The following is a 57,314-nucleotide window of genomic DNA, read 5'->3' as shown; positions in this document are numbered from 1 at the left end:
GGACCACCAGGCCTGCCTCCCTGGTGGTTAATTCCAGATCGGTCGTTGGCCTGATCCCGGCAGGCAATTTAACTCCCGGCAAATATGCTTTATTTTCTCGCAGTTCTTCCAGTTCAGCCACAAGTTCCCGGCGCCTGGCCCAGAGGTTAACCTGCAAGCCCTTCCGGGCCAGTAAAACGGCCAGGGCCGTCCCCCAGCTGCCGGCACCAATAACGGCAATAGTTCCGGTCAATTAACTTCGCTCCCCCAGTTTATGTTCGGTCCCAGCCAGCAGGCGTTTGATATTGGGCCGGTGGCGGTATATAACCAGTGTTGCCCCGGCAAAGGTAAAAAGGATATAGGGCCAGGGCCGGTGAAAAAAGAGCATTAGAAAAGGGGCTAAGGCAGCAGCCAAAATTGACCCCAGGGAGACATAGCGAGTAAAAACTACGATTACCAGCCAGAGCAATGCGGCCCAGAAGATGACAGGCGGCGCCATGGCCAGCACTGCACCAGCAGTCGTAGCTACCCCCCTTCCTCCTTGAAAATCCAGGAAAATAGACCAGTTATGGCCAATAATGGCCACCAGAGCCGTTATGGCTGCCAGCCAGGGACCACCCATAGCCTGGCCCAACCAGACAGCCAGGATGCCTTTCAGGGCATCAACTGCCAGTACTAGCAGGCCTGGAAAAGTACCCATGGTTCTTAAAGCGTTGGTGGCGCCGACATTACCACTGCCCCGTCGCCGGATATCAAAACCGTACACATAACGTCCCACCACGTAAGCCGTGGGAATAGAACCGATAAGATAAGCCAGTACCAGGGCCAGCAGCCACATATTTTCCCCTCCATTTTTAATTATTGCCCTTTACTGCGCCGGAATAATAAACGCAGCGGCGTGCCCTCAAAACCAAAGGCCTGCCGGAGCTGGTTCTCCAAATAACGCTGGTAGGAAAAATGGACATCTTCTGGACGGTTGCAGAAGAAGATAAAGGTCGGCGGTTTGACCTTGACCTGGGTGGCGTAAAAGATTTTAACCGCCTGGCCCTTTACCGCCGGCGGTGGCGTGAGTATAACCGCTTCTCGCACTATGGAATTTAATGTTCCTGTAGCAACACGACGGCTGGCCTCTGCTCCTACAGCATCAATGGCGGGTAAAATCCGGGCAACCCGTTGCCCTGTCAGGGCAGAAATAAAAAGGATAGGAGCATAGGACATAAAACTTAACTCCTGGCGGATCATCTCCTCATAACGGGCCATTGTTTTATCATCCCTGGGCACTAAATCCCACTTGTTTACTATTATTATAGAGGCTTTGCCGTGTTCGTGGCCATAGCCAGCAATTTTTTTATCTTGTTCGGTTACGCCTTCGGTACCGTCCAGGACTACCAGGACTACGTCGGCCCGTTCCACCGCCTTCAGGGCCCGCAAAACGCTGTAATGCTCGGTGGAATCGGCGATGCGGCTCTTGCGGCGCATGCCGGCGGTATCAATAAGGATGTACTCCCTTTCGCCCTGGCGAATATATGTATCTATGGCATCCCTGGTAGTGCCCGGCAGGTCGCTGACGATGACCCGTTCTTCGCCCAGGAGGCGGTTGACGATAGAAGACTTACCCACATTGGGCCGCCCCACCACGGCTACTTTTAAGGCCATCCCGTCCTCTTCTACGGCAGCCTCCGGTAAGAGGTCAACTACCCTGTCCAGGAGATCGCCGACATTTAAACCGTGAATGGCGGAAACAGGAAAAGGATCTCCAAGGCCCAGGCGATAAAATTCGTGGGTCAAGGTAGGATCGCTGAAGTCTTCGACCTTGTTGGCCACCAGGATTACCGGCCGCCCGGAGCGGCGTAATATCTCTGCCACCTCTTCATCGTCGGCGGTCAGGCCGGTCCTGGTATCAACTACAAAGAGGATAACATCAGCTTCCTCCAGGGCCTGTTCTGCCTGACGCCTTACCTGGGCCACCAGGGGATCATCCGGCCTGGCAGCAATGCCCCCCGTATCTACCAGGGTAAACTGGCGCCCTCGCCATTCGGCGTCGCGGTAAAGGCGGTCCCGGGTTACCCCGGGGGTGTCTTCAACGATAGCCACCCGGGCGCCGGTGAGGCGATTGAAAAGGGTTGACTTGCCGACATTGGGCCGGCCGACAATGGCTACTACCGGTTTAGGCAAAAAGGATTCCTCCGTAATATACTGTAAATCTTCATTTCCCTCTCGTTAGCATTCCCTCTACCAGCCCTTTTCCCGTAGCTGGAACTACCTCTACCTCTACTCCCAGTTCAGCGGCAAGCATTTTCGGCGTCAGGTCATCCAGGAAAACCGGGGCATCCCTTTTTAGCATGACGCCGGGGATGAGAATAACTCCTTCTTTTTCCCGGATCCAGGGGGCGGCTTCTTTTAAGCCACTTAACAGGTCCTGGCCGGTGAGGAGGCCGGCCACCGTCACCTGCGGGCCAAAAAAAAGGTTGGTTACCGGGACTACCCTGGCCTCCAGGTTGCCGGCCTTTGCCGTAGCCTCCTGGACGAGTCCTGCCAGGAGGGGAGCCGCCAGGGTACCGGTGGCTATTACTACCCGCCGGGTCCGGATTTCATGCCGGTTGAGGTTAGCCAGGGCAGCTGCAAAATCATCCAGGAAAAGGCGCGTGAGGCCAACACCGTTTTCCGTCTGGGGAAAGTCGTCATAGTAAGGAGCCGGGGGTAGCTGGAGATTGGCCAGCAGGTAGAGTTCATCGGCCCCGTAGACCAGGCCGCACCCAAAGCGGTGGCGAAACCCAGCCTGCCAGGCTGCAATCCGGTTTACTATTGCTGCGGCCTCCTCCGGTGTCACCCGACGCAAGGGGAATAAATTTTCCCGCCGGGAAGTCAAACCCACCGGTACTACAGCAATAGATTGTACCGCGGGATAAAGGCTGCTGAGGTCCTTTACCGTCCGCTCTAACTCCGGGCCGTCATTGAGCCCCGGGCAGAGGACAATCTGGGTATGCATCTGGATGCCGGCAGCGGCCAGCTTCTTCAGCTGTACCATGATTTCCCCGCCCCGTTGATTGCCTAAAAGCCTGCGTCTTAATCGCGGATTGGTGGTATGGACGGAAATATAGAGGGGGCTGAGGTGCCAGCGGAAGATATATTCCCAGTCCCGGGGTTTTAAGTTGGTCAGGGTAATAAAATTGCCGTGGAGAAAGGAATAACGGTAATCGTCATCTTTGATATAAAGACCGGGCCGGAGGCCCCGGGGCATCTGGTCGACAAAGCAAAAAAGGCATTTATTGCTACAATGGCGCAGGCCATCAAAGGTCGGTGCGGCAAATTCCAGCCCCAGGTCCTCGTCGTAATCCTTTTCAATTTCCATGAGCCATCGTTCGCCGCCGGGTTTTTCAATCTCTACCTCCAGGTTTTCACCGGCGCAAAGGTAACGGTAGACAATCAGGTCGGGCACTGGTTCCCCGTTGATGGCCACCAGCACATCGCCGGGGTTGATTCCCAGCTCGGCGGCTATACTGTCCGGCCGGACGGCAGTTATTACTGCCTTTTGTTCAGGCAAGCAGATGTCATCTCCTGACTTCACTGCGCAGGCCTCGCTTAGGGCACCCCCGGCCTGCGATTTTTTCGCCTTAATTATCCAATATTTTACCCCGGCCGTCAAGTTTTTACCTGGGGCCGGGGTTTTACGCCTGGCTGCTGGTTAGGGTTGCCGTGTTTAACGACGTTAAGCTCTTGCTGGAGAGCCTCCTTAACCAGGTTAACCAGGACGGGGTAATCTCTCCCCACGCTCCATTGCAGCAGCAGCCGTCCCAACCAGGCCAGGCGGGAATAACGCCGGCAAAAAGCGCCCGCCCACCATAAAAAGGAAACTTGGTGGGAAACGTCTATCCATAGCACCTCACCCTGGTTCCGGCCCAGGGCCACCAGGAAAGTCTCTACGGCCCGCCGGGCTGTCGCGCCGTCATGGCCGACGGCAGCAGTATAGACGGCATGGCCTGCTTGCGTGTGGCCCATATAGCGCAGGCCACCCTCCCCTTCGGGGACATCAAAATGGGGTAATTTTTTTACTTGTTGCCAGGCCGGTAGTTGTTCCGGGTTGAGCCAGTTTAAATGGAGGGCAGCGGCAATTACGGCAGCATGGGTACCGCTAAAACAGGCGTAAATGATAATCACTCTAATGGCCTTCCCATAAATGGCGGTTCCGGGAGACAAAATCGACCAGCTGGAAAAAGGCGCTCCTGGTGCCCCAGATTACCACCGGACGTCCTGGAGCAGTCAGGCCGATACGGCGCGAAGTAAAACCGCCCAGCCGCATTAATAGATTTACCAGCGGGGACGTATTGAGAAGCAAAATTTCTTGCCGCGGTACCCCCAGGGCGGCGGCCAGGTCATAAAGTAGAGTTTCGAACCTGCTGCCCAGGTTTTTTTTACCGGCGGCGTATACCTTATTACCATAAACATCGGTACCCATAAATTTCAGTTCACCCTCTTCCCCCCGGCTGCGGCCATCAAAATACGGCAGGGCCAGGAGTTCCGCTGCCGTAGGTAACCTGTTGCGGGGCAATAGCCCCAGGTGAATGGCTGCTGCCGTAACCGAAGAATGGGAGCCACCAAAACAATGGTAGATAACTAACATTTTAGTCCTTTTGCCAGTCGGCCCGTTCATCATTGGGCGTTGACTCCGCAGCAGGTTTCTTGTCCAGCTTCACCATTTCCTTCTGGTTGCCGGGTCCCTGTCCGGCTTTCCTGGTCAGCAAAGGCCGCCTTGACCGCCGCCAGCCCAGTAAATTGACCCACTCTATCGAAGTAAACTGCTTAAGTCGGGCCACCGCTTTTTCCCAACTGCCGCTAGAAATAATCAGGAAGGCGCCGCCGCCAAGGGCGAAAGCCAGGATGACAAAAAGGACACCCTTCCAGTCGGCGGCAGTGCTGGGAGTCCGGGCGGCCGTGGGCCGGGCCGCAACCCCCAGGACAGGCGGCACGACGTCGGCAAAGAGAGTTGCCCCCTGTTCGGCTTCAGGCAGGGTGTTGGTATGGGTACCGACTTCCAGGAGCATGGCCCGGGGTGAAAGGTCCTGGTTATAGCTGCCGGTACCGATGAAAATCCCCCTGATCAAGCCCGGGTATCTGGCATCTGCTGCAGCCTTAAGCCGCTTGGCAAAATCCAGGTTGGCACTCATATTCTGATTCTCCCGGCCGACGACCATACGGATCATACTTACATCCTGGCCATTAATGGTGCGGCGGTAAAAGGTGGGGTCAGGTACGCCGTCCCGGTGTATATCAAAGATGGCTGCCGCTCCCTTTTGCAGTAAACCCATGGCTGTACGGCGGGAGCGCCGGTAGGACGCGTCATCATGGGGAGCATGGGAAGTCTGGTCTTCTATTACAGTTAAGCCCAGGCTGCGCAGGCGGTTGGCAAAGGCCGTACCAACCTGCAGGATACCGCCGCGGCCGGGTACACTCTCTGTACCCTGGCTGGGTACATAGGATTCATCATCATGGGAATGGTAAATGCCAATTACCTGGCTGCCTCCGGCCTGAACCGGGACAGTTGCCCCGGCCACAACATCAACCTCTCCTTCCCCCTGGGAAAGTTGCTCAATGCCTATTTCCCGGCAGATAGCTTTGTTGCCTTCCACGCGAATTACCTTATAACGGCGGTTGTCGGCGGCAATAAACTCATCGTTAAGGTAAACCCGGCGGGCCATCATATCCAGGACCCGGCCCTGTTCGTCAACTAAAATAGAATACTGGCCTTCGGTATGAGTTTTACTTATTAAGTTGGCCAGGCTAAAGACCCTGGTGACAGCTCCCAGCCGGTTTTCCTGGAAGGTAAGGGCACCCACCAGGGCTAAGGCAAAGACCAGTAGGATTAATCCACTCCGCAAACTATGGGACCGGCTTAATTTATTCACCCTGTTCACCACCGTTATCCTTTGTATCAGGTTTGTTAGCTGTTAAAGGTTTTAATGATGGTCCCTGTAAGCTGGACAGTAAGGAACGGGAATGGCCGGTCGTTTCCGGGCCACCCTGGACCCTTTCCCGCACTTCACCGATTAACTCGGCCAGGAGCACGGCCACAACGGCGGCCATAAAGGTAACATCAATAATGCCAGCCCCACCGAAGGCTACCGTACCCCTTAACCCCCGGCTCAGGTAGAAAAAAAGGTCGACGACATCCAGCAGTAGCACTCCCAGAATGGCACCAACAAAGGCTGCCCGGCGGGAGCGGCCCACCAGGTAGGCGACTACACCGGCGATGAGGGGATAATAGTAAAGGGGGTCCAGGAGGCTAAGGCCGGAAACATTCCAGGCTTCCCGGCCCCGGGTAACGAGGCTGATGCCAAAAAGTACGGCAGCGGTAATTACTGCCCCCAGCAAAGCTCGCCCTACTTCCCGTGCGGTTCCGGCCCGGTACAAGACGTAGATGGCCAGGCCAAAGGGTATCAGGCCACCCCCGACATTAACAGAAGTAACTACTCGCCCGCTAGTTATAGGGATATTGATAAAGCTCCCGACAATCATAGCGACAATGAGGGCCAGAGCAGCCCGGTCGCTTAAATAAAGGCGGTCCAGGACCCGGTGGGCCAGGCCAAAATAGACCAGGCCAAAGACAATGACTAAAAGTAAAACACCAATGGTATATCCCGTCATGATTAATCACCTTCCAGGGTTAGATTTCCCCGTCAGGTAAGAAATATACCGCGACCGGCCGGGAGATAAAAAATCCACCGTCAATAATGGACGGTGGATCTGGTTGTTGAATAGGCCCCGCACTGCTCAGAAGGTCCACAGAGTGTTTAGTACCCAGAGATAATGCCTGCTCCCTACCGGCGCTGGATACCTTCCAGCCAGGCTTTTGTCCGCCCCGTAATGACCAGTGGTTTAGATGCCAGTTCCGCTGGGGTGGCGCAACCAGTTAAAAGGCAAATGCGTTTTAAATCTTCCTGCCAGCTGAAAATCTCCTGCGCCACGGCCTCTTCGCCCTGGTCCAGGAGAATTTTTAAGAAATGCCCGGCTGCGCCTACAATTTTCGCCCCCAGGGCCAGGGCCCGGGCCGCATCCAGGGCACTCCGGATACCGCCGGTGGCCACAATCTCCACCGGCAGGCCCAGTTCCTTAACTTCCAGGATACTTACCGCCGTGGGCAGGCCCCACTGGGCCAGGGCCGTAACCTGGCGGGCCCGGCGTTTGTTTTCAATAGCGGCAAAATCAGTCCCGCCGCGGCCGCCGACATCCAGGATACGGACGCCAGCATGATATAGCTGTAAAGCTGCTTCCCTGGACAGGCCAAAGCCTACTTCTTTAGCAATAACGGGTACGTCCAGGGAGTTTACCATGGCCTGGATATTCTCCAACCAGCCCCGGAAGGAACGGTCGCCCTCCGGCATGACCAGTTCCTGGGCTGCATTGAGGTGTACCTGTAAACCGTCGGCAGCGATCATGGCTACCGCTTCCCGGGCAGCGTCCGGGGAATTACCAGCTCCTAGATTGGCCAGGATTAAGCCTTCCGGATTTTCCCAGCGGGTAATGGCGAAACTTTCCACCCAGGCTTTATTTTCTATGGCTGCCTTCTGGGAACCAACGGCCAGGGCAATACCAGTTCGCCGGGCCACCCTGGCCAGGGCGGCGTTAATGGCCTTTGTTTCGGGAGGGCCGCCCGTAAGGGCGTTAATAATAAAAGGGGCGGCCAGGGTTTTCCCCAGCCACCGGCAGCTAAGATCAATATCCGTCCAGTCGAGTTCCGGCAGGGCCTGGTGGATTAAATGGACATCCTCCAGGCCGCTGGTGCCGTAACCCTCTTGCTGGAAGAAACGCAGGTGCTCCAGCTTGCGCTGGCCCCTCCCCGGGATAATCTCTGGCATCCCCTTACGCCTCGCGTTTCATTTTGCCTCTTCAAAAAGCTCTCCAAACAGGTCACCCAGTTTAACACCAATTTCTTCCTGGTTTTCCTGGGGTTTTTCTACTTGTTTGGGCTGCTTTTTAGCCTTGTCCCGGAGAGCCTGGCGGAGACTCAGGCTCATGCGATGGGCTTCCTGGTCTACCCCTAGGACTTTAACCGGGATGACCTCCCCTGCGTTCACCACATCCTCGGGTTTTTCCACGTGACGGTCGGCCAGCTGGGAGATATGCACCAGGCCCTCAATACCCGGTTCGACTTCCACAAAGGCGCCAAAGGGGGCCAGGCGCAAAACTTTACCTTCTACAACCGTCCCCACCGGGTAACGCTCGGCAGCCGTATCCCACGGATTGGGCAGGAGTTGTTTGCGACCCAGGGAAACTTTGCCTTCTTCCCTATCGATACCCAGGATTTTTACTTCGATTTCCTGGCCTTCCGCCAGGGCATCCCTGGGATGTTCCACCCGGCCCCAGGAAATTTCTGAGACATGGAGGAGGCCATCAACACCGCCCAAGTCGACAAAGGCGCCAAAGTTGGTCAGCCGCCGGACTACGCCTTTACGGACCTGGCCTACCTCCAGGCTGTCCCAGGTAGCCTGGCGTTGTTTTTCATACTCTTCTTCCAGGATGGCCTTCTGGGAAAGGACAACTTTATTCTTGCTGCGGTCCAGTTCGATAACCCGCAGGCGTAAAGTTTTACCCAAGTAGGCGTTTAAATCTTCAACGTAACCCCTTTCTATGAGGGAAGCGGGGACGAAACCCCTCACGCCCACATCAACCAGCAGGCCGCCTTTAACTACTTCGATAACTTCGCCCTGGAGTTCAGCGCCGCTGGCCAGGTATTCCTCCAGCTTCTCCCAGGCAGCCCGGCGGTCGGCGCGGCGCTTGGATAAAACGGGATGGCCTTCCTCGTTTTCGGGCTTTAAAACCATGACATTGATGGTATCGCCTACGGCTACTACTTCACGGGGGTCGCTTATATTACGGTGCGAGAGTTCATTTAAAGGAATAATCCCCTCGCACTTACCCCCTACATCCACCAGGACCTCATTATCGTTGACCTGGACTACTGTACCCGTGACAATACTGCCCCGGCGCAGTTCAGGCATTTTAGCTTCCATTTGTTGCATTTCATTTTTCTGTTCTTCTTGCTGTTCTCCGGGAGCGGCAGTTTCCTCAATTGCCGGTTCTGCCGGGCCGGCTACGGCTCCTGCTGCTACCGCGGTATCCTCTGCCTCTGCAGTTGTAACGTCAGGACAGGCTTCCGGTTTCACCTCAACTTCGTTATTTTCCCCGGCCGGTGCAAGATTAGCCCCTTCCGGTGCCTTTACCGGTTCCTTTTCGTCTTCTGGAACCATTACCTTTTCCTGTTCAGCCAGCATTACTACTACCTCCTCAATAATCCACGCTGGGGTCGAAGCGCCACCTGTGACCCCGACCCTCCGGGCATTTATAAACCACTGGCGACACAACTCCCCGGCCCTTTCCACGTGGTAGGTCGGCGTCCCCGTAGCCCGGCAGAGTTCTGCCAGGTGGCGGGTATTGGCACTCTCCTTACCGCCGACTACCACCATTACGTCTACCTGGCGCGCAAGGTTAACTGCTGCTTCCTGGCGCTGGCGGGTAGCCTGGCAAACGGTATTGTGTACTACCAGAGTATCCGTATTGGAACGCAAAACAGCGGCAACTTCCTCCAGCCTCTCCACCGGCTGGGTGGTCTGGGCTAAAACCGCCCTCCGGGGGTGAAATGGCAGGTTTGCTGCTGCTTCTTTATGGGGAACTACTACTGCCCCTGGACCGGCCCAGCCGAGCAACCCTTTAACCTCGGGGTGTCCAGGATCACCTACAATTATTACCTGGTAACCCTCACCAGCCAGTTTCCTGGCCAAACGCTGGGCCCGGGCTACGTAGGGGCAGGTAGCGTCGATAATCTCCAGGCCCTTTTCCCGGGCCGCGGCTAAAATTTCCGGCGTCACGCCGTGGGAACGAATTAATACCCGGCCGCTATCTACTTCTTCCAAGGAATTTACGGGGTGGACACCTTCCCTGGCCAGCTGTTCCACTACCTGCCGGTTGTGGACCAGTGCACCCAGCGAGGCGACCGGTTTGGGAGCCTCCTTGGCTTGTTTTACGGCCCGCGCGACGCCAAAACAAAAGCCTGCATAATCAGCCACAATCACATCCACTAAAGCTCTTCTCCTGGATCAGGGCTAAAATTTAGTTTGCTAATTCCAGCCAAACATTATTTACATTTCGCGAAAAAGGCGCAAAATCCTGCCTGCCATTAAAAAAAGCTGGCCTTAAGCCAGCATTTTGGCTATTGCCTGGTAAGCGGCAGCCGTCAGGTCCTGGACCTGCTGGGGTGTACTTGGACCTGTAGTCTTAAATTTTAAAGGCTGGCCGATAATCACTTTAATCCTGCCGCCACGAAAGACTCTATTGGTATTTTTTATAGCCACCGGCAGTAAGGGGGCACCGGTTTTCAAGGCCAGCAGGGCGGCGCCATGCTGGAAAGGGAGCAGCCGGCCGTCCTTGCTGCGGGTGCCTTCGGGAAACATGCCGAGGACCTGGCCGTCATGGAGGACCTCCAGGGCTGCTTTTAAGGCCGCCCGGTCGGAACGCCCCCGGCGGACGGGGAAGGCGTGCAGCCCCTTGATAATCCAGTTAACTACGGGAATATGGAAAAGTTCTTCCTTGGCCATAAAGCGCACCATCCGGGGGGCAGCTACGCCGACTGCCACCGGGTCCAGGTAGGAAATATGATTAGCAATGACAATAACCGGTCCCTCAAGGGGGAAGTTTTCCCGTCCCTGAACTTCCCAACGGCAGAAGAAACGCAAGAAGAGATAACAGGCAAACTTAGCGAACTGGTAAAACACCTGGAGGACTCCTCCGAAAATAGGGTACTGCCAATGGTACCTTCTGGGGATTATATGTCCCTGCGCCGCGACCGGCAGGACTACGAAGCGGTTCGGACCGCTGCTCGTCGCCTGCCGCTTGCCCATGAACAGGCTCCAGGTTCCGCAGGCAAATTTTCATGATGGTTCGCCGGCGGGGGTATTAACCCCATGATGGGCCTGAATTAGTTCCAGCAATTTAGCCACTACTTCTTCCACTTTCATATTGGTGGTATCAATGATGACGGCGTCGGGCGCCGGCTGCAAGGGGTCAACTTCACGCTGGCTATCCTGGGCATCCCGCCGGCGGATTTCTTCCTTTATAGTTTCCAGGTCTACCGGCCGGCCAGAAGCTATGAGTTCCTGGTAACGCCGCCGCGCCCTTTCTTCCAGGGAAGCCGTCAGGAAAAACTTGTAGGGCGCTTCCGGCAGAACATTGGTCCCGATATCGCGGCCGTCCATTACCACCCGGTTGGAGGCAGCCATCTGCCGCTGTAGCTCCACCAGCCGCCGCCGCACCCCAGGGACCCGGGCGACGGTAGACACATGGTGGGAAACAGTTTCCTGCCGGATGGCCGCAGTAATTTCCTCGTTATCGCAATAAACCTTTACCGTGCCGGCAGCCGTATTTTCCAGCCTAATAGTAGTTGCCTCTGCCAGGGCAACCAGTTGCCGTTCGTCGGCCAGGTCTATTCCCTGGTGTAAGGCCTTCCAGGTCAGGGCCCGGTACATAGCCCCGCTGTCAATGTATAGATAACCCAGTTTTTGTGCCAGGAGCCTGGCTGCTGTACTTTTACCCGCCCCGGCCGGGCCGTCGATGGCTATGTTGCCGTGCAATTTATTCATCACTCTTCTACCCTGACTTCTACCCCCAGCCGGGCCAGGTCGTCGGCAAAACGGGGGTAAGAAATGGCCATACATTCAGCACCCTTGATTACCGTTGGCCCTTCGGCCACCAGGGCGGCTACCGCCAGGGCCATTCCCAGGCGGTGGTCGCCGTGGCTGTCCACTACCGTTCCCTGGAGGCGGCCACCTTTAACCCCTCTAATCAGGAATCCGTCGGGGCGTGCCTGGATACTGGCGCCCATTCTTTCCAGCTCGCGGGCCACCATGGTGATGCGGTCGCTCTCCTTCACCCGCAGTTCGGCCGCGTCGCGGATTACCGTTTCCCCTGCGGCCAGGGCGGCCGCCACTGCCAGGACCGGTATTTCATCAATGAGGCGGGGAATGAGTTCGCCGCCCATCTCCACCCCCCGGAGGCTGCTGGAAGTTACCTGGATATCACCGGCCGGCTCGCCGCCGCTCTCGCCCCGGGGCGTTACCGTTATTTGCCCCCCCATGGCCGCCAGTATGTCCAGGATGCCGGTGCGGGTAGGGTTTAAGTTTACATTTTTCAGGGTGATTGTGGCCCGGGGATGGATACAACCGGCAACCAGGAAAAAAGCCGCTGCCGAAATATCCCCCGGGATGCTGACGTTTAATGGCCGCAAGGGGGTCTGGCCGGCGATCCTGACAGCCAGCCCTTCGACCTTGATAGCAGCCCCGGCTGCTTTGAGCAGGCGCTCGCTGTGATCCCGTGAACGGCACGGCTCAATAATAACCGTTTCCCCCGGGGCATAAAGACCGGCCAGGAGCAGGGCCGATTTTACCTGGGCACTTGCCACCGGCATGGTGTAGGTAAGGGGCTGCAGGTTGCCGCCCCGGATACTTAAGGGAGCCAGTTCCCCGCCCTGGCGTCCCCAGATTCTGGCCCCCATGGCGGCGAGGGGCCGGGTCACCCGGCCCATGGGCCGCCGGCGCAGGGAGGCGTCGCCGGTAATGACGCTGTAAAAGGGCTGCCCGGCCAGCACCCCCAGGAGGAGGCGCATGGTGGTACCCGAATTACCAGCATCGAGGATCGCTTCCGGTTCTTGCAAGGAACCCATCCCTTTACCGCGGACAACTACCCGGCCTTCGTGGGGGCCCTCGATATCTACTCCCAATTCCTTAAGACATCTTAAAGTGCTGAGGCAGTCGGCTCCTTCCAGGAATCCCTCGATGACCGTTGTCCCTTCGGCGAGAGCCCCGATGATGGCCGCCCGGTGGGAAATCGATTTATCCCCCGGCGGTCTTAAACTCCCTGCCAGAAACGGTGGCGGCTTCACAATAAGATGCATGCTTTGCCTCCTGTTTCCCCTTCCAAACTACCAGGAATATCTACCGGTGTCAAGCCGTTTTACAACACCCGGGCATTAATCCCTTTGCTTTGTAATATTTCCAGGGCTTTTGAGGCAGCGGCGGCTGTGGTAAAGCCAAGGCGGATGCTGCCCCCTTCACCTTCCCGTACCCGGAGGATTTCGATGTCGATAATATTAATACCGGCATTACCCAGGGCCGTAGCCATGGCACCAATGACCCCTGGCCGGTCGGGGACGGTCACCACCAGCTCATGGAGGGCGGGCAGCAGGCCCTTTTGCCGCGCCGGCACCTGGGCCCTTAAAGAGCGGGCCTGCTGTAAAGCGGCCTGCAGGTCCTCTACATCACCCCGGGCAATCATCCCCTCCAGGGCTTCCACCTGGCCGCGCCAGCATTTTAACAAAGTAAGAATTGCCGTGCGGTTGTGGAGAAAAATATCCCGCCACATGACCGGGTCGCCCGCAGCGATGCGGGTTGTATCCCGGAAACCGCCGGCAGCCAGCATCAAAGCTAGAGGATGTTCCCGGGCCAGTTCGCCGGCAGTTTGCATTAGGCTGACAGCTAAGAGATGGGGTAAATGGCTGATCCCGGCCACTACCAGGTCGTGCTCCTCCGGGTCCATGGTTATAACCCTTGCTCCCATCACCCGGAACAGCTCTTCCAGGCGTTGCAAGGCCCCGGCATCGGTGGCCGGTGTTGGCGTCAAAACATAGACCGCATTTTCCAGGAGATAACGGTCGGCGGCCTTGATCCCGGCCCGCTCGGAACCGGCCATGGGATGGCCGCCGACATAATTGGCCCGGGGCTGGAAGATACCTTCCAGTTCCCGGACAACGGCTCCTTTAACGCTGCCGGTATCGGTAACAATGGTCCCCGGCGCCAGGGCCGGGGCGATGGCCCCGGCCACCTGGCTTAAGGTCCCTACCGGTACGGCCAGAATTACTACCTCAGCCCCGGCGACCGCTTCCTCCGGGCAGGAAGCCGGGCTGTTGATGGCACCAATTTGCATGGCCGCCTGGATGGCCTTCTCCTCCCGGTCATAGCCCGCCACTTCCCGGGCCAGCCCTCCCTGCAGCAGGGCCAGGCCCAGGGAACCGCCAATCAGACCCAGGCCGATAATGGCCATCCTTTCAACCAGGGGACCGGCCCCTTTATTGCCGCTTATTTTCCCGGCCGGAGGTGCTACCGGAACCGGATCCCGGTCTAGCTGCAAGCGGTTTCCCCCCTGTCCTGGGAATAAGAACCCAGGATTTTTAATAAACCCGTCCTGGCTTTCAGGCCTGCCAGCACTTCTTTTAGCGGTGAACCCGTCGCCTCACCCTCGCAGTCAATAAAGAAAAGGTATTCCCCCAGCTCCTTCTTGGTCGGGCGGGATTCAATGCGGGTCAAATTAATGCCGGCTTCCGCAAAGTCCTTTAAAATGGCATAAAGGCTCCCCGGCCGGTTGGCCAGGGCCGCCACCACCAGGGAGGTCTTGTAAGGTCCGGGGAGGGACGGTGCCTCCCGGCCCAGGACCCAGAAACGCGTCTTGTTATCCTGGTAGTCCTGGATGCAGCTGGCCAGTACCGGTAGCTGGTAAAGCCTGGCGGCAAAGGCCGAAGCGATGGCCGCCAGTTCCGGCCTCTGGCGGGCCTCCCTGGCGGCCTCGGCCGTACTGGTAACCGCTTTAAGTTTAGCTCCGGGGAGGTAAGCGGCCAGGTAATGGCGGCACTGGGCCAGGGCCTGGGGGTGGGACCAGACTTCCCGGATGGCCGTCATTTCTTTTGCCCGGCTCAATAGGCAGTGGCAGACCGGCAATACTACTTCGCCGATTACCTTAAGGCCTTCTTCCTCCAGGATCAGGTCCAGGGTGAGGTTCACCGCGCCTTCGATGGAGTTTTCCACCGGTAAAATCCCTGCTCCTGCCTGGTGGTTTTGGACTGCGGCCAGGACTTCCGGGAGGCTCAGGCAGGCCAGAAAAGGATCTACCCCTGCCTGCCAGTTACAATCTACCCGGCGCGCCCAGGCAACTGCCGCCTCATGGGAAAAAGTCCCGGGGGGCCCCAGGTAAGCTATTGCCTTCATGATACCAGGCGCCCCAGTTCCCGCTCGCCGGCAGCGATAATGGGCCGGATTTCCTGTACCAGGCGGGCAAATTGCTCCGGTATCAGGGACTGGGGACCGTCGGAGAGGGCTTCCTGGGGGTTGGGGTGCACCTCGATCATTAAGCCGTCGGCGCCGGCAGCCAGGGCGGCCCTGGCCATGGGCGCGACCATAAACTTGCGCCCGGTCCCGTGGCTGGGATCGACGATGACCGGCAGGTGGGATAAATGCTTTACTGCCGGTACGGCGCTCAAGTCCAGGGTATTGCGGGTGTAGGTCTCAAAAGTACGGATACCGCGCTCGCATAAGATAACCCGGTCATTACCTTCGGCCAGGATGTATTCGGCGGCCAGGAGCCATTCCTCAATCGTCGCCGAGAGGCCGCGTTTCAAAAGCACCGGCTTTTGGGTGCGGCCCACGGCCTGGAGCAGGGCGAAGTTTTGCATGTTCCGGGAACCGATTTGCAGTACATCGGCAACCTGCGCAATTTCAGTGACCAAGGCCGGGTCCATGATCTCCGTCACCACGGGCAAACCGGTAACTTCCCGGGCTTCGGCCAGGAACTCCAGGCCTTTGGCGGCCAGGCCCTGGAAGGAGTAAGGTGAGCTGCGGGGTTTATAAGCGCCCCCCCGCAGCATGGTCGCCCCGGCTTCCCGGACGGCCATGGCGGTTTCCAGGAGCTGCTCCCGGCTCTCCACCGCGCAGGGTCCGGCGATAATCTGCACATGGCGGCCGCCGACGGTCAAATCCCCTACAGGTACCACGGTGTCCTCGGGGTGAAAGTCCCGGCCGGCCAGCTTGTATGGCTGTAAAATGGGCACCACCTTTTCCACCCCGGGCAGGGCGGCCAGGGTTTCAGACTTCAGACGTGTCTTATCACCAATAGCACCGATTATTGTCCGTTCTACTCCCCGGGAAAGGTGCACCTTAAAACCCTCCCGTTCCAGGCGCGCTATCACCGCCTGCTGTTCCTCTAAAGTTGCTCCGGGCTCCATGATAATGATCATTTTTAACCCCCCTGCAAAAGCAAAACGTCACCCCCGCCAGGAGTGACGTTTTTAGGCTTCCATCTCTCCTGCCGTCCTGCCGCACTACCATTTTAAGTAAGCCTTGAGGGTGCCCTACCATACTACAATTTAGAATATAGCACAACGCCCCCCTCCTGGCAAGGGGCCTTTTATCATTTTTATATAGCCTGGCGTAGATTTTGAACGAGTTTGACGGCTGCCGGCAGGCCTCCCTCATGGAGTTCCCGCACGATGGCGCTGCCGACGATGATGCCGTCGCAGAGGGGAGCCAGGAGCCTGGCTTGCTCAGGATGGCTGATGCCGAATCCTACCCCCAGGGGGAGGTCCGTTGTCTCCCGCACCCTGGCGAGATACGCCGCAATCCCGGGGGGCAGGCTTTCCCTGGCCCCGGTTACCCCGGTCAGGGAAACGCAGTAGATAAAGCCCTGCGCTGCCGCGGCAATTTGCTGCAGGCGTTCTGCCGGCGTCGTCGGCGCCACCAAGGGAATGGCCGCTAGTTTCACCGCTGCTAATTTTTCCCGCAAAGGGGCGCTTTCTTCCAAGGGCAGGTCGGGAACGATCAGGCCGTCTACCCCGGCCGCGGCCAGGTCGGCAGCTAGCGCTGCCAGGCCGTACTGGAGGAGGGGGTTGTAGTAGCTCATGAGGACCAGGGGCAGGCTCACCCGGGAGCGCAAATCCTTTACCAGGTCCAGGATCTTCCTTAAATTCGTCCCCCCGGCCAGGGCGCGGGTGCTGGCGGCCTGGATGACCGGGCCATCGGCCACGGGATCGGAGAAGGGTACCCCCAGTTCAATGATATCAACCCCGGCTGCCGCCAGTTCCTCAACGGCCGCCGCGGTCACCTCCAGGGAAGGATCCCCGGCACAGAGGTAGACGATTAAGGCCTTGCGCCCTTCCTTTTCCCGGGCGGCAAAGGTCGCGCCGATCCTTTCAACACCCATGGTTTTTTCCTCCCTCCTGGAGCACAGCCTCCACCTGCTGGACGTCCTTATCGCCGCGGCCGGAAAGATTAACAACGATAATTTCCTCCTGTGATAACCCGGGGGCCACTTTCATGGCCAGGGCCACGGCATGGGCACTCTCCAGGGCCGGGATGATGCCTTCGGTACGGCTCAGCAGTTGAAAGGCCTCCAGTGCCTCGGCGTCAGTAATGGCCACATAGGTGGCCCGGCCGCTGTCTTTAAGGTAGCTATGCTCCGGTCCTACGCCGGGATAATCGAGGCCGGCTGAGAGCGAGTATACCGGCTTGATCTGGCCGTTTTCGTCCTGGACGATATAGCTGTAAGCTCCCTGGAAGACGCCTGGCTTACCGGCAGTTAACGAGGCTGCATGCCGGCCGGTATTTAACCCACGGCCAGCCGCCTCGGCGCCCCACAGCTTGACACCGGTGTCCTGGATAAAGGGATAAAAGATGCCCATGGCGTTGCTGCCCCCACCAACACAGGCAATGAGGTGGTCTGGCAGGCGGCCTGAAGCCTCCAGGACCTGCTGCCGCGTTTCTTCACCGATGACGGCCTGGAAGTCCCGGACCATCATGGGGTAGGGGTGGGGACCAACAACTGAACCGATTAGATAATAGGTGGTCCTGACATTGGTAACCCAGTCCCGCAGGGCTTCATTAACGGCATCCTTTAAAGTTCGGCTGCCGGCTGCCACGGGGATTACCCTGGCCCCCAGGAGTTCCATGCGGAAGACATTCAAGGCCTGGCGGCGGGTATCTTCTTCCCCCATGTAAATTTCGCATTCCATTCCCAGGAGGGCGGCCACGGTGGCTGTGGCCACCCCGTGCTGGCCGGCACCGGTTTCGGCAATAAGGCGTTTTTTGCCCATGCGCCGGGCGAGCAAAGCCTGGCCCAGGGCGTTATTCAGCTTGTGGGAACCGGTATGGTTGAGATCCTCGCGCTTCAGGTAAATCCGGGCCCCGCCCAGGTGCCTGGTGAGATTGGCTGCGAAATATAGAGGTGTCGGCCGGCCGGCGTACTGCTCAAGGTAATATTTTAATTCCCTTTGAAAGGAGGGATCCTCCCTGGCCTCCCGGTATGCCTTTTCGATTTCGCTCAGGGCCGGCATGAGGGTTTCGGGTACGAAGCGCCCGCCGTAGGGACCAAAATGCCCCCGGCTGTCTGGTAATGCCATATTGCTTTTACCTCCGTATCAGTATTTTCACCTCTTCGCTAGGGGTGATGCGGTGGCTGGACGGCTGACCTGCTCTTCAGCTTCCCTCACAGCCCGGAGAAAAGAAACTATTTTGACCGGATCCTTGCGGCCGTTTGTTTCCACGCCGCTGGCCACATCGACGGCATAGGGCCGCACGGTACGGATGGCGGTGCTAACGTTCTCGGGTGTCAGGCCCCCGGCCAGGATGATAGGCCGGCCCCGGGCCACAGCATCTTTGGCCAGTTCCCAGTTAAAGGTCCGGCCGCTGCCGCCGGCAACCCCCGGGACGTAAGCATCCAGGAGGAAGCCCTGTACCTCCGGGTAAGAGTCCATGGCCTGGATAAAGCTGGCATCCCGTACCCGGAAGGCTTTAATGACCCGCTGGGAAAGCCCGTGGCAGTATTCCGGCGGCTCATCACCATGGAGCTGGAGGACATCCAGGCGGCAGAAGGAGGCTATTTCCATAAGGCTGTAGCGGGGCTCATTCACGAAAACGCCTACCGTCGTGGTAAAGGGTGGCAGCTTCATTATTATCTCCCGGGCGGTTTCCGGGTTTACTTGCCGGGGACTCCTGGCAAAGACAAAACCCAGGGTATCGACGCCGGCGTCCAGGACCAGCCGGGCTTCTTCATAGCTCCGGATGCCGCAAATTTTTACCCTGACCATTAACGCCACTCCTGTTATGCTTTAGGATACCTCAACTCGGCGATTTTTGCACTTACATCTCTTGCTGTCATCAGGGCTTCCCCCACCAGGATGGCATCAACGCCGGCCCCGGCTACCAGGGCCGCATCGGCCCGGCTCATGATCCCGCTTTCGCTGACCACTACGGGCCCCGGGGGAATCAGCGGTCGCAAAGCAAGGGTGGTATGCAGGTCGACTTTAAAGGTCCGTAAATCCCGGTTATTGATGCCGATAATCCCGGCGCCGGCCTGGAGGGCCACTTCAACTTCTGCCTCCGTATGGACTTCTACCAGGGCTCCCAGCTTAAGCTTATCCGCCAGGGCCAGGTATTCCTGCAGTTCTGCCGGCTCCAGGGCGGCGACAATTAGCAGCACAGCATCGGCACCTAAAGCCCGGGCTTCATAAATCTGGTAGGGGTCAACAATAAAATCCTTGCGGAGTAGAGGCAGGGAGGTTACCTGCCGCACCCGGGACAGGTACTCCGGCTTACCCTTGAAGAAACGCCAGTCTGTTAATACGGAAATGGCTGCCGCCCCGGCAGCTGTATAAAGCCGGGCTTGCTCCTCCGGGTCAAAGGCGGCCCGGATCAGGCCCCGGGAAGGCGAAGCCTGCTTTAATTCGGCAATTAGGTTCAGGCCGGCCCCCCGGCGCCGCAGGGCGGCGCTAAAATCCCTGGTCAAGGGTAAATTTTTTACCTCCCTTTCCAGTTGGGCCAGGGGCCTTTGCTCCCTGGCAACCGCCACTTCCCGGCGTTTATGGGTCAGAATCTCCGCCAGCATCAGGCAGCCCAGCTTTCTATCCAGGCCGTCATATCCTGTAGTTTGGCCATGGCGGCGCCGGAATCGATACTCGTTGCAGCTGTAGCCAGGGCTGCCGTGAGGGAATTTTCTACACCCGCGGCCAGGAGGCCAAAGGCGGCATTGAGGAGAACTACGTCCCGGGCCGGGCCCTTTTCGCCCTTCAGTACGGAGCGGGTAATGGCAGCATTATCGGCTGCCGTCCCCCCGGCCAGGTCTTCTAAGCCGGCCCGGGGCAGGCCGGCATCCTCAGGATAAAAGGTATAAGTGCTGAGGCTACCGTGATCCAGGCAGGTTATTTTCGTAGGTCCGGTGGTGGTGACTTCGTCCAGGCCGTCGCTGCCGTGGACCACGTAGGCCCGGCGGCTCCCCAGCCGCCCCAGGACAGCGGCTACTGTTTCCGTTAAAGAAGGATCATAGACGCCTACCAGCTGGCAGGGGGCACCGGCCGGGTTGGTCAGGGGACCAAGGAGGTTAAAAACGGTTCGGATGCCGATTTCCCGGCGCGGGCCGGCGGCATACTTCATGGCACCGTGGAATACCGGGGCAAAAAGGAAGGCCATGCCCACCTCATCCAGGCAGCGGGCTACGGCTGCCGGCGGCAGGTCAACCTTGATTCCCAGGGCTTCCAGCACATCGGCGCTGCCGCAGCGGCTGGATACGGAACGATTGCCGTGTTTGGCTACGGCCACCCCGGCGCCGGCAATAACGAAGGCAGCCGTGGTGGAAATGTTAAAAGTATGGCGGCCGTCACCGCCGGTCCCGCAGGTGTCAATAAATACCTGGTGGCGGGTGGTGAGGCCGGCCGCCCGGCGGCGCATGCTCCGGGCAAAGCCGGTGATTTCTTCTACCGTTTCGCCCTTCAGGCGCAGGGCGGTAAGGAAGGCAGCTATCTGGGCCGGGGTGGCCTCGCCTGTCATGATGATATCCATTGCTTGCTCAGCTTCGGTCTCACTTAAATCCTGGCCAGCTACAACCTGGCCAATTAGGGACTTTAACACTCTGCTCCTCTCCCCTCGCAAAAGATAGTTTAGCTGGCTTTATATTCGTTTGTTTCACTTACACTTAAGCCTTTAGGCGGAAGGGTGCCAGCTTCCATGAAGGCTTGCTTAGCATATACTTCTAAAAAATTTTGCAGCAATTCCTTGCCCACCGCTGTCAGGATGGATTCCGGGTGGAACTGGACCCCTTCTACCGCCAGGTGGCGGTGGCGCAAGCCCATCAATTCACCGGTCTCGCTGCGCGCCGTGACTTCCAGGCAGCCCGGCAGGGTCTCTTCTTCAACTATCAGGGAATGATAACGGGTGGCAGTGAAAGGATTGGGCAGGTTGCGATAAATAGTTTTACCGTCGTGGGTAATAGTTGAGGTCTTGCCGTGCATCAGCCTCCCGGCCCGTACCACCCGGCCGCCGAAAGCCTGGGCTATGCTCTGGTGCCCCAGGCAAACCCCCAGGATGGGGATTTTCCCGGCAAAAGCGGTTACGGCCGCCAGGGAGATACCCGCTTCATTGGGCGTGCAGGGACCGGGAGAAAGGACCAGGTAATCAGGCTGCAGGGCGGCAATTTCTTCCAGGGTAATGGCGTCATTACGCCGGACCACCACCTCCTGTCCCAGTTCCAGGAAATACTGGACCAGGTTATAGGTAAAGGAGTCGTAGTTATCGATCATTAGCAGCATAATTCTCTTCCCCCCTGGTATTAAGAACCTGGAGCAAAGCCCGGGCTTTATTCAAGGTTTCTTCATATTCACCCGCCGGGTCGGAATCGGCAACTATACCGGCACCGGCCTGGACAAAGGCCTGCCCCCGGGTAAAAGTAATGGTCCGGATGGCGATGCAGGTATCAAGGTTGCCGTGGAGGCCGAGATACCCCACGGCACCGGCATAAGGTCCCCGCGCCGTCGGCTCCAGTTCGGCAATGATCTCCATGGCCCGCACCTTCGGGGCCCCGGTTACCGTACCCGCCGGGAAACAGGCGAGTAAAGCGTCCAGGGCGTCCTTGCCCGGCGCCAGGCGGGCGGTAATACTGGATACCAGGTGCATGACGTGGGAATAATATTCAACTACCATCTGCCGGGGTACCTGGATGCTTCCGGGAGCTGCCACCCGGCCGATGTCATTGCGCCCCAGGTCCAGGAGCATTAGATGCTCGGCCCGCTCCTTTTCACTGGCCAGGAGCTCCCGGGTTAACTCCTGGTCCTCCCGGGGAGTGCGGCCCCGGGGCCGGGTACCGGCAATGGGACTGTAGTCAATCTTCCCACCTTCTACCCTGACCAGCATTTCCGGGGAGGCCCCCACCAGTTTTACTTCCGGCAAGTTCAGGTAAAACATATAGGGGGAAGGATTAAGGGCGCGCAGGCGCCGGTAAACTGCCAGGGTATCGCCGGCAAAGGGCAGGCTCAAGCGCTGGGAGAGGACGACCTGGAAGATATCCCCAGCAGCGATATATTCTTTGGCTTTTTCTACTCCCTGGATAAATTCCCGCCGGGTTACATTGGCCTGCCAGGGTCCGGCAGTAAAGGGGGGGATACCGTCCTGCCGGCACGTTCTTGCAGGCCTATCAAAAGCCTGCAAGAGGCGCCGGACTGCGGTTACGGCTTCTTCATAACCTGCTGCCGCCTCTTCCCCGCCCCGGCCCAGGCAGGCCACCCGTACTGTTCGCAGGACGTGGTCATAGATGAGAAACACCCGGTGGAGGGTTAGATAAGTATCCGGCAGTTGCAGGTCATCCACGGCGTGGCCGGGTAAGCTCTCTATTTCCCGGGCCAGGTCGTAACCCAGGTAACCTACCAATCCCCCGCAGAAACGGGGCCCAACAACCGGCGGCAGGGATAATTGCGCCATTAACCGGCGTAAAGCCGCCACCGGCTTTTCTAGGAGGAGCTCAGTTTGTCCCCGGGCAGTTAAATATGCCTTCCCGGCCCGGATTGTAAAAGTTAGAATGGGATCAAAGCCGATCAGGGAGTAGCGGCCCAGCCTCTCCCCGCCCTCAACACTTTCCAGCAAAAAGCTGTCCGGTTTGTTGGCCAATCTTAAGTACAGGGATATGGGAGTTTCGGTATCGGCCAGGACTTCGGCCCAGACGGGAACATAGGGGACCCTCCGGGCCAGTTCCAGGTAGGTTTGCCGGTCAGGCTGGATCACCAGTCTCTCCTCCCCTTTTAGACAAAATAAAAACCAGCGCTCAAGCGAGCCCTGGTCTGGTATACTCTCCTTCATTATACTCCAGGCTCAACTCCAACTCCACTCAGCTCAACTCAGCTATATTCATTTTGTTGCTAACAGCATACCATGGATAGTAAATAGCTGTCAATAGTTTTGTTTTCGCTTCAACGTAAATCCGGGCGTAATTGTGCTGCCCGGCCCAGATAAACGTGGACCGGTTCCCGGTCGCTGTAAGCATGGATTAAAACGCGGACAACCCCCGGCAGGCTCCCCGGTACTGGTATTTCGGTAGCACACATTAAGGCTACTTCCTGCCAGCCCAGGCGCCGGGCGGCCTCGGCCGGGAAGGCCGCGTTGAGATCCGGCGTCACCGTAAAAATGGCGCTGATAATATCTTCTACTGCCAGCCTGTTCCGGGCCAATATTTCGCGGAGCAAACCTTCTGTAGCCGTAAGAATGGCAGCAGCCGTATTCTCCGGCACGTCAACGGCCCCGCGTAAGCCCCGTACTTTTGTTCCCCCGGAACCCTGTTTACCTCCGCCTCCGGGTAAACCCTGAATTTTTTCTTCCATAATTCTCCCCTACCATCCTGCAATTTTTTACCAGATGCCTGCCATCCTGCCCCTCAGACGGCCCGGTGACCCAGACCGATACCTACTTCGTCCAGGTGCAGCAAGCCGATGCCAAAGAATATGGCCACACTAAGGTGATCATGCCAGCGGGCGATGCCAATTTTACCACCTACATTTAAACCCAGGGCCTTGGGCATGATCTGGGACAGAGCTTCCCGGGTAGCCCCGGCAACGGCCCCTTCCTCGGGGTGGGTTTCTTTAATGACCCCTTCCCTTTTGGCCGCCACTACTGCTCTTTCAACGATTTTTTGCACGGAATTGATAAATTCACCGCCGTAATCAACGGCTGCCGCCCGGATACCATCGCCAGCAAATTCTTTCTTTAGCCGAGCTTCTTCTTCCCGGTTTTCAGCAAGGGCCATCTTTATGGCCACCGCCGCCACCTTTTTACTTCCGTATTCCATTTTTTCACCACCTGATTTTCCCATATACCGATTATAATACATCCCCTTGGACCCTGCAAGAAGATGAAACGGGCCGGAGCAACCCGGGTTTTAGACTTTCTCTCCGGGTAACATAGCAGGAAACTTGAGGTTCGTTATCGAATATTGAGGTACGTTATCGAATATATAGGCTCATTCTTGCCAACGGGTCCCTTTTAACACTTTTCAAAAGAGGTGCCAATCTTGCGCATAACTATAATCGGTGCTGGCAAAGTGGGTTTTAAGCTGGCTGAAATGCTATCATATAGCAACCATGATGTTTTAGTTATTGAGCAAGATGCAGAGAGAATCAGGGCTATTGAAGAAAGACTGGATGTCCAAACTGTGTGCGCCAATGGTGCTAACCCTACCGTTCTTAAAGAAAACGGTATAGCAGATACGGATTTATTAGTGGCAGTGACTGAAAATGATGAGGTCAATATTGTTGCCAGCCTGTTTGGCAAAAAGCTAGGAGCAAAGAAAACTGTAGCCAGGATACGTAATCCTGAATACCTGTTAAATAATCAAATTGGTTTTGATAAAGACCTGGGTATTGATTTTGTTATCAATCCCGATTATGTAACAGCTAACGCTATTGCTGAATTAGTTGAAGCTCCTGAGGCCATCGAATCTGAATATTATGCGGGTGGTAAAATTCAAATGCTAGAACTCATTCTACCACCTGGTGCCCAGGCAGTAAATAAAATGTTGAAGGATTTACCTTCGCCTAACCCTTATTTGATTGTAGCCATTCAGCGAGGTGAAAAGATGTTAATTCCCAGGGGTGAAGATCGCCTCCTTAGTGGTGATAAAGTATTTGTCCTGGCTCCGGCCAAGCAAATGGAACCCGTTGAGGACCTCCTGGGACAGAAACGTACCCGCGCCCAGCGGCTCGTCATTTTAGGCGGTACCAGGACGGCTTACTATTTGGCCCAAAAGCTGTTGGGTAAAAAGATTGAAATCAAGATTATTGAAAAGGACCGCCATATTTGTGAAAGTTTAAGCCACAAGCTACCCCATGTTACCATCATCCATGGCGATGGCAGCGACTTGGGTCTTCTGCAAGAAGAAGATATTGGCCAGGCGGACCTTTTTGTTGCCGTTACCGGTGACGATAAAGTAAATTTGCTTGTATCCCTGTTAGCTAAACATCTTGGCGCCAAAAAAACTGTTGTTAAAGTCGGGCGTTCTGATTATGCCAGCCTGATGGAAAAGGTTGGTATTGATGTGGTAATTAGCCCGCGTCTCCTTACGGCAGCGACCATCTTAAAATTTGTCCGCCGCGGTCAAATTGTATCGATCAGCTTATTGGGCCAGGATAAAGCAGAGATGATCGAATTTATCGTTCCCCAGAATTGCCGTCAGGCCAATAAGCCGATACAGCAAATCAACTTTCCCCGTCATGCTATCATCGGCGCCATTGCCAGGGGAGACGAGATAATAATTCCCGGGGGTAACGATTATATAGCACCAGGTGATCATGTAATTGTTTTTGCCCTTCCTAAGGCTGTAACTGCCGTCCAAAATTTTTTTGGCACTAACAGGTGAAGTGAAAAATGCGCTGCAGAGTGGTCCTCCAGCTTTTGGGGAAAGTTATAATTTTGATTGGGCTGGCTTTGCTGATTCCCCTGGTATTAGCCCTTTATTTCCGGGAAAAGGATTGGTTGGCCTTTACTTACAGTGCCGCGATAACCCTGGCCGTAGGCCTCCCTTTAAGTTACTGGCCCTGTCATAATGGCGAGATTCGTCGCCGTGAGGGTTATGCGGTAGTTGCCTTAAGTTGGGTGGCAGCTGCAATCTTTGGTAGTTTGCCTTACATTTTTGCCGGTACCTTTCCTAATTTTGCCGATGCCATCTTTGAAACAATTTCCGGGTTTACCACTACCGGCGCTAGTGTGATGACCGACATTGAAGCCCATTCCCGCTCTATTCTTTTCTGGCGTAGTCTTACCCACTGGCTCGGTGGCATGGGAATAATCGTCCTTTTTGTTGCCCTTCTTTCCCAGTTAGGTTCCGGAGGCGTACAAATGCTCCAGGCCGAAGCTCCCGGTCCGGTTACAGAGAAAATAAAGCCACGTATTCAGGAAACGGCGATAATCCTCTGGCTGACCTATATTATCCTTTCCGCCCTGGAAATTTTACTCCTCTTATTCTCAGGTATGCCTTTATACGAAGCCGTTGTCCATACATTCGGGACCATGGCTACAGGGGGCTTTTCCACCAAAAATGCCAGTATTGGCTATTATAACAGTCCCCTTATACAGTGGATTATTATTATCTTTATGTTTTTGGCCGGTGTTAATTTTGCCCTTTATTACCAGGCCGTGAAGCTCAGGAATCCCTTTTATTTCTGGCTTAACCCGGAGTTTAAATTATATAGTGCTATAATTTTGGCAGCCTTTATCATTATTGTTGTTGATCTATCCCTGGCAGGTTTTAAACCGGGAGAAAATCTCTTGCGCATGGCTGCCTTCCAGGTAGTTTCTATCGTTACTACCACGGGTTATGCTACGGTGGACTTTGATCAATGGCCTAACCTATCACGTACCTTGCTCTTGTTGTTAATGTTTGTGGGAGGCTGCACCGGTTCAACAGGCGGTTCAATTAAAGTAGGGCGTCTGATGGTGTTATTAAAAAATGGTATCGCAGAACTATCTCGTGCCGTTCATCCCCACGCCGTAGTCCCAGTTCGTTTTAGCAATGTAGGCATAGTAAAGGAGCCTTTAGTGTTAAATATCCTCCAATTTATAGGGTTCTATCTGCTGTTGTTTGCCCTGGGTACCTTACTCATGTCTTTAACACCTCTTAAATTAGAAGAAGCAGCCAGTGCAGTGGCAGCTACTTTGGGGAACGTGGGCCCCGGCCTGGGCGCTGTCGGCCCGGCCCAGAACTATGCCCATTTACCTGCAGCAGCCAAGTATTTACTATCATGGTTGATGCTTGTTGGCCGTTTAGAAATATATACGATCCTGGTTCTATTTTTACGAACAACGTGGCGGGGGTAAGGGGTTTGGGAGAATGGTGCTTGGTAATTTTTCCCTAGAAAAAAAGCCCTTGTCCCACGTGGGATAAGGGCTTTTAAGCGCTGATGTCGCTTACGATTCTTACCGGTTAGCACAACCCTTATAGTTGCATAAACAAAGGCGCAAACACCAGGGAAACAATGGTCATAAGCTTAATTAAAATGTTCATGGCCGGCCCGGATGTATCCTTAAAGGGATCGCCTACAGTATCCCCATTGACGGCCGCTGCATGGGCCGGCGAACCTTTACCGCCGAAGTTCCCGCCTTCAATATACTTCTTAGCGTTATCCCAGGCCCCGCCGGCATTGGCCATCATTACTGCCAGTAAAAAGCCTGTTACCGTAGCTCCGGCAAGCAGGCCGCCCAGGGCTTCTTTACCAAGGCCCGGGATCAATCCTACTGCCAGGGGAACCACAACGGCCAGTAGTCCAGGGACAATCATTTCTTTCAACGCTGCTCCGGTACTGATGGCTACACAGCGGGCATAATCCGGCCGGGCTTTACCTTCCATTAAACCCGGAATGGATTTAAACTGCCGGCGCACTTCTTCAATCATATGGAAGGCAGCCCGCCCCACTGCCTTCATTGTCAAGGCACCAAAGAGAAAAGGCAGCATGCCGCCGATAAAGAGGCCGCTCACCACTTTAGGATCAGTAAGGTCAATAGTCGTAATCCTAGCAGCAGCCGTGTAGGCAGAAAACAGGGCCAGGGCTGTTAACGCTGCCGAGCCAATGGCAAAACCTTTACCAATGGCAGCAGTAGTATTGCCAACAGAATCCAGGGCATCGGTAATCTTACGTACTTTAGGATCCAGCTCTGCCATTTCGGCAATGCCACCAGCATTATCGGCAATTGGTCCATAGGCATCCACGGCTACCGTGGTTCCGGTGGTTGACAGCATCCCGACTGCCGCCAGGGCAATACCGTAAAGGCCGGCAAAATGATAGGCAGCAAGGATAGCAATGATAATTACCAGGATGGGTAAAACAGTACTCAACATACCGGTACTTAAGCCTTCAATAATGTTGGTGGCGGTACCCGTCTGGGAAGCTTTGGCAATTTCTTTCACCGGTTCATAGTCGCCGGAAGTATAATATTCGGTAATGCGGCCAATGAGAACTCCGGCAATAAGGCCGGCTATGGTGGCTATAAATACCCCCAGGGAAGTATAGGTAGCAGAACCGACAACAAATTGAGAAGGTAACAGGCGGGTAGCCAGGAATGTACCTATAATCGCCAGGATACTCGCTACCATGGTGCCGGTATTCAAAGCCTTCTGGGCATTGGCCCCCTCGCTGGTGCGGACAAAGAAGGCGCCGATAATGGAGGATACAATGCCGGCAGCGGCAATCATCAGGGGTACCAGGGTACCATTGGGGATATTTAAAGTTGCCGCCAGGGCAATACCGGAGATAACTGAACCAACGTAGGATTCAAAAAGATCCGCTCCCATACCGGCTACGTCGCCAACATTATCGCCGACGTTATCGGCAATCACAGCAGGGTTACGAGGGTCATCTTCCGGTATACCAGCTTCAACCTTACCTACCAGGTCTGCGCCAACGTCAGCCGCCTTGGTATAAATACCGCCTCCCACCCTGGCAAAAAGGGCGATGGAGCTGGCTCCCAGGGCAAAGCCATTGACAATACTGGGATTTTTAAAAATGAGATTAACAATGCCGAGGCCTAAAAGGCCAAGTCCCACTACAGCCATACCCATAACCGAGCCGCCGGAAAAGGCTATCTCCAGGGCAGCGTTGGAACTGTGGCGGGCAGCATTGGCCGTCCGGACGTTGGCCCTGGTAGCAACTTGCATACCAATATAGCCGGCCCCAATAGAGCAGAGGGTTCCAGCCACATAAGCAACGGCCGTTACCGGCTGCATGCTTTCAGCGCCCTGGGTAACAAGGCCGGTAATTACGATTAGAGCCGCCATACCCAGAACAAAAAAGATCAGGGTGCGGTATTCCCGCATTAAAAAAGCCATGGCCCCTTCGTGGATGGCTGCCGCTATTTCCTGCATGCGCGCGTTCCCTGGATCGGCCCTGTTAATCTTGTTGGTGAGGTAAAAAGCAAACACAAGTGCCAATATCCCTGCTACAGGTGCTATGAGTTCCACAAAACTTCCTCCCCTTCGAAAAATTTTACTTTAGCCGCTTTTATTATCACCAAATTATTCCTTAGTCACTCCTTTCACCAAGGAAAATTAATGATTAAAGCCCCGGGAAATTCCCAGGGCTTCCCTAACCCCGTTTTGATTCCCTGACTGCTTTACTTCTTCAGCCAGGGCATCATTTCCCGTAAGGTATCGCCGACCTGTTCGATGAGGTGTTCCCGTTCCTTTTTTCTTAAAGCATTAAAGCTTGGCCTGCCGGCCTGGTTTTCCAGGATCCACTCCCGGGCAAAGACGCCGTCCTGGATCTCTTTGAGAATGGTCTTCATGGTGGCCCGGACATGGTCGTCAATAATCCTGGGTCCCCTGGTGACATCGCCGTACTCAGCCGTGTCGCTGATGGAATAGCGCATATACTTGATGCCGCCTTCATACATGAGGTCGACAATAAGCTTCAGCTCGTTCAGGCATTCAAAGTAAGCAATTTCCGGCTGGTAGCCTGCCTCCACCAGGATCTCGAAGCCGGCCTTAACCAGGGCCGTAGCCCCGCCGCAGAGGACGGCCTGTTCACCAAACAAGTCAGTTTCGGTTTCCTCTTTGAAAGTAGTTTCAATTACGCCGGCCCGGGCAGCACCTATTCCTTTAGCATAAGCCAGGCCGATTTCTTTAGCCCTGCCGCTGGCATCCTGGTAAACGGCAAGAAGGGCCGGTACCCCCTGGCCTTCAACATACATACGACGTACCAGGTGGCCAGGTCCTTTCGGAGCAACCATAATGACATCCACATCCGCCGGCGGCACAATCTGGTTGAAGTGAATATTAAACCCGTGGGAGAACATAAGTACCTTGCCTGCTGTAAGGTGCGGGGCGATCTCCTCGCGATAGACCCTGGCCTGGGTTTCGTCCGGTAGCAAAATCTGGATAATATCGGCTGCGGCCGCGGCTTCAGCCACCGTCGCGACCTTTAAGCCCGCCGCCTCAGCTGCCGCCCGGGATTTGCTTCCAGGACGCAGGCCCACGACTACATCCAGGCCACTGTCCTTTAAGTTTTGCGCCTGGGCATGTCCCTGGCTGCCATAGCCCATGATGGCGATTTTTTTGCCTTTAAGGACGCCCAGGTCGGCATCCTGATCATAATACACTACGGCCACTTTTCTCCTGACCCCAAAAAGCCGGCCAGGAATTCACCTCCTGTAAAATGTATTAAACTTACATATTCGCACCTGACGCGGAAATTCCTGCCCGGGGAGTAAAATTCAACGTTTTTTGATCTTAGTATTCGATCCCTTTCCTGGCCTTTATCCCCTTTTGGTAAGGATGTTTTACCTGGCGCATTTCCGTTACCAGGTCGGCGGCAGCAATAATCCCCGCCGGGGCATTGCGGCCGGTGAGGACGACTTCCACCTGCGGCGGCCGCTCCGCCAGGAAAGCCAGGACTTCTTCTTCTGTTAGCAGGCCGAAATAAAGGGCGTTGTTGATTTCATCCAGAATCAGGATGTCCACCCTGCCGCCAAGCATGGCTTCCCGGGCAAAGGCCAGGGCCGCCCTGGCCTGCTCGTAATCTTCAGGCCTGGCGCCGCCCCGGTGGATGAAACCTTTGCGGCCAAAGGTTTTTACTTCTACCTCCGGCGCCAGCCGCGGGAAGGCCTTATGTTCGCCGTAGTCAGGCGTTTTCATAAACTGGACAATCAGTACCTTGAGCCCGTGCCCGCAGGCCCTCAAGGCCAGGCCAAAGGCGGCCGTACTCTTGCCTTTAGCCTCGCCAGTATAAACCTGGACCAGCCCCTGCTCTAAACCTGCCAAATGCTTTCCCTCCTCTCTTTTTCACCTTATTTTACCACACCAGTATCCTTTCAGCGAGGAGGAAAATCTAAACCCACCAGGCGATACAGCCGGGCTACTTCGGCAGGTGTAAGGCGGCGGTATTCTCCCGGTTTTAAACCTTCCAAGGTGAGAAAGGCAAATTTTATGCGTTTCAGCCAGATTACAGGGTGACCTACTGTGGCCAGCATGCGCCTTACTTCTCGCTTGCGTCCTTCCCGCAGGGTTAATTCCAGCAGGGCATTACCCTGGTTAACCCGGCGGATCCGTACGCCCGCCGGGGCGGTCAGGCCATCTTCCAGCTTGACACCCCGGCGTAAATGGGTAATAGTATTAGCATCCGGCACTCCTTTTACCAGGGCCAGATAAGTTTTAGGTATACGATAGCGCGGGTGGGTGAGCCTTAAGGTCAATTCTCCATCATTGGTAAGTAATAAAAGGCCTTCGGTGGCATAATCCAGGCGGCCGACAGGATATAATCTAGCAGTTATGTCCTTGACCAGGTCAATGACTTTAGGCCGCCCCTGGGGGTCGGAGACCGTTGTTACATAGCCGGGCGGCTTATATAGTAAGACATAAACTTTCTCTCCCGGCCCGGTAACAGGCCGGCCATCAACAGTTACCTCGTCCCGGCCCGGCTCTATTCTTAGACCCATAGCCGTCACAATTTGGCCATTGACCCTTACCCGGCCGGCCCGGATCATCTCCTCGGCATGACGCCGGGAAGCCACCCCCGCCCGGGCCAGGTATTTTTGCAAACGCATAAAAGCCCTCCGGTAACGTTATTATGCTATCACAATTCCCCTTATAAAGGCAATAGTGCTATACTATTTTTTTTACGAAGGGGGTTCCAGGTTGTCCCGCCACCGTCTTATCCTGCTTGCCATTGCTATGATTCTTATCTTTTTCCTGCTGGCTGCTGCCATACCCCATGTGACCATTCTCGAACTCCTGGTCCTGGCAGGCTTAATGACCTTGCGAACGCCTCCGGCTACCCATTTCTTCAAGTTTATTACTTTCTTCGGCACCCCGGCCTTTTTTTATCCTGCTACGGCTGCTTTGAGTCTTGCCTACTATACCCGGCGTCGCTGGCAGGGGTTTTGGGCCGTGTTAATTACCATGAATATCACCTGGGGCATTATGGAATGGCTAAAAAATTTTTATCACCGTCCCAGGCCCAGTCTCGGTCCCCTGGAACCGGCACCGGGCTTCAGCTTTCCCAGCGGTCACGCCATGATGGGAACCGTCTTCTTCGGCCTCCTGGCCCTGTGGTTGTTAAAAACCTGCCCGCCTCGCTGCCGCAGCCGTGTGGTTCCGGTTACCCTTATTTTTTTGCTTTTACTGGGTTTCAGCCGCCTTTACCTGGGTGTCCACTACCCCACCGATATTCTGGCCGGTTATGCCGCCGGCATGAGTATCCTGGCCCTCTTCCTGGCCTGGTGGAATGAAGGCTAAAACCTGTGGAGGTAACGCTATCATGCCTGCAGACTGGTTGTCCATTACCCATTATCCCTCTCCCCTTGGTCCCCTGACAGTGGTAACAGGCCCGGGGGGTCTCTGCCGCCTGGCCTTCCCAGGTGAGGAGCCCGGGGCAACCCGCAGCTACCTGGCCCAAAAATTCCCCGGCGCGACTATCAACGTGGATGAAAACGGCAGCTCTTGCCGGGAGGTTCTCCGGCAGCTTGACGAGTACTTTGACGGCCGGCGCTTTTCCTTTTCCCTGCGCCTGGACCTCCGCGGTACGCCCTTTCAGCTGATCGTCTGGTCAGCCCTGCAAAAAATCCCCTATGGTACCACCTGCAGTTACAGCCATATTGCCCGGCTCACCGGCAGGCCGGGAGCGGTCCGGGCCGTGGGCCAGGCCATCGGCCGTAATCCTGTCGGTATTATTATACCCTGTCACCGGGTCATAGGTAAGGACGGCCGGCTGGTCGGTTTTGGCGGCGGGCTGGCTACCAAGAAATGGCTGTTGAATTTCGAGGAGGGTAATTTAAAAACTAACCAAACATCAACCGGCAGATAACGATGGCGGCTATAAGGCTGGAAATATCGGCCAGGAGCCCCAGGGCCAGGGCGTAACGGTAGCGCCGCACTCCCACCGACCCAAAATAAACCGTTAGGACATAAAAGGTAGTATCGGTACTGCCCTGCATCACCGAAGCCAGGCGGCCGATAAAGGAATCCGGGCCGTAGTTACCGATTAGCTCGGCAGCTATTCCTAGAGCTCCGCCACCGGAAAGGGGCCGCATGATGGCCAGGGGTAGAACTTCCCCGGGAACGCCAATGAGGTGCAAGACCGGATTCAGGGCGCGGGCAAAAAGGTCCATGGCCCCGGAAGCCCGGAACACCCCGATGGCCACCAGCATGCCCACCAGGAAGGGAATAATTTTTACCGCTACCTTGAACCCGTCTTCTGCCCCGGCAACAAAGGTTTCATAAACCGGCACGCCCCGCAGGTGCCCATACAGGGGGATAAAAAAAAGGACCAGGGGAATCGCCCAGCGCGAAACTTCAATTATGAGTTCAGTCAATGTTCCTCACCCCCGGCGCCCGTTATAAAACCGGCGCAAGAGACGATCGCCAACCACGGCCGTGATCATGCTGAACCCGGTAGCTAAAATGGTAGGGCCGACGATGATGGTCGGGTCGGTGGAGCTGGCTGCTGCCCGGATGCCGATAATAGTCGCCGGGATAAGGGTCAGGCAGCCGGTGTTTAACCCCAGAAAGGTACACATGGCGGGGGTGGCTTCTCCGGGGCGGGGGTTTAAAGTTTGTAACTCCTGCATGGCCTTGAGGCCAAAGGGGGTGGCGGCATTGCCCAGGCCCAGGATGTTGGCGCTTAAATTCATTATTATAGAACCTATGGCCGGGTGGTCCCGGGGAATTTCCGGAAAGAGGTAACGGGTAAAGGGGCGTAAAAGCCGCGCCAGCAGGGCTACCAGGCCGGCTTCCTCGGCAATCTTCAAAAGCCCCAGCCACATGGCCATGAGGCCTATCAGTTCAAAGGCCAGGTTTACGGCCGTCTGGGCCGCCTCCAGGGAGGCTTTAGTAACTACTTCAATGTGGCCATTAAAGCCGGCCACGATAATGCCCGCCAGGAGCATTAATAACCAGATGATATTAACCATTGCCAACCCCTCCATAATTTACCTTTCTGGTAACATTTATGAGGGGAGGGCATTTTCTAGAACAACAATGGTTAACGGGCCGGAAACAAATTAAAAAACCCGGTATTTGAGAACCCGGGCCATATATGGGGGATTATTTCATTCCTCTTCCTGGGGGCGTAAAACCATTTTCGTCCGTACGGTAGCAGGGGAGTTATTACCGCTACCTTTTTCCTTCTTCCCTTTACTTAGGAGTTCCTGGATCCTCTCCAGCACCTGGGGAGCTACATCGATAATCCGGTCCACAACAGCGTTGCCGTCAACCGGCAGCAACCGGATTTGCTCCTTACCAACCACCAGGAAACCCACCGGCTGGACGGAAACACCGGCGCCGCTGCCGCCGCCAAAGGGTAAGGATTTACCACTTCCACCGCCTTCTCCCTGGCCGGGTTCGTATTCGGTACCTCCGGCAGCAAAACCGGCCGAAACGCGGGATACGGGGACGATCACATGACCATCCGGCGTTTCAATGGGATCGCCAACAACGGTGTTGACATCAACCATATCCTTGATGCTTTCCATGGCGGTCTTCATCAAGGCCTCGATGGGATGTTCGGGCAACTGCCCCTGCCCCCCTCATCTGCCAGACTATCCGCAGTAATAGCCATAGAGATTGTACTCCGGCACTTATAATATGACCTAACTTAAGGGTAAATATGCAGTTAAAATCGGCCTGCCAGCCCGGCGTATCAAACCGGGGTATTACCTGCCATTCAGGTGCTTGCAAATCCAGGCGGGCCCGCCGCCGCAAGTTCTGGTACATCCAGGCCAGCAGGGTCCAGCTGCTGCCGTAAGCAAGAGCCGTAGTTGCCGGATCACCTGTCCCCAGGGTTAAAAATAAACGGAAACGCCGGCAGGTCACCCGGGCGAAAAAATGCTGCCAGATGCCCTTTAAAATCTTTAATTTATGCAACCAGTAGCCTAACGGCCCGGCGACGATAAAGCGGGCTATCCGGCCGAAAGTCCACCTTTTGCCCCCGGCAGGACGCCCTGCCACTTCCGCAGGTGATTCTGCTTCTTTCCTTTCCCCCTGCAACAGTGTTTTCAGGCGTAAGTGGCTTTGCCCCGGCCACCAGTCCTGGAGAGGGGAGAATACCACTTCCCACCGGCCCCAGTCTCCCGGTAAATTAAGTTTCAGCTCCAGGTATTCTTCCTCAGTTACTCGCCGGTAAACTACTTCCAGTTGCACCGGTACCAGGAGTAATAAAAGGAAACCCACAATTATCCCTGCCGTCCAGGCCCAGAACACTCCTTCACCCCCGGCAGCCAGTTTGCCCCTATTTTTCCACCGGAGGCGCCTTATATACTATTCCTGCCCGGCCGCGGCTTCATCCAGGGGCGGCAGTTCGGATAAATCCTTTAAGCCTAAAAATTCCAGGAAACGGGGAGTGGTAGCATAAAGGATGGGCCGGCCAGGGGCGTCTTTACGACCTGCTTCCTGGACCAGCCCGCGGCTCAACAGGGTATTTAAAACCCCATCTACCTTTACCCCCCGGATATTTTCTATTTCCGCCCGGGTAACGGGCTGGCGGTAGGCAATGATGGCCAGGGTTTCCAGGGCGGCCATGGACAGGGCCGGCAACTCGGGTTGCAGGAAGGCCTCAACATAATTAGCAAACTGGGGCCGGGTGCACATCTGGTAGCCGCCGGCTACTTCCCGGATCTGCAGGCCCCGCCCCTCTTCATCATAGAGTGTTTTCAGTTCTGCAGCCAACTCAACTACATCGTCGCTACTCAACCCCAGGCAGGCGGCCAGGGTACTCACCGGCACCGGCCCGCCGGCCACAAAGAGCAGGCACTCCAGGGCTGCCCTTTTGTCTTCGCTAAAAAATAAAGGCATAGGGATCACTCCCGAGCAGCAGCGGAATCACCGGGAAAAAGCCGCCTCACTATAATACTGCCGAAGGCTTCCTCCTGGGTAAGGCTTACCCGGCCCCGGCGGGCCAGTTCCAGCAGGGCCAGGAAGGTTAGCGCCACTTCCAGGCGCGTAGGCCGGGAACTTAGAAGGGAGGCCAGGGTAAGTTCCTCCTGCTGGTGCAGGCGGCGCAAAATGGTGCGTATTTGCCCTACCAGGGTCAGGGCCGGGCGGGTAATGGTACGGGTTTCCGGCTTGTTGGTGACAGGCTGCCTCGCCAGCACCCTGGCCAGGGCCCGGGCCAGGTCCACGGGCGTTACCCCGGCCAGGGGGTTAACACCCGCTAGGGCCCGGGTGACGGCTTCCTGGTCCAGGGGACGGCCAAAGACAAGGGCTCCTTGAGCAGCCAGATCACCGAGATGGGCGGCTACCTCCCGGTAGCGGCGGTATTCTATAAGACGCTCGGCCAGGAGCCTGGCAGGATCTTCTCCCTCGCCTTTTTCTTCCTCTCCCGGCCCGCCCTTAAGCGGGCGCTGCAGGAGCAACCTGGCTTTGAGGGCTAACAGTTCGGCGCCCAAGACTAAAAATTCACTGGCCCAGTCCAGGTCAAGCTCCTCTACTTCATGGAGGTATTCCAGGTACTGGGCCGTCACCTCGGCCACTGGGATGGCCTGAATATCGATTTCCTGGCGTTCAATAAGGGTGAGGAGGAGATCGAGGGGGCCCTGAAAAATATCCAGCCGAATATTACCGATCATACGCCCCACCCCATTAAAGTTAAACTCCCATAGCCTCCCGGACCATGGCCATGGTCCGGCCTGCCGTGGTCCTGGCTTTCGCGGCCCCGGCCGCCAGAATTTCCTCAACTAATTCCGGCCGTGCTGCCCACTTGGCCCGGCGCTCCCGGACCGGCTCCAGGACGGCGTTTATTTTCTCTGCCAGGCGTTTCTTGCAGGGGACACAGCCAATACGGCCGCCCCGGCAGTTGACCCGTGTCTCTTCAATTTCTTCTCCATTATAGATCTCGTGGTAGGTGTGGACCAGGCATACTTCCGGGTGCCCGGGATCGGTCTTGTGAATCCGCGCCGGGTCGGTGATCATAAGCCGGACCCTTTCCCAAACCTCTTCCGGTGAAGCTGACATAGGAATGTCGTTGTGGTAGCTTTTACTCATCTTGCGGCCGTCGATGCCGGGTAACATGGCGACTTTAGCTAACAGGGCCTGGGGCTCGGGGAAAAGGGAAGTTTTATACAGGTGATTAAACCGGCGCGCTACTTCCCGGCAGAATTCCAGGTGGGGCAGCTGGTCCTCGCCCACCGGCACGGCGTCGGCTAGGTAGATAAGGATATCAGCGGCCATCAGGAGGGGATAGCCCAAAAAACCATAGGTCGACACGTCCTTACCCTCTTTGCCCAGCTGCTGGATCTGGTCCTTGTAGGTGGGGACGCGTTCCAGCCAGGATAGGGGGGTGAACATGGAAAAGAGCAGGTGGAGTTCAGCGTGCTCCTTGACATGGGATTGGACGAAGAGGGTGCTGCGCTCGGGGTCTAAGCCGGCGCCCAGCCAGTCAAGGAGCATGGCCCGGATATTCTCCTGGAGCTCTGCGGTATTGTCGTAACCTGTGGTCAGGGCGTGCCAGTCGGAAATAAAGTAAAAGCACTCGTTTTCTTCCTGCAGGCGCACCCAGTTTTCCAGCACGCTCAAATGACCAATATGCAGCCGCCCTGTGGGGCGCATGCCGCTCAAAATACGCATGCTATTAAACACTCCTTTACATATGGGACGTGGGAAGTGAGATCTAACCTCCAATTTCCCACCTCTATATAAACGCCAGGCCGCTGGCCGTAATAATCAGGTTGAGTACCAGGGTCACCAGGGGACCCATGATGCGGCCGATAATGCCGGTGGCAATCAGGAGCAGTAAGAGCAAGGTGCCGTAGCTTTCTAACTGGTAAACTGCCGCCGCCCCTTCCGGTGGTAAGATGCCAGCCAGGACACGGGAGCCATCCAGGGGCGGCACCGGGATGAGGTTAAAGACGGCCAGCACCACGTTATAGCCCACCAGCAGGTTTAAAAAAGTAGCCAGCCAGTAGCCGCCGATATTAAAGCGGAGAAATAGCTGCAAGACAACTGCAGCCAGGTAAGCCAGCACCAGGTTCATGGCCGGACCGGCCAGGCCCACCAGCATCATCCCCTTACGCCGGTCCATCTGGAAGTAATAGGGGTTGATCTGCACGGGTTTGGCCCAGCCAAAACCGGCCACAACAAGGAGCAGGGTTCCCAGGATGTCCAGGTGGGCCAGGGGGTTTAAGGTTAAGCGGCCCTGGTTCCTTGCCGTCGGGTCGCCCAGCAGGTAAGCCATCTTGCCATGGGCATATTCATGGAAGGTCAGGGCGATTAAAATAGCCGGGATGCCTAAGACCAGCTGGGGTAAACTTTGCAGGTGCATGGCTGTCTCCTTTCCCTCAGGGTAATACCCGGGCCGGGAGCCGGCTCCAGCCCGCCACGGCCAGGATAAAGATTAAGGCTTCCGGGGCCATCCTGGGGCCGGCCGGCAGGCATTCCGGCAGGGACCCTCGCGCCAGGCAGGGAGCCAGTTCCGGCAACAAATCCCTGGCGGCATAAATCAGGTTACGCTTTTTGCGGCCGAAGTTTACGCTATCCAGGACCTCTTCCAGGGCTGTTGCCCTTAATTTTACCGTGGCGATTAAAAAATAAACCAGGCTGGCATCCAGGGGTCGCTGGCCCCGCCACTTCCACTGGCAGAGGAGTTTTTCAGCCCGCCGGCCGGCGGCCACATCGGGCAATCCGGCCCCCGGTAGACCCTGCCAGCCCAGGTCAATTAAACTTTCCCAGGCTGCTACCGGCCGCCGCTCTTTAAGCAGAAGGATAAATTCCTGCCAGAGGCGTTTCGGTTCCAGCAGGTCCAGGTAACCTCCTGCCAGGGCTTGCCTTGCTAAAGAGCAGGTTTCTTCTTCCAGGCTAAATTTCAAACGGGTGGCGAAACGCACCCCCCTTAAAAGGCGGGTCGGGTCATCGCGAAAGCTGTCCCGGTGCAACACCCGCAAGGTTTGCCGGGCCAGGTCTTCCCGCCCGCCAAAGGGATCGAGGATTTCCCCCAGGTCCCTGGCCATTAAAGGCAGGGCCATGGCATTGACGCTAAAATCCCGCCGCGCCAGGTCAGCCTCCAGAGTGGCGGGCTCCACTTCGGGCAGGGCCCCGGGCCGGGGATAATATTCCTGCCGGGTGGTGACTACGTCCACCCGTTCGCCGCCCCAGTAGACGGTAGCCGTCAGGAAGCGTTCGTGAAAAGCCAGGCGCCCGCCCAGCTGCCGGGCCAGTTCCCGGGCAAAGAGGAGGCCATCGCCCTCCACCGCCAGGTCAAGGTCGACCTCAGGCCGGCCCAGGAGCAGGTCCCGGACCGTCCCGCCTACCAGGTAAACCCGCCGGCCTTTAACGGGCGCTATTTTCCTGGCCTGGGCCAGGATGCGCAGCTGGTTGCGACGGAAAAGTTTCTGGTAAGGGTTCATAGGTTGCCAGATAATTTACCTGGTCCAAACCAGCCGGGCCGGGACGACATCATTACGCAGCAGGTCATTGTAATCTTCCCGTTTTAAAATCAGGTCGGCGTTTCCTTCCCGGACCAGGACGGCTGCCGGCCGGCCCAGGCGGTTATAATTGCTGGACATGGTGTAGCCGTAGGCGCCGGTACAGGAAATGACCAGGATATCGCCGGCCTCCACCCGGGGAAGATCCGCCTCCCAGATGAGCATATCGCCGGACTCGCAGCATTTACCGGTAATGGCTACCGTCTCTGTAGCCGGCAGATTGGCTTTATTGGCCAGGATGGCTTCGTATTTAGCCCCGTAAAGGGCGGGGCGAATGTTATCGGCCATGCCGCCATCGACGGCCACATACTTGCGCACCCCGGGAATTTCTTTAATGGTACCCACGGTATAGGCAGTGCTGCCCGCCGGCCCGATAATGGCGCGGCCCGGCTCAACGATTACCAGGGGTTGAGGCAGGTTTAAGGCCCGGGCTTCCTCCCTGACCCGGGTAAGGATCGTTTCCGCATAGGCACCAACCGGCCGGGGATGATCCTCAGCAGTATAATATATGCCAAAACCGCCTCCCAGATCAAGCTCGGAGGTTATCAATCCCGTCGCTTCTTTAATGGCGGCGGCCAGCTCCAGCATGACGGCAACCGCCTGACTGTAGGGTTCCAGCTCAAAGATCTGGGAACCAATGTGGCAGTGTAAACCCTTGAACTCAATACCTGGTAAATCCTTGAGCCGCCTGGCGGCCTCCATGGCCTGGCCATTGGGCAGGGTAAAGCCAAACTTGGAGTCAATCTGGCCGGTACGGATATAATGATGGGTATGGGCTTCAATCCCCGGTGTCACTCTTAAAATTACCCGCGCCACCTGGCCCCGTTCCGTACTCAAGCGGCTTAAAAGCTCCAGCTCGGCAAAATTATCAACTACAAACCGCCCTATCCCGGCCTCCAGGGCCTGGCAGAGTTCAGCATAGCTTTTATTGTTGCCATGGAAGTAGATGTTTTCTACCGGAAAACCGGCCGCCAGGGCCGTATAAAGTTCGCCTCCGGAAACAACATCCAGCCCCAGCCCCTCACTGGCGATAATCCGGCACATGGCGGTAGTCAAAAATGCCTTGCCGGCGTAGATAACCTTGGCCAGGCCTTCTTTCACGCCAAAGGCCCTGTAAAACTCCCGGCAGTTGTTACGGATACAGTCTTCATCAAAGATATACAGGGGAGTGCCGAATTCCCGGGCGAGTTCGACAACATCGCAGCCCCCGATGGTAAGACGGCCTTGCGCATTTACCTGCATGGTACCCTGCAAGTGCATTAAAACCGGTTACTCCTTTCACCCAATATACTCTCATTTTAACCGAGGCTACCTGCTATGTCTAGAAAAATTAAGGGAACCCCGGCCGGTTCCCTTTCATTTCTTATTAAATTCCAGTTTTTATTGCCCTAACTGGCCCGGGGCAGGGCCAGTAACTGGCTGTATACCGCCAGGGTGTTGCGGGCCATGACGGCCGTAGTGAAGTTTTCTTCAGCCAGGCGGCGGCCGTTCTGGCCCATGGCCGTGCCTACCTCCGGATTCCGCAGCAAGAAGGTTGTATAGCGGGCCAGTTCCTGGTAGTTACCCATGGAGACTAAAAAGCCGTTATAACCGGGACGGATTATCTCCGGCATACCACCGGCCCGGCTGACAATAATGGGCCTGGCCGTGGCCATGGCTTCCAGCATTACCAGGCCGAAGGGCTCCTGGAAAGACGACGGGTAAAGGCAAACCTCGGCTGCTTTATACACCGCCGGGATTTCCTGCCAGGGGAAGAAGCGGATAAAGACATTCTCTTCCAGGTCCAGGCTGGCAATGAGATCCTGGATCCAGGCTACTTCCGCCGGTTGTTTCTGGCCCCAGTCGACGGTATTGGTAGTACCGGCCAGAATCAGTAAAACGTTGGGAATTTCCCTGCGGATAAGATCAAGGGCGCGAATACTGACGTCACAGCCTTTGGCCCGGCTCATGCGGGCAGGATGGAAAACAAGCCGCCGGTCCCGCCATGCCGGATAGGTGGCATAGATGGCCTGGATATCCGCCTGGGAAGGCGGCCGGAAGGTGGTCGTGTCGGTACCGTGGTAAACTACCGTCAGCCGCTCGGGGGGATAGCCATTTACCATGAGTTCCTGGCGTATGTAATGGCTGACGGCTATAACCTGGTCCCAGCCTTGAGCCAGGGTATTCATCCTTGCCCACAGTTCGTCTTCCCAGACATTATGGGCAGTGAGGACGAGGGGCCAGCCGTGGCGGTGGCAGATTTCCTGGAGACTGGCAGCATGGACAAAGCTAAAGTAATGGAAGTTATGGGCGTGAACAATGTCGGGCCTGCATTCCAGTAAAAATTTTTCCAGCAGCTGCTTGATTTCCCCAGCCCTGGCCTCAATGGTTTCCGGGGTTAAAGAGTTCAGATCAAGTAAGGGTGAACGCTTAATGGTTACTCCCCGCCAGCTTTCTCTCTCCGGGGTGCCGGGGGCTGTGGCCGTAAGGAGGCTTACCTGGTGCCCCTGCTGGACCAGGTAAGGGCACAGAAGGGCCAGGTGGGATTCCACTCCCCCGATGATCGGTGGAAAAGCCCAGTGTAACATGGCAATGCGCATATTACATCAGCCTCCCATTGTTAAGAAAAATTACCAGCTCTATTTTATATAATGTCCCTGCTGAAAGTCAATAAAGGGCAAACCCTTCAGGCTTCAATGATGACTTTAATAGCACCCTCTTTCTTCAAAACATGGGCAAAAATTCGCCCCTCCTTTTCTTCAAAAGCTAAATCAAGACGGCTACCGGCCACAGCCAGATTTTTGATTTCCACCCTCCTGGTGCCGGGTATTAATATGGGCCGGGATATATAAAGGGTACTATCCCGTAACTCGAGGCCCAGCAAATGCTGTAGGAAGGCAAACAGGCTGCCTACCGCCCAGGCCTGGGGATCACAGGCCACAGGGTAACGCACCGGCCCGCTCAGGCCCCGGCGGTTAAAGCCGCAAAACAATTCCGGCCAGCGACGGTAATTAAAGTAAGAACTGGCGGCGAAAAGGCCGCCGGCCAGCCGTGATAACTCCTCCAGGCATTGATAGCGGCGCAGGCCGGCAGCTATAATGGCATTATCATGGGGCCAGACGGAACCGTTATGGTAACTCATGGGGTTATAAGCCTTTTCCTTTTTGCTCATGGTGCGGATACCCCAGCCGGAATAAAAGTCCCCGGCCAGCAGGCGCCGGGCCACCCTCCGGGCCCGCTCTGGTTCCAGGATACCGGTAAAGAGGGCGTGGCCGCCGTTGGAGACCAGGGTGGTAAGGGGCCTTTTTTTACCATCCAGGGCAAAAATCAAGTAGCCCTCTTCTTCCAGCCAGAAATCCCGGTTGAAGCGCATTTTTAACCTGCTGGCTCGCGACTTCAGTTCAGCCGCCGTCATTTTGTCCCCCAGGACCGTTAATAAATGGGCGGCTTCCAGGAGGGCCAGGTAGTAGTAAGCCTGGACTTCTACCAGGGCTACAGGGCCTTCAGGGATGTGCCCTTCCCGGTCGACTACGGCATCCCAGGAATCTTTCCACCCCTGGTTGGTCAGGCCTGCCGGCGATTCCCGCCAGTATTCCAGGTACCCGTCACCATCTAAATCGCCGTAACGCAGGCACCAGTGCAGGCAGCGCCGTAAAGGGGTGGCCATTTCCTGTAACAGGTCCTGATCTAAAGTCCACCTGTAGGCGTCAGCAAGGAGGATAATAAACCACAGGGTGGCATCTATGGAACCATAATAGGGGCTGTGGGGTACTTCCTGGCAGCGGGTCATCTCGCCCCGCCGCAATTCATGGAGGATTTTTCCCGGCCTTTCTTCCCGCCATTTGTCCACCTGCTTCCCCTGGTAGCGGGCCAGGAAACGCAGGGTATGGCGGGCCAGGTCGGGGTTTAAGATAAGGGCCTGCCAGGAAGTGATGAGGGAATCGCGGCCAAAAGGAGCGGTATACCACGGTATCCCGGCCGCAATAATTTTCCCATCCCCGGGATAATCGATTTGCAAGGCCTTCAGGTCAGTTATAGCCGTCTGAAACATGTCGTTAATAAAACTATTATCTGTCCAGATCTGGGTAGATTCCTTTTGCCACTGGTGGTAGGAGCTGGCCAGTTCTATGGTGGCCGCTGAAAAAAGGTCGCTGATATGGGTGGCCGGGGACAGGTTTTGCCCGTCAGGTTCAATCTTTAAGTGCAGGTAAATCTTTTTCTGGGGTGGCAGGGTAAGGTCATAGGTAACTTCTGCCTGGCCTGGCCGGGCTACAATACCGGCCGGTGCCGGTTCAAAGGTAATCTGCGTGGTCCGGATCACCTTGTCCAGGCCCTGATAGGCGAGGATTAGCCCCTGGGGGTGAACTCCTGTTTTCAACAACTCTCCCCGGCGCTGGCGCTGGCTGCCACGAACTTCAAAAACATCCCGGAAATCAGCGCCAATGGAGAAATGAAGGTTTATATTCACGGGGAAAGGATTAAAATTGATCAAGCGTAAGCGTTGATAGAGGGCCCCTTTAATCAGCCGCAAAAGGCGGAGGTGGATGGTCTGGGCTGGTACTACTTTACCATCAGGTAAGGCAAAAACAGGATTGGTTAATTCAACCTGAGCAAAATGGCTGTCGCGCACAGAGGAGGAAAGAAAAACAGGTCGCCGCCCGCCGGCCCGGAGTTCCAGGCAGTTTAAGTAACGGGTATCATTATAATACAGGCCCAGGCTGCCGTTATCCTGGTCAATAATTGAACCATCCGGCAGGGAGATAACGAAAATACTCCCCTCTTTAAGTACCTCTGTTTGGGGTTCAAAAACGCAGGGGTTATTACGTAAATCCAGCTGCGTTTCCAGCATATCCTACCCTCCAGGTTTTTTTCGTAAGAATTCGGCAGGTATCCTGGCATATCCTTCCTAAAAATAAAAGGACTTAATATTTGCATTTCATTACCAGTATGATATAATAAATTTGTATATCCTAGAACGCTGAATTGCGGTACGCAGCCGTGAGCGGGGGACCCAATTTTACCGGGGTGAATCTCGCCGGTCAATGCCGGTGGGTAGGGCTAACCTTCAGCCCGAATCCGTCAGCTAACTTCGTAAGCGTGGAAGGGGATATATCGGTACTTTCATACTCCGGTCCCCCGGGGTTTAATTTTATTTTAAAGGAGTGAAGTGGATCCCGACAACAGGCACAGGCTAAAAGGAGGTATGCTAAGTGGCTAAAAAACAGGCTCCTAAAATTATTATGGTTTCCAACCGGGGTGCGTACAATTTGCAAGCCACTGACAGCGGTATCCAACCTGTACCGGCCATCAGCGGCCTGGTCTCGGCAGTAGAACCCTTCTTGAAGGAAAAGGGCGGCGTCTGGGTTGCCTGGGGCGGGCGTGAAGCGCCGCAGGAGAACAGCCCGGGGGTACGTTTACCGGTGCCCCAGGAAGATCCGGCCTATACCTTCCTGGAGGTTCCCCTGACTGCCGGGGAAATAAAGCTTTATTACCAAGGTTTTACCAACGGTGCCCTGTGGCCCCTGTGCCATTATTTTTTAGAAAAGTGTCGTTATAACTCCCAGGAATGGTCAACTTATGTTCGAGTTAACGCCAAATTTGCGGAAGCAGCGCTTATGGAAGCCAGGGAAGGCGATACCGTCTGGGTCAACGACTATCACCTGGCCCTGGTACCGGCCCAAATCCGCCACCGCAAGCCGCAATTAAAGCAGTTCTTTTTCTGGCACATCCCCTTTCCCCACCACGATCTCCTGGCCACCCTCCCCTGGGCGCCCCAAATCTTGCGCGGTCTCTTGGGGACAGATGTCGTGGGCTTTCATTTGCAATCTTATGTCGATAATTTCCTGAATGCCGTTGCCACCCTGCTGGGTGCCCGGGTGGATTTTGAGCACAATGTTGTCTACTGGCAACAGCGGCGCATCCATGCCGGTGCCTGGCCCATGGGTGTCGATTACCAGGCCTTCCAGCGCCAGGCATTGAACCCTGAGACCCGGGCCCGGGCTGAAACCTTGCGCTGCCAGTTCGGCGTAGAACACCTGGCCCTGAGTGTAGAGAGGCTGGATTATACCAAGGGTATCCTGGAAAGGCTGCTGGCCTGGGAACGCCTGCTGGAAGAAGTACCCGAATGGCGCGGCCGGGCGGCCCTGGTCCAGATTGCCGTACCCAGCCGGACGGCCGTACCGGCCTACCGCCGGCTAAAGGAAGAAGTAGAAGCTGCCGTAGGCCGCATTAATGGCCGCTTCAGCGAAGGTAGTTATCGCCCCGTCCACTACTTCTGGCGGGGCCTGCCCCGGCAGGAGCTGGTAGCCTATTACCTGGCGGCCGATATCATGCTGGTTACACCTTTAAGGGATGGCCTGAACCTGGTGGCCAAAGAATACGTGGCTTCCCGCCGTGATAGCAGCGGGGTCCTGGTATTAAGCCGCTTCGCCGGTGCCGCCCAGGAACTTAAGGGTGCTGTCCTCGTCAACCCATACGATATTGATGGCATGGCCATGATTTTAAATACAGCCCTCAATATGGGCCGGGCCGAGCAGGAAAAAAGGATGCGCCTGTTGCAGGAAAAGGTGCGCCGCCATGATATCCGCTGGTGGTTGACCTGTTTCCACCAGGCCATGATAGCCCGGGAAGAGGAAACGGCAGATGTCTCCGGCTCAGCTGGCAGCTAAAGTACGGGATTACCCGCAAGTGCTCCTCATGTGTGACTACGATGGCACCCTGGTCCCCCTGGCGCCCCGGCCAGAACTGGCCCGTCCCGGCCCCCGCCTCCTGACCTTGCTACGGCAACTGGTATCCAGGCCAGGCTTGCACCTGGCCATTATTAGTGGCCGGAGTTTAAGGGACCTGTTGGAGCTGCTGCCAGTGGGGGGGCTTTACTATGCCGGCCTGCACGGGCTGGAAGTAGCCACCCCGGAAGGGCGGATCACCAGCCTCCTGCCGCCCGGGCAAGAAGATATCCCCTGGGATGAAATTTTCAGGCTGGCCTGCCGGGTGGTAGCAGGTATTGCCGGCCTCTTTGTGGAAAATAAGGGTGAAGCTATTGCCCTGCATTACCGCCTGGCTGACCCACAGCTTGCTGCGGCAGCCCTGGAGCAGTTTCGCCAGGGGCTAAAACCCTTTTTAAATGACAATCTCGAACTGCTTCCCGGTCACAAAGTGCTGGAAGTTCGCCGCCGGGGGATTAACAAAGGCCTGGCCGTAACATACTTTACCAGGCAATGGCCGCGGGCATTACCCGTCTATTTAGGCGATGACCGGACTGATGAAGATGCCTTCTCTGCTTTGCCCGCTGGCGGTCTGGCCATCCGTATCGGTAAACAGGTTGCCAGCCGGGCTCGTTATTTTTTACCCTCCCCGGCAGCAGTTGTCCAGTTCCTGGAGCTTTTAACCTCTTTTTAACACCAGGCCGGGTCTATTCTGGCCCTGGTAACATAAAGATAGTTTAGCATGCTAAAAACGAGGTGGTATTTGTTGTTAACGGTCCAGAAAGCCATTATTCCTGCTGCCGGCTGGGGCACCCGCTTCCTGCCGGCCACCAAGGCCCAACCCAAGGAAATGCTGCCTATTGTCGACAAGCCGGCCATCCAGTTTATCGTCGAAGAAGCCGTTAACGCCGGAGTAGAGGACATCCTTATTATTACTGGGAAAAACAAACGGGCCATTGAGGATCACTTTGACCGTTCCCTGGAGCTGGAGAGTCTCCTGCGGGAAAAAGATAAAGAAGACCTGCTGGCCCTGGTGGAAGGTGTGGCTGAGCTGGCCGATATCCACTACATACGGCAGAAGGAACAGCTGGGCCTGGGCCACGCTGTTTATTGCGCCCGTAAATTTATCGGCCAGGAGCCCTTTGCCGTCCTGCTGGGAGATGATATTATCGTCAATACCCCCTCCTGCCTGGAGCAAATGCTGGAGGTTTATAATGAAGTTAAAGCTGCCGTGATTGCCGTCCAGGAAGTGCCGCGAGAAGAAGTCAACCGTTACGGCGTCATCGAACCCCTGGAAATCAACGGCCGTCTCATTGAAGTTAAAGACCTGGTAGAAAAGCCGCGGCCGGAAGAAGCGCCCTCCAACCTGGCCGTCATCGGTCGCTACATCCTGGTACCGGAGATCTTCCCCCTCCTGGCCGAGGTAAAACCCGGAGCTGGCGGGGAAATCCAGCTTACTGATGCCCTGCGCCTGCTGGCCCGGGAGGAACGGGTTTATGCCTACCGTTTCCAGGGTAAGCGCTACGATATCGGCGATAAATTGGGCTTCCTCCAGGCCACGGTGGAATTCGCCCTGGCCCGGCCGGACCTGGCCGGCCCCTTCCGGGAATACCTGGCCGGTATAATCTCTTCGGCCCCGGGTAATCTGGATGCTGCTGCCGGCGAAGGTTCTTAAACCTCCGGCCGGCCATACCATCCCGACCGGCGAACTGAGGCAGGATTCTATACTGCCACTGCGTTACTCCATTTACCGCAGCGGTCGCCCCAGCGGGCCAGGACTTGCCTCCCTTCCCGCAGTTCTACCACTTCACAGTGGTTGGCGCAGCCCTGGCATTCAAAACCGCCGCTACGGAATTCCCGCCCGGTAAGCTCAAAGCCCCGGAAGGCGCTTGCCTTAGGCCGTATTTCCCTGGCCAGCAGGGCGGCGCCCAAGGCCCCCATGACCCCATAATGTTCCGGGACGATTACCTCCGTCCCCAGGGCGCGGTTAAAGGCCTGGCGCATGCCAGCATTGGCCGCCACCCCGCCCTGGAAGACCACGGGCGGGAGGATTTCCTTGCCCTTGCCGACGTTGTTCAAATAGTTACGCACCAGGGCTTCGCATAACCCGGCGATAATATCCTCCAGGGGATGGCCCTGTTGCTGTTTATGAATCATGTCAGATTCGGCAAAGACGGCGCAGCGGCCGGCAATACGTACGGGGCTCCGGGATTCCAGGGCGCGGCGGCCGAACTCTTCAATGGGAATCCCTAACCGGGCCGCCTGCTGGTCCAGGAAGGAGCCGGTACCGGCAGCGCAGACGGTATTCATGGCAAAGTCCGTGACTATGCCCTGGCGGAGAATGATAATCTTGGAATCCTGACCGCCGATCTCCAGGACTGTCTGTACCCCTGGCACAGCGTAACTGGCAGCTACGGCGTGGGCGGTTATTTCGTTTTTGATTACATCGGCCCCGACCATGACGGCTGCCAGGGATCGACCGCTGCCGGTAGTGCCTACACCGGCAACGCTTATATCTGTACCTATAGTGGCTACCAGCTGGCGCAAGCCCTCCTGGATGGCCCGGATCGGCTGGCCACGGGTACGGAGGTAAACAGAGCTAAGGACGTTACCCTGTTCATCCAGGGCTACGATATTGGTGCTGACTGAGCCAACATCTATACCAAGGTAAATCGTTGGCATTCGTTATCAACTCCTCAGAATAGTTTTTGCCGGGGGTATGTCCCTCGCCGCTCAGAAGCTTTGCGCCGCTTTCCTCCCCTTGTGCCAGCGCAGCATATCCACGAAGGCTTCCAGGCGGGTTTGCAGGCCGGCTTCGCCCGTCTGCTCGTCCAGGTAAATGGTCATAACGGGTATGCCCCTGGCTTCCTGGACGGCCGGCATAACTGAGTGGGCAACTATTTCCGGCATGCAGGTTAGTGGTGCCAGCTGAATGACGCCGTCGCAGCCGTGCCGGGCAAAGGTGACTGTATCCCCTACTGACTCCCAGCCATGGCCGCCGACAAAGTGGTTTAAAAAGGGCGGGGCCGTTTTTTCCGGGTGGTGGCCTGGCAGGGGCAGGAGACCTTTAAACAGGTTATCGTTAATCCAGCGGCTTAGGAAAAGGCCCCGGACCACTTCTACCCCCAAGACCCCCAGGCGCCTTTCGATATTCAGGTTAACCATGGGCTCCAGGACGGTATAGATTTCGCCGACAATGCCTACCCGCAGCACCGGGCCACTGGTATGCCGTGGTATTTTCGCCATCTCGCTTTTTGCTTTTTTAACGATCTTTTTAATCTCCCCGCGGCCGCCGGCCGCGTCTAGCTCCCGCAAAGCTCGCTGGAAGACGGCATCGGCCTGACCGGGCTTTGCTTCCCTGGGCCGCAGTTGTTGCAATTCCTGTTCCAGGGAATCAACGGCGCAGGCCTTTTGCCAGGCAAGGATTACTCCCCGGACCCCTTCCTGCCATGGCCGCCGGTTCAAGTATTTAACCTTATCCCAGACTTCAGAAAAGTGAACATCCGGGGGTTCAAAGACCACCATTTCATAGTCGCAGCCGATGTCCCGGAGGATCTCCCGCTGCACCTGGGCGTAATACCCGATGCGGCAGGGCCCCACCCCGCCGGCCATGACGATGGTATCGGCACCCAGTTCTTTTGCCTCCAGGAAATTACCCAGGTTGACCTTTAAGGGCAGGCACGCCGATTCCGGCGCATGGCGCACGCCCAGTTCCAGGGTGCGGCGGGTACAGGGCGGCGGGACCACCACCTCCAGGCCGATGCCTTCCAGGGCCGCCTTCAGGACCAGCCAGAGGTGGCCCATATGGGGAAAAGTTACCTTCATGCGGATCGCCTCCGGTAGAGCATATCCATGAAAGCCTCCAATCTGGTATTGAGGCCGGCCTCACCGGTATGCTCGTCTAAAGTCAGCAGCAAAAATGGCTTGCCCCGGCGGCGGGCATAGCGTTCGGCCAAGTCGCCTACCAGGGAATCGGGACCGCAGCCAAAGGCCGTCAGGTGAATCAGACCGGCGACGTTTTCCTGTTCCATCAGGTACAGGGCCGCCCCCATGATCTTCCGCCCCAGGGTCCAGTAGAGGCGTTTCGGTAGCCGCCGGCAGGCCTTTTCTACCTGGAGGGTGGTTAAATTTTCGGGTAAAATCACCTTTCCTCCTAACCTTTTCACCTTTCCGGGGATATCCATGCCAAGGTATTGGTCATAGATAAGGTAACCGTGGCCAATAACCCCTATCTGCAAAGCGTCCCGGCTCTCTTTGCCCTGGCTGGAACTAGAACGGTAAACTCCTGAAGCCGGCTCTTCCTCTCTGCAGTCAGCTGCAGCCATGCTATCTCCCTGCTGCTGCCCGGCCAGCCAGGCGTGGTAACGAGCCTCCGCTGCCGCCATGGCAAGGTCTACGCGGCTTCCTTTTACCCCTAAAGCCCGGGCCATTCCCTGCACGGCCGCCGCCAGGCCTTCCTCGGGCTGGCGGGCAAGGTTAACTGTAGTATCAATAATTGGCGGGCAGGGCTTTAAGGCCGCCCGCAGCATGTCAGGCAAACCCATTAGTTTGGGGCAGATAAAACTCTTTTTCTCTACGCTGACCAGCCGGGGGACAAAGAGGGCATCTACCTGGCCGGCCAGCCAGGCAGCGTGACCGTAATAGACCTTTACCGGCAGGCAGGCTTCGGCTACCGCCAGGCTTACCCCCAGGTCCATAATTTCTTTGGAAGTCGGTGGCGAAACTACCACCTCAGCACCCAGGGCCTGGAAAAAGGTTTCCCACCAGGGGCCGTAGTAATAATAAAAGAGGGCGCGCGGCACCCCCAAACGCCACTTTTTATTTTTCACGGTTATCATCCTCGTCTTTCATAAATTGCGGCCAGATGCGTTTCTCCCGTTCTAAGGGCTTGCGGGCCGGTTCCGGGTAGGGCTGCCGGTCCACGTCCAGGGGATGCAGGGCCCGGGGCCGCAATTTTTGTAATGGTACCGGTGGCCGCACAAAAATATCTTTTAAAGCGCTACCGTTAAAGGGTATCAGGGGCCAGAGATAGGGCAGGCCGAATGATTTGGTAGTAAGCAGTAATAAAAAGGTGCCCAGGGTCACGGCCACAAAACCGGGCAGGCGGAACAGCCCCACGCCGATTAACAATGCAATCCGTATCAATGTATTGGCCATACCCAATTCATAGCTGGGGGTGGCAAAGATACCGACGGCGGCAATGGCCATATAAAGGATTACTTCCGGGTTAAAGAAACCTACCGCGACGGCAATTTCACCAATCAGTACAGCGGCAATCAATCCTAACGCTGTAGCCAGGGCTGTAGGGGTATGAATGGCTGCCATACGCATAAGGTCAATACCCAGCTCGGCAAAGATAAATTGCACTGTCAGGGGGATGGCCCCTAATTTTTTCGGCCCGATCCAGGAAAGGCCCGGTGGTAATAGACCCGATTGCAGGGATACCAGGAGCCACAAGGGCGGTAAAAATATGGAAATAACGACGCCTAAAAAACGTACCGTACGTAAAAAAGTACCGATAAGTGGCGCCTGGCGAAATTCTTCGGCGTGCTGGAGATGGTGGAAAAGGGTTGCCGGAAGGATCATGACGCTGGGAGATGTATCCACCATCACCAGGACGTGCCCTTCCAGGAGATGAGCGGCGGCTACATCCGGCCGCTCGGTATAGCGCACCCGCGGGAAGGGATTCCAGAAACTTCCCGGGCTAATAAACTCCTCCAGGGACTTTTCCGCCATGGGGAGGCCATCCATCTTGATAGTTTTGATTCTTTCTTTAATGGTATCCACCAGGCGCGGGTTGGCAATATCCTTGATATATACTACGGCTACGTCAGTTTTTGAACGGCTGCCCACTTGCAGGATTTCGGTTCGCAGTTTGGGATCACGGATGCGGCGGCGCAGAAGGTTGGTATTAAATAACAGGGTTTCAACAAAATTGTCGCGGGAACCGCGGACTACCCGTTCCAGGTCTGATTCCTCGGGCATGCGGGCCGGGTACTTCCGCACATCTATTAAAATAACCTTTTCAAAGCCATCAACAATCATTACTACGCCGCCGCAGAGAATTTTATCGACGGCTTTATGCAGGTCATCCAGGGCTTCGACTTCAATGTAGCTTAGATACTGCTTATAAAGCTTAAAAAAAGCATCAGGGGCCAGGTCCTCCCGCTCCAGCCGGGAGAAAGAGATGAGGAGATAGGTCATGATATCCTCTTTGACCAGACCGTCAATATAAAACAATGTCGCTTTGCGGCCGGCAAAGGTAATATTGCGCCTGACGACGTCAAAGCTTTCGCCGATACCTAACTCCTTGCTAATCCAGTCGACGTTGACATCAGCTTTTTTATCAACTTTGACAATATCCCCTGAGATGGTCATTTATTTTTCATTTCACCCCTTCTAGCCCCGGGGGTTAAATAAAACAGCCATGGTAAAACCAAAAATTACTGCTGCCGCAATACCTGCAGCCCCGGCGGTGATACCGCCGCTGAAGGCTCCCAGGAGCCCTTTAGCCTGGACGGCTTCAAGGGTACCCTGGGCCAGGTTATGGCCAAAACCGCTGATGGGGATGGTAGCACCTGCTCCACCAATTTTCACCAGGGGTCCGTAGAGGCCCAGGGCGCTTAAAATCGCCCCACCCGTGACAAAACCTACCAGGATATGGGCCGGTGTTACCTTGTATGGCGTCAGATCCATAATGAGCTGCCCCACCAGGCAGATGAGGCCGCCGATAAGAAAGGCCATTACGATACTCACCGGGTTATACCTCCTTAAAATCTATCGCAATTCCATCTGGCTTTGTTTTTACTCGTTCCCTGGCCTATAATTTTTCTATCACCACGCCGTGGCCGATGCCGGGTATGGATTCCCCCTGCTGGGTCGCCGTTGTGCTCAACAGGGCCCCCGTACCCACCCCCAGGATGCGCTTATAGCGACCTTCATTTAGTTTACCCATTAAATGGCCGGCAAAAACCACCGCCGAGCAGGCACAGCCGCTGCCGCCGGCATGGGTATCCTGTCGTTCATGATCATAAATCAGGATGCCGCAGTCGCTGTAATTCTTAGAGACATCGTACTTTTGCTCGCCCAGGAGTTTGGTGGCAATCTCATGCCCTACCCGCCCCAGGTCACCGGTAATAATCAGGTCATAATCAACAGGGCCCCGGCCGGTATCCTGGAAGTGGCGGACAATGGTATCGACGGCCGCCGGGGCCATGGCTGAACCCATATCGTTGGGGTCCTTGATCCCTACATCCAGCACCCGGCCGATGGTAGCGTGGGTGATGCGGGGTCCATTGCCTACCGGGGCCATTAAAACGGCCCCGGCCCCGGTAACCGTCCACTGGGCCGTCGGTGGTCGCTGCACGCCCTGCTCGGTAGGAAAGCGGTACTGGCGTTCCGCCGTATCATAGTGGCTGCTGCAGGCGGCCACTACATGGTGGGCAAAACCGCCGTCTATGAGTATGGCTGCCAGGGCCATGCCCTCATACATGGTGGAGCAAGCCCCGTACAGGCCCAGGAAGGGTATTCCCAGGGTCCGGGCGGCATAGTTGGCGGAAATGGTCTGGTTTAACAGGTCACCGGCCAGGAGGAAGTCGATATCCTGGGGTTTTAACTGGGCCTTGGCAATGACCATTTTGACGGCTTCTTCCAGCATTTTGCGTTCGGCCTTTTCCCAGGTTTCCTCACCAAAGTAGCTGTCGTCAATAACCATGTCAAAGGTGTTGCCCAGGGGGCCTTCCCCTTCCTTGGGGCCAACAATTGAGGCCGTAGCCACAATGACCGGCGGGTTAGCAAACTGGATGGTATGTTGCCCTACCCTTTTAGGTGCGCTCAAGGGTCGTCACTCCTACTTCAGGAAATAAGCAATAAGGCCTATTAAGACGGAAACAATAAAGCCGTATACAAGTACCGGCCCGGCAATGGTAAACATCCTCGCCGCCACGCCAAAGACAAAACCTTCCCGTTTAAACTCCATGGCCGGCGCCACAATGGAGTTGGCAAACCCGGTTATAGGGATAATAGAACCGGCACCGGCGACTTTGCCAATCTCATCGTATATCCCTAAGCCGGTCAGGAAGGCCCCCAAGAAAATCATAACTATTACCGTTGCGGAAGCAGCATCCCTGGGGTTTAAACCGGCAGAAGCAAAAATAAGGGTGATGATCTGGGCCAGGGCTGAGATGATACCCCCGATCCAGAAGGCATTGAGGGCGTTAACAATAACCCTGGGCCTGGGTTTAACGCTATCGGCCAGGCGCTGGTAGGCCTGCTGGTCGTAGGTCTGTTTTTGCTGCTTTACCTGTTCCGCCAAGGTCAGGGGCTTCTTGGGCGGCCCCGGCTGCCTGGTACTATCAGTCATTACCTTCACCTCGGATTTTTATCGCTCTGCTATATTATCGACCGCCGGGAGCCCTGTTTATACGTAAAAAGTCAACCGCTGGGTAATTATGCCAGCAGTTGACTTTACTCAAATACTTACATAAAATTTTTACTAAGATTGGCGAGGGAGTTGAGACATCTTTTGAAACATCAGCCATATTACGGGTTTATCGGCAATGGCGAAACAGCCGCCCTTATTGCTCCGGACTTTTCCATCGCCTGGCTGTGCGTGCCACGTTTTGACAGTTTTCCCCTTTTCGCCGCCGCCCTGTGCCCAGAATGTGGCGGTAGTCTTCGCCTTAATATTGAACCCCGGGTAACGCCTCTAAGCCAGCGCTATCTCCCGGAGAGCAATATTTTAGAAACTATTGGTAGAGGTAATGGCCTGCAGGTTACTGTTCTGGACTTTATGCCATGGGGCTACCACCATTTAAGTCGCCTAATTATTCTAGAAAATACCGGTACAGTAACTTTAAAGCCTAGGGTAGATTGGGTGGCCCGGCCCATTGTTACCAGTGTCCATACTTTTAAAGTCCGGTTCCAGGGGTCTTTCCAATTTATCTCCGGTCCCGAAGGCGCAGCCTGCATCGGCATGGCCGGTTCACCGGGACCTACTTCCACCCTGACTTTAAAACCGGGTGAAAAGCATCGCTTCTGGCTAGTTCTGGCTTACGGCTCCAGTTTAACCCTGGCCCGCCAGCACTGGACGGCGGGCTTCTACAGCTCCCTGGAAGAAAATCTCACCTGGTGGCGCCAGTGGCTGAGGAAAGCCCGGCGGCCCCATACTGCTAACCCGGAAGTTACGGAAGCATACTACCGCAGCTTGATGGTTTTAAAACTCCTAACCTACGAGCGTACCGGCGCCATTATTGCGGCGCCGACCACCTCTTTTCCCGCCGTACCCGGCGGCAACGACAACTGGGACTACCGCTATTGCTGGCTGCGGGACGGGTATTTCACCGCCCTGGCCTTTGATGCCGCCGGCTATCATGAGGAAGCACGCAGTTTCTATGAATTCGCCCTTTCTTTACAACAGCCCGACGGGGGCTGGTATATGCCCCTGGTACCTGTGGAAGGAAGAGGTGGTACCGAATACATCGCCGGAGACCTAGCCGGCCCCAATGGGGAAAAACCCATTCGCTTCGGCAACGCCGCCATGCACCAGATCCAGCTGGATAATGCCGGTAACGTCCTGGACGGCCTGTGGAACCACTACCTGGCCACCCGGGACCGGGAATATATCCGCTCCCGCTGGGATGCCATCCGCCGGGCGGCCATCTGGCTGGAAAATTACTGGGACCAGCCGGAAAACGGCATCTGGGAAATCCGCGAACGCAAGGATCACTGGCTATATGGTAAAATCCTTTGCTATGCTGGTTTAACAGCCGCCTCCCATTTATCTATCGAAATGGGGCGGTTGCAGTGGGCCGGCCGGTGGCACCGGGCGGCAAGTCGCGTCCGCCGCCAGCTCCTTATCCACGGCTGGTCGGTAGACCGCCAGGCCTACCTGCAGCATTACGGGCCTGACGCTCCCCTGGATATATCCGTGCTGGCCTTGGAATTTTATGGTTTACTGGCAGCCAACCATCCCCGTTTACAGAAGACGGTAGCCGCCATGGAAAAGCCTGCGCCTGTTGCCAGGGGCGAGCCTTCAGGCCGGGGCGGACTTAATATGTGGGGAGGGATCGCCCGTTTTGAACACGCGGCTATTCCCTTTTACCTACCCACCCTGTGGCTGGGGCGCTATTACCTCCACTCCGGCAACTACGAGCGGGCGCATGAACTATTACAGGTCTGCCTGGATAATGCTACTGACCTTTACCTGATGGCCGAACACTTCGACCCCCGGACCGGCGAGCAGTGGGGCAATTTTCCCCAGGGTTTCAGCCACCAGGAAATAGTCCGGTTCTTGCTTGACTACGCCTACCGGGAGGAATAACAAAGGGCTCCGGGTATATCCGGAGCCCAACAGCATCTTTTCCTTCTTACCTGGGCGGCCGCCTCCCTCTAATTCCCCAGGGCCTGGACGGGAGCGGGGATACGGCCGCCGCGCCGGATCATGGCCGCTGGGCTGAAATTGTTGACGCGCATTACCGGCGCGCGTCCCAGGAGGCCGCCGAATTCTACCATATCCCCGGGCTTTTTCCCCGGTACAGGTATGACCCGGACGGCCGTGGTTTTATTGTTAATCATGCCGATTGCCGCTTCATCGGCAATGATGGCAGCAATAACTTCCGCCGGCGTATCACCCGGGACGGCGAACATATCCAATCCCACCGAGCAAACGGCGGTCATGGCTTCAAGTTTCTCAAGGCTTAAAGCGCCGCTCTCCACCGCCCGGATCATGCCGTTGTCTTCGCTCACCGGGATAAAGGCGCCGCTTAAGCCCCCGACGTAGGAAGATGCCATGGCCCCTCCCTTTTTGACGGCGTCATTGAGTAAAGCCAGGGCGGCCGTGGTGCCGTGGGCGCCACAGCGTTCCAGTCCGATGGCTTCCAGAATTTCCGCCACGCTGTCCCCCAGGGCATTGGTAGGAGCCAAGGAAAGGTCGACAATGCCGAAGGGCACTCCCAGGCGGGCTGAAACCTCCCGTCCCACCAGTTCCCCCATGCGGGTCACTTTAAAGGCCGTATTTTTAATGATTGTCGCGAGCTTACCCAGGTCGGCCTCCGGGTGCTGGCGTACCGCCGCCAGGACAACCCCGGGACCGCTAATGCCTACATTCAAAACGCACTCTGGCTCACCGGGGCCGTGGAAG

The 57,314-nt window shown here is 56.3% G+C and carries 57 protein-coding genes and 1 riboswitch (2 of these 58 only partly in view); of the genes, 8 read left to right on the top strand and 49 right to left on the bottom strand.

The annotated features are described in order from the left end of the window. The 25 genes from MOMUL_RS04090 to MOMUL_RS03970 form a co-directional block, all read right to left on the bottom strand. A protein-coding gene (locus MOMUL_RS04090) for an NAD(P)H-dependent glycerol-3-phosphate dehydrogenase (RefSeq protein ID WP_062281867.1) crosses the window boundary here: on the bottom strand, positions 1 to 232 show its start. 776 nt of this gene lie to the left of the window's left edge; 232 of the gene's 1,008 nt are visible here — the first part of the coding sequence; it begins with the start codon at positions 230 to 232; its stop codon lies off the left edge, out of view. Further along, positions 233 to 817 (bottom strand): glycerol-3-phosphate 1-O-acyltransferase PlsY, encoded by a 585-nt coding sequence (plsY, locus tag MOMUL_RS04085; protein WP_062281864.1) that lies wholly within the window; start codon positions 815 to 817, stop codon positions 233 to 235. It lies immediately after the preceding gene. A gap of 20 nt (positions 818 to 837) precedes the next feature. Beyond that, entirely contained in the window at positions 838 to 2,154 is a 1,317-nt protein-coding gene (der, locus tag MOMUL_RS04080) for a ribosome biogenesis GTPase Der (RefSeq protein WP_062281861.1), read from the bottom strand. A 31-nt stretch (positions 2,155 to 2,185) separates the two neighbouring features. After that, positions 2,186 to 3,523: a DUF512 domain-containing protein gene (locus MOMUL_RS04075; RefSeq protein ID WP_062282411.1), complete on the bottom strand. Its 1,338-nt coding sequence runs from the start codon at positions 3,521 to 3,523 to the stop codon at positions 2,186 to 2,188. A 98-nt stretch (positions 3,524 to 3,621) separates the two neighbouring features. Continuing rightward, positions 3,622 to 4,137, bottom strand: a complete 516-nt coding sequence (locus MOMUL_RS04070; RefSeq protein WP_062281858.1) for a DUF3189 family protein — start codon at positions 4,135 to 4,137, stop codon at positions 3,622 to 3,624. A 1-nt stretch (position 4,138) separates the two neighbouring features. Next, positions 4,139 to 4,600, bottom strand: coding sequence for a DUF3189 family protein (locus MOMUL_RS04065; RefSeq protein ID WP_064774324.1), 462 nt, complete (start codon positions 4,598 to 4,600; stop codon positions 4,139 to 4,141). Position 4,601: 1 nt separating this feature from the next. Continuing rightward, the gene (gene spoIIP / locus MOMUL_RS04060; protein WP_062281855.1) at positions 4,602 to 5,882 is read right to left on the bottom strand and encodes a stage II sporulation protein P; all 1,281 of its coding nucleotides are present in this window, start codon (positions 5,880 to 5,882) and stop codon (positions 4,602 to 4,604) included. Continuing rightward, entirely contained in the window at positions 5,875 to 6,621 is a 747-nt protein-coding gene (locus MOMUL_RS04055) for a DUF1614 domain-containing protein (RefSeq protein ID WP_062281853.1), read from the bottom strand. Before MOMUL_RS04055 ends, spoIIP begins: the two co-directional genes overlap by 8 nt. A 173-nt stretch (positions 6,622 to 6,794) precedes the next feature. Then, entirely contained in the window at positions 6,795 to 7,832 is a 1,038-nt protein-coding gene (gene fni / locus MOMUL_RS04050) for a type 2 isopentenyl-diphosphate Delta-isomerase (RefSeq protein ID WP_062281850.1), read from the bottom strand. Positions 7,833 to 7,850: 18 nt separating this feature from the next. Continuing rightward, entirely contained in the window at positions 7,851 to 10,052 is a 2,202-nt protein-coding gene (locus MOMUL_RS04045; RefSeq protein ID WP_062281846.1) for a bifunctional 4-hydroxy-3-methylbut-2-enyl diphosphate reductase/30S ribosomal protein S1, read from the bottom strand. A gap of 114 nt (positions 10,053 to 10,166) precedes the next feature. Further along, positions 10,167 to 10,745, bottom strand: coding sequence for a lysophospholipid acyltransferase family protein (locus tag MOMUL_RS04040; RefSeq protein WP_062281843.1), 579 nt, complete (start codon positions 10,743 to 10,745; stop codon positions 10,167 to 10,169). Between the two features lie 156 nt (positions 10,746 to 10,901). Beyond that, positions 10,902 to 11,609 (bottom strand): (d)CMP kinase, encoded by a 708-nt coding sequence (cmk, locus tag MOMUL_RS04035; RefSeq protein WP_062281840.1) that lies wholly within the window; start codon positions 11,607 to 11,609, stop codon positions 10,902 to 10,904. Further along, on the bottom strand, positions 11,609 to 12,919 hold the full coding sequence (aroA, locus tag MOMUL_RS04030; RefSeq protein ID WP_062281838.1) for a 3-phosphoshikimate 1-carboxyvinyltransferase: 1,311 nt from the start codon (positions 12,917 to 12,919) through the stop codon (positions 11,609 to 11,611). Before aroA ends, cmk begins: the two co-directional genes overlap by 1 nt. A gap of 59 nt (positions 12,920 to 12,978) precedes the next feature. After that, positions 12,979 to 14,151: a prephenate dehydrogenase gene (locus MOMUL_RS04025; RefSeq protein WP_201786459.1), complete on the bottom strand. Its 1,173-nt coding sequence runs from the start codon at positions 14,149 to 14,151 to the stop codon at positions 12,979 to 12,981. Continuing rightward, positions 14,142 to 15,002 (bottom strand): prephenate dehydratase, encoded by an 861-nt coding sequence (gene pheA / locus MOMUL_RS04020; protein WP_062281835.1) that lies wholly within the window; start codon positions 15,000 to 15,002, stop codon positions 14,142 to 14,144. The genes MOMUL_RS04025 and pheA overlap by 10 nt, the downstream gene beginning before the upstream one ends. Beyond that, positions 14,999 to 16,027, bottom strand: a complete 1,029-nt coding sequence (gene aroF, locus MOMUL_RS04015) for a 3-deoxy-7-phosphoheptulonate synthase (protein ID WP_062281833.1) — start codon at positions 16,025 to 16,027, stop codon at positions 14,999 to 15,001. The genes pheA and aroF overlap by 4 nt, the downstream gene beginning before the upstream one ends. 179 nt (positions 16,028 to 16,206) lie before the next feature. Next, positions 16,207 to 16,989, bottom strand: coding sequence for a tryptophan synthase subunit alpha (gene trpA, locus MOMUL_RS04010; RefSeq protein WP_062281831.1), 783 nt, complete (start codon positions 16,987 to 16,989; stop codon positions 16,207 to 16,209). Further along, positions 16,979 to 18,184, bottom strand: a complete 1,206-nt coding sequence (gene trpB / locus MOMUL_RS04005; protein ID WP_062281829.1) for a tryptophan synthase subunit beta — start codon at positions 18,182 to 18,184, stop codon at positions 16,979 to 16,981. The genes trpA and trpB overlap by 11 nt, the downstream gene beginning before the upstream one ends. A 27-nt stretch (positions 18,185 to 18,211) precedes the next feature. Beyond that, positions 18,212 to 18,871 (bottom strand): phosphoribosylanthranilate isomerase, encoded by a 660-nt coding sequence (locus tag MOMUL_RS04000; RefSeq protein ID WP_062281827.1) that lies wholly within the window; start codon positions 18,869 to 18,871, stop codon positions 18,212 to 18,214. A 14-nt stretch (positions 18,872 to 18,885) separates the two neighbouring features. Further along, positions 18,886 to 19,668, bottom strand: coding sequence for an indole-3-glycerol phosphate synthase TrpC (gene trpC, locus MOMUL_RS03995; RefSeq protein WP_062281826.1), 783 nt, complete (start codon positions 19,666 to 19,668; stop codon positions 18,886 to 18,888). Then, on the bottom strand, positions 19,668 to 20,687 hold the full coding sequence (gene trpD, locus MOMUL_RS03990) for an anthranilate phosphoribosyltransferase (RefSeq protein WP_062281824.1): 1,020 nt from the start codon (positions 20,685 to 20,687) through the stop codon (positions 19,668 to 19,670). The genes trpC and trpD overlap by 1 nt, the downstream gene beginning before the upstream one ends. A gap of 29 nt (positions 20,688 to 20,716) precedes the next feature. Beyond that, positions 20,717 to 21,364 (bottom strand): aminodeoxychorismate/anthranilate synthase component II, encoded by a 648-nt coding sequence (gene pabA / locus MOMUL_RS03985; protein ID WP_236712973.1) that lies wholly within the window; start codon positions 21,362 to 21,364, stop codon positions 20,717 to 20,719. Beyond that, entirely contained in the window at positions 21,345 to 22,829 is a 1,485-nt protein-coding gene (gene trpE, locus MOMUL_RS03980; protein ID WP_062281822.1) for an anthranilate synthase component I, read from the bottom strand. The genes pabA and trpE overlap by 20 nt, the downstream gene beginning before the upstream one ends. Before the next feature lie 185 nt (positions 22,830 to 23,014). Next, positions 23,015 to 23,422, bottom strand: coding sequence for a chorismate mutase (aroH, locus tag MOMUL_RS03975; protein WP_062281820.1), 408 nt, complete (start codon positions 23,420 to 23,422; stop codon positions 23,015 to 23,017). 53 nt (positions 23,423 to 23,475) lie between these two features. After that, the gene (locus MOMUL_RS03970; RefSeq protein WP_062281816.1) at positions 23,476 to 23,886 is read right to left on the bottom strand and encodes a HutP family protein; all 411 of its coding nucleotides are present in this window, start codon (positions 23,884 to 23,886) and stop codon (positions 23,476 to 23,478) included. A gap of 222 nt (positions 23,887 to 24,108) precedes the next feature. Between MOMUL_RS03970 and trkA the strand changes: the two genes are divergently transcribed. Together trkA and MOMUL_RS03960 are read left to right on the top strand one after the other, a co-directional pair. After that, positions 24,109 to 25,452: a Trk system potassium transporter TrkA gene (gene trkA, locus MOMUL_RS03965; protein ID WP_062281814.1), complete on the top strand. Its 1,344-nt coding sequence runs from the start codon at positions 24,109 to 24,111 to the stop codon at positions 25,450 to 25,452. An 8-nt stretch (positions 25,453 to 25,460) separates the two neighbouring features. Continuing rightward, a complete protein-coding gene (locus MOMUL_RS03960; RefSeq protein WP_062281811.1) occupies positions 25,461 to 26,909 on the top strand; it encodes a TrkH family potassium uptake protein in 1,449 nt (482 codons plus the stop codon). A 118-nt stretch (positions 26,910 to 27,027) separates the two neighbouring features. Here MOMUL_RS03960 and MOMUL_RS03955 read toward each other — a convergent pair whose 3' ends face one another. The 4 genes from MOMUL_RS03955 to MOMUL_RS03940 form a co-directional block, all read right to left on the bottom strand. Then, complete coding sequence (locus tag MOMUL_RS03955; protein ID WP_062281808.1) at positions 27,028 to 29,046, bottom strand: sodium-translocating pyrophosphatase; 2,019 nt, start codon at positions 29,044 to 29,046, stop codon at positions 27,028 to 27,030. A 152-nt stretch (positions 29,047 to 29,198) separates the two neighbouring features. Continuing rightward, positions 29,199 to 30,191 (bottom strand): ketol-acid reductoisomerase, encoded by a 993-nt coding sequence (gene ilvC, locus MOMUL_RS03950; RefSeq protein ID WP_062281806.1) that lies wholly within the window; start codon positions 30,189 to 30,191, stop codon positions 29,199 to 29,201. Positions 30,192 to 30,312: 121 nt separating this feature from the next. Continuing rightward, positions 30,313 to 30,843, bottom strand: coding sequence for a cob(I)yrinic acid a,c-diamide adenosyltransferase (gene cobO, locus MOMUL_RS03945; protein ID WP_062281804.1), 531 nt, complete (start codon positions 30,841 to 30,843; stop codon positions 30,313 to 30,315). A 50-nt stretch (positions 30,844 to 30,893) separates the two neighbouring features. Next, positions 30,894 to 31,625, bottom strand: coding sequence for a pseudouridine synthase (locus MOMUL_RS03940; protein ID WP_062281801.1), 732 nt, complete (start codon positions 31,623 to 31,625; stop codon positions 30,894 to 30,896). 91 nt (positions 31,626 to 31,716) lie between these two features. Between MOMUL_RS03940 and MOMUL_RS03935 the strand changes: the two genes are divergently transcribed. Both MOMUL_RS03935 and MOMUL_RS03930 read left to right on the top strand, forming a co-directional pair. Next, positions 31,717 to 32,316, top strand: coding sequence for a phosphatase PAP2 family protein (locus MOMUL_RS03935; RefSeq protein WP_062281798.1), 600 nt, complete (start codon positions 31,717 to 31,719; stop codon positions 32,314 to 32,316). 22 nt (positions 32,317 to 32,338) lie between these two features. Then, complete coding sequence (locus MOMUL_RS03930) at positions 32,339 to 32,884, top strand: methylated-DNA--[protein]-cysteine S-methyltransferase (protein ID WP_062281795.1); 546 nt, start codon at positions 32,339 to 32,341, stop codon at positions 32,882 to 32,884. Here the strand turns inward: MOMUL_RS03930 and MOMUL_RS03925 are convergent. The 12 genes from MOMUL_RS03925 to MOMUL_RS03870 all read right to left on the bottom strand — a co-directional run bounded on the left by MOMUL_RS03925 (position 32,859) and on the right by MOMUL_RS03870 (position 44,319). Beyond that, positions 32,859 to 33,392: a spore maturation protein gene (locus tag MOMUL_RS03925; RefSeq protein ID WP_054937175.1), complete on the bottom strand. Its 534-nt coding sequence runs from the start codon at positions 33,390 to 33,392 to the stop codon at positions 32,859 to 32,861. The genes MOMUL_RS03930 and MOMUL_RS03925 overlap by 26 nt on opposite strands. Positions 33,393 to 33,398: 6 nt before the next feature. Further along, a complete protein-coding gene (locus tag MOMUL_RS03920; RefSeq protein WP_062281793.1) occupies positions 33,399 to 33,989 on the bottom strand; it encodes a nucleoside recognition domain-containing protein in 591 nt (196 codons plus the stop codon). Positions 33,990 to 34,127: 138 nt separating this feature from the next. Next, positions 34,128 to 34,589 (bottom strand): GerW family sporulation protein, encoded by a 462-nt coding sequence (gene ytfJ / locus MOMUL_RS03915; RefSeq protein WP_062281791.1) that lies wholly within the window; start codon positions 34,587 to 34,589, stop codon positions 34,128 to 34,130. After that, the gene (locus MOMUL_RS03910) at positions 34,525 to 35,277 is read right to left on the bottom strand and encodes a DUF2953 domain-containing protein (protein WP_062281788.1); all 753 of its coding nucleotides are present in this window, start codon (positions 35,275 to 35,277) and stop codon (positions 34,525 to 34,527) included. Before MOMUL_RS03910 ends, ytfJ begins: the two co-directional genes overlap by 65 nt. 57 nt (positions 35,278 to 35,334) lie before the next feature. Further along, positions 35,335 to 35,868: an SMC-Scp complex subunit ScpB gene (gene scpB, locus MOMUL_RS03905; protein WP_062281785.1), complete on the bottom strand. Its 534-nt coding sequence runs from the start codon at positions 35,866 to 35,868 to the stop codon at positions 35,335 to 35,337. A 5-nt stretch (positions 35,869 to 35,873) separates the two neighbouring features. Beyond that, positions 35,874 to 36,641: a segregation and condensation protein A gene (locus MOMUL_RS03900; protein WP_062281784.1), complete on the bottom strand. Its 768-nt coding sequence runs from the start codon at positions 36,639 to 36,641 to the stop codon at positions 35,874 to 35,876. 19 nt (positions 36,642 to 36,660) lie between these two features. Beyond that, entirely contained in the window at positions 36,661 to 37,638 is a 978-nt protein-coding gene (gene trpS, locus MOMUL_RS03895; RefSeq protein WP_062281781.1) for a tryptophan--tRNA ligase, read from the bottom strand. Positions 37,639 to 37,702: 64 nt separating this feature from the next. Continuing rightward, positions 37,703 to 38,332: a site-2 protease family protein gene (locus MOMUL_RS03890; RefSeq protein WP_062281778.1), complete on the bottom strand. Its 630-nt coding sequence runs from the start codon at positions 38,330 to 38,332 to the stop codon at positions 37,703 to 37,705. 16 nt (positions 38,333 to 38,348) lie between these two features. Next, positions 38,349 to 39,413, bottom strand: coding sequence for a CCA tRNA nucleotidyltransferase (locus MOMUL_RS03885; RefSeq protein ID WP_062281775.1), 1,065 nt, complete (start codon positions 39,411 to 39,413; stop codon positions 38,349 to 38,351). A gap of 15 nt (positions 39,414 to 39,428) precedes the next feature. After that, complete coding sequence (gene lysA / locus MOMUL_RS03880; protein WP_062281772.1) at positions 39,429 to 40,751, bottom strand: diaminopimelate decarboxylase; 1,323 nt, start codon at positions 40,749 to 40,751, stop codon at positions 39,429 to 39,431. Positions 40,752 to 40,879: 128 nt separating this feature from the next. Then, a complete protein-coding gene (locus tag MOMUL_RS03875; protein ID WP_062281769.1) occupies positions 40,880 to 42,070 on the bottom strand; it encodes a glycosyltransferase family 4 protein in 1,191 nt (396 codons plus the stop codon). 86 nt (positions 42,071 to 42,156) lie between these two features. Beyond that, positions 42,157 to 44,319 (bottom strand): amylo-alpha-1,6-glucosidase, encoded by a 2,163-nt coding sequence (locus MOMUL_RS03870; RefSeq protein ID WP_062281767.1) that lies wholly within the window; start codon positions 44,317 to 44,319, stop codon positions 42,157 to 42,159. A 117-nt stretch (positions 44,320 to 44,436) separates the two neighbouring features. Continuing rightward, positions 44,437 to 44,583, top strand: a riboswitch (cyclic di-AMP (ydaO/yuaA leader). A 97-nt stretch (positions 44,584 to 44,680) separates the two neighbouring features. Here MOMUL_RS03870 and MOMUL_RS15595 point away from each other — a divergent pair. From MOMUL_RS15595 to galU, 3 genes are read left to right on the top strand one after another with little or no spacing between them, the layout of a single operon-like run. Then, on the top strand, positions 44,681 to 46,138 hold the full coding sequence (locus MOMUL_RS15595) for an alpha,alpha-trehalose-phosphate synthase (UDP-forming) (protein WP_062281764.1): 1,458 nt from the start codon (positions 44,681 to 44,683) through the stop codon (positions 46,136 to 46,138). Continuing rightward, positions 46,113 to 46,868, top strand: coding sequence for a trehalose-phosphatase (otsB, locus tag MOMUL_RS15590; protein WP_062281761.1), 756 nt, complete (start codon positions 46,113 to 46,115; stop codon positions 46,866 to 46,868). Before MOMUL_RS15595 ends, otsB begins: the two co-directional genes overlap by 26 nt. Before the next feature lie 48 nt (positions 46,869 to 46,916). Then, positions 46,917 to 47,849: a UTP--glucose-1-phosphate uridylyltransferase GalU gene (gene galU / locus MOMUL_RS03855; RefSeq protein ID WP_062281758.1), complete on the top strand. Its 933-nt coding sequence runs from the start codon at positions 46,917 to 46,919 to the stop codon at positions 47,847 to 47,849. Between the two features lie 47 nt (positions 47,850 to 47,896). Here galU and MOMUL_RS03850 read toward each other — a convergent pair whose 3' ends face one another. The 7 genes from MOMUL_RS03850 to spoVAC all read right to left on the bottom strand — a co-directional run bounded on the left by MOMUL_RS03850 (position 47,897) and on the right by spoVAC (position 54,536). Beyond that, a complete protein-coding gene (locus tag MOMUL_RS03850; protein WP_062281755.1) occupies positions 47,897 to 48,856 on the bottom strand; it encodes an acyl-CoA dehydratase activase in 960 nt (319 codons plus the stop codon). A 51-nt stretch (positions 48,857 to 48,907) separates the two neighbouring features. Then, complete coding sequence (locus tag MOMUL_RS03845) at positions 48,908 to 49,999, bottom strand: acyl-CoA dehydratase activase-related protein (RefSeq protein WP_062281751.1); 1,092 nt, start codon at positions 49,997 to 49,999, stop codon at positions 48,908 to 48,910. Next, on the bottom strand, positions 49,996 to 51,003 hold the full coding sequence (locus MOMUL_RS03840) for an acyl-CoA dehydratase activase-related protein (protein WP_062281748.1): 1,008 nt from the start codon (positions 51,001 to 51,003) through the stop codon (positions 49,996 to 49,998). The genes MOMUL_RS03845 and MOMUL_RS03840 overlap by 4 nt, the downstream gene beginning before the upstream one ends. Next, complete coding sequence (locus MOMUL_RS03835; protein ID WP_062281745.1) at positions 50,993 to 52,552, bottom strand: spore germination protein; 1,560 nt, start codon at positions 52,550 to 52,552, stop codon at positions 50,993 to 50,995. Before MOMUL_RS03835 ends, MOMUL_RS03840 begins: the two co-directional genes overlap by 11 nt. A 21-nt stretch (positions 52,553 to 52,573) precedes the next feature. After that, entirely contained in the window at positions 52,574 to 52,918 is a 345-nt protein-coding gene (gene spoVAE, locus MOMUL_RS03830; RefSeq protein ID WP_062282404.1) for a stage V sporulation protein AE, read from the bottom strand. Positions 52,919 to 52,994: 76 nt separating this feature from the next. Next, a complete protein-coding gene (gene spoVAD, locus MOMUL_RS03825) occupies positions 52,995 to 54,011 on the bottom strand; it encodes a stage V sporulation protein AD (RefSeq protein WP_062281742.1) in 1,017 nt (338 codons plus the stop codon). A 12-nt stretch (positions 54,012 to 54,023) separates the two neighbouring features. Beyond that, the gene (gene spoVAC / locus MOMUL_RS03820; RefSeq protein ID WP_153018231.1) at positions 54,024 to 54,536 is read right to left on the bottom strand and encodes a stage V sporulation protein AC; all 513 of its coding nucleotides are present in this window, start codon (positions 54,534 to 54,536) and stop codon (positions 54,024 to 54,026) included. A gap of 162 nt (positions 54,537 to 54,698) precedes the next feature. Between spoVAC and MOMUL_RS03815 the strand changes: the two genes are divergently transcribed. Next, entirely contained in the window at positions 54,699 to 56,495 is a 1,797-nt protein-coding gene (locus MOMUL_RS03815) for a glycoside hydrolase family 15 protein (protein ID WP_062281740.1), read from the top strand. Positions 56,496 to 56,563: 68 nt separating this feature from the next. Here MOMUL_RS03815 and MOMUL_RS03810 read toward each other — a convergent pair whose 3' ends face one another. Beyond that, a protein-coding gene (locus MOMUL_RS03810) for a PFL family protein (RefSeq protein WP_062281738.1) crosses the window boundary here: on the bottom strand, positions 56,564 to 57,314 show its 3' portion. The gene runs 623 nt beyond the window's last position; 751 of the gene's 1,374 nt are visible here — the last part of the coding sequence; its start codon lies beyond the right edge, outside the window; the stop codon is at positions 56,564 to 56,566.

Source organism: Moorella mulderi DSM 14980, from assembly GCF_001594015.1.
GTDB classification, from domain to species: Bacteria; Bacillota; DSM-521; order Neomoorellales; family Neomoorellaceae; genus Neomoorella; species Neomoorella mulderi.
The sequence above is the reverse complement of the archived record's forward strand: the minus strand, read 5'-3'. Positions and strand labels throughout refer to the sequence as shown.

Bases quoted from the DNA above. Each gene is read 5' to 3' on its own strand.
- plsY (WP_062281864.1), bottom strand. From the start codon at position 817: ATGTGGCTGCTGGCCCTGGTACTGGCTTATCTTATCGGTTCTATTCCC.
- MOMUL_RS04065 (WP_064774324.1), bottom strand. From the start codon at position 4,600: ATGTTAGTTATCTACCATTGTTTTGGTGGCTCCCATTCTTCGGTTACG.
- MOMUL_RS04055 (WP_062281853.1), bottom strand. From the start codon at position 6,621: ATGACGGGATATACCATTGGTGTTTTACTTTTAGTCATTGTCTTTGGC.
- fni (WP_062281850.1), bottom strand. From the start codon at position 7,832: ATGCCAGAGATTATCCCGGGGAGGGGCCAGCGCAAGCTGGAGCACCTG.
- cmk (WP_062281840.1), bottom strand. From the start codon at position 11,609: ATGAATAAATTGCACGGCAACATAGCCATCGACGGCCCGGCCGGGGCG.
- aroA (WP_062281838.1), bottom strand. From the start codon at position 12,919: ATGCATCTTATTGTGAAGCCGCCACCGTTTCTGGCAGGGAGTTTAAGA.
- pheA (WP_062281835.1), bottom strand. From the start codon at position 15,002: ATGAAGGCAATAGCTTACCTGGGGCCCCCCGGGACTTTTTCCCATGAG.
- aroF (WP_062281833.1), bottom strand. From the start codon at position 16,027: ATGATCATTATCATGGAGCCCGGAGCAACTTTAGAGGAACAGCAGGCG.
- trpA (WP_062281831.1), bottom strand. From the start codon at position 16,989: ATGGGTGTTGAAAGGATCGGCGCGACCTTTGCCGCCCGGGAAAAGGAA.
- trpB (WP_062281829.1), bottom strand. From the start codon at position 18,184: ATGGCATTACCAGACAGCCGGGGGCATTTTGGTCCCTACGGCGGGCGC.
- MOMUL_RS04000 (WP_062281827.1), bottom strand. From the start codon at position 18,871: ATGGTCAGGGTAAAAATTTGCGGCATCCGGAGCTATGAAGAAGCCCGG.
- trpC (WP_062281826.1), bottom strand. From the start codon at position 19,668: ATGCTGGCGGAGATTCTGACCCATAAACGCCGGGAAGTGGCGGTTGCC.
- pabA (WP_236712973.1), bottom strand. From the start codon at position 21,364: ATGCTGCTAATGATCGATAACTACGACTCCTTTACCTATAACCTGGTC.
- aroH (WP_062281820.1), bottom strand. From the start codon at position 23,422: ATGGAAGAAAAAATTCAGGGTTTACCCGGAGGCGGAGGTAAACAGGGT.
- MOMUL_RS03970 (WP_062281816.1), bottom strand. From the start codon at position 23,886: ATGGAATACGGAAGTAAAAAGGTGGCGGCGGTGGCCATAAAGATGGCC.
- MOMUL_RS03960 (WP_062281811.1), top strand. From the start codon at position 25,461: ATGCGCTGCAGAGTGGTCCTCCAGCTTTTGGGGAAAGTTATAATTTTG.
- MOMUL_RS03940 (WP_062281801.1), bottom strand. From the start codon at position 31,625: ATGCGTTTGCAAAAATACCTGGCCCGGGCGGGGGTGGCTTCCCGGCGT.
- MOMUL_RS03930 (WP_062281795.1), top strand. From the start codon at position 32,339: ATGCCTGCAGACTGGTTGTCCATTACCCATTATCCCTCTCCCCTTGGT.
- MOMUL_RS03920 (WP_062281793.1), bottom strand. From the start codon at position 33,989: ATGGTTAATATCATCTGGTTATTAATGCTCCTGGCGGGCATTATCGTG.
- scpB (WP_062281785.1), bottom strand. From the start codon at position 35,868: ATGCCTTTATTTTTTAGCGAAGACAAAAGGGCAGCCCTGGAGTGCCTG.
- MOMUL_RS03900 (WP_062281784.1), bottom strand. From the start codon at position 36,641: ATGATCGGTAATATTCGGCTGGATATTTTTCAGGGCCCCCTCGATCTC.
- trpS (WP_062281781.1), bottom strand. From the start codon at position 37,638: ATGCGTATTTTGAGCGGCATGCGCCCCACAGGGCGGCTGCATATTGGT.
- MOMUL_RS03890 (WP_062281778.1), bottom strand. From the start codon at position 38,332: ATGCACCTGCAAAGTTTACCCCAGCTGGTCTTAGGCATCCCGGCTATT.
- MOMUL_RS03885 (WP_062281775.1), bottom strand. From the start codon at position 39,413: ATGAACCCTTACCAGAAACTTTTCCGTCGCAACCAGCTGCGCATCCTG.
- lysA (WP_062281772.1), bottom strand. From the start codon at position 40,751: ATGCACTTGCAGGGTACCATGCAGGTAAATGCGCAAGGCCGTCTTACC.
- MOMUL_RS03875 (WP_062281769.1), bottom strand. From the start codon at position 42,070: ATGCGCATTGCCATGTTACACTGGGCTTTTCCACCGATCATCGGGGGA.
- MOMUL_RS03870 (WP_062281767.1), bottom strand. From the start codon at position 44,319: ATGCTGGAAACGCAGCTGGATTTACGTAATAACCCCTGCGTTTTTGAA.
- otsB (WP_062281761.1), top strand. From the start codon at position 46,113: ATGTCTCCGGCTCAGCTGGCAGCTAAAGTACGGGATTACCCGCAAGTG.
- galU (WP_062281758.1), top strand. From the start codon at position 46,917: ATGCTAAAAACGAGGTGGTATTTGTTGTTAACGGTCCAGAAAGCCATT.
- MOMUL_RS03850 (WP_062281755.1), bottom strand. From the start codon at position 48,856: ATGCCAACGATTTACCTTGGTATAGATGTTGGCTCAGTCAGCACCAAT.
- MOMUL_RS03845 (WP_062281751.1), bottom strand. From the start codon at position 49,999: ATGAAGGTAACTTTTCCCCATATGGGCCACCTCTGGCTGGTCCTGAAG.
- MOMUL_RS03835 (WP_062281745.1), bottom strand. From the start codon at position 52,552: ATGACCATCTCAGGGGATATTGTCAAAGTTGATAAAAAAGCTGATGTC.
- spoVAE (WP_062282404.1), bottom strand. From the start codon at position 52,918: ATGGCCTTTCTTATCGGCGGCCTCATCTGCCTGGTGGGGCAGCTCATT.
- spoVAC (WP_153018231.1), bottom strand. From the start codon at position 54,536: ATGACTGATAGTACCAGGCAGCCGGGGCCGCCCAAGAAGCCCCTGACC.